The sequence below is a fragment of the Amycolatopsis sp. NPDC104587 genome (assembly GCF_055583645.1).
Genome location: NZ_JBVJNO010000002.1, coordinates 57,301 through 113,701 on the forward strand (window position 1 = coordinate 57,301; position 56,401 = coordinate 113,701).

Annotated in this window: 52 protein-coding genes (2 of these 52 running past the window's edge); 23 read left to right on the top strand and 29 right to left on the bottom strand. The window is 72.4% G+C overall.

From position 1 onward, the window contains the following. The 4 genes from ACZ61C_RS04675 to ACZ61C_RS04690 all read left to right on the top strand — a co-directional run. A protein-coding gene (locus ACZ61C_RS04675; RefSeq protein WP_465302886.1) for a sigma-70 family RNA polymerase sigma factor crosses the window boundary here: on the top strand, positions 1 to 212 show its final stretch. The gene continues 367 nt to the left of window position 1, outside the view; only the last 212 of its 579 coding nucleotides appear in the window; its start codon lies off the left edge, out of view; it ends in the stop codon at positions 210 to 212. Between the two features lie 581 nt (positions 213 to 793). Continuing rightward, positions 794 to 3,583 (top strand): AAA family ATPase, encoded by a 2,790-nt coding sequence (locus tag ACZ61C_RS04680; RefSeq protein WP_465302888.1) that lies wholly within the window; start codon positions 794 to 796, stop codon positions 3,581 to 3,583. A gap of 31 nt (positions 3,584 to 3,614) precedes the next feature. Further along, complete coding sequence (gene sfnG / locus ACZ61C_RS04685; protein WP_465302890.1) at positions 3,615 to 4,727, top strand: dimethylsulfone monooxygenase SfnG; 1,113 nt, start codon at positions 3,615 to 3,617, stop codon at positions 4,725 to 4,727. A gap of 81 nt (positions 4,728 to 4,808) precedes the next feature. Next, positions 4,809 to 6,050 (top strand): SLC13 family permease, encoded by a 1,242-nt coding sequence (locus ACZ61C_RS04690; protein ID WP_465302892.1) that lies wholly within the window; start codon positions 4,809 to 4,811, stop codon positions 6,048 to 6,050. A gap of 107 nt (positions 6,051 to 6,157) precedes the next feature. Here the strand turns inward: ACZ61C_RS04690 and ACZ61C_RS04695 are convergent, their stop codons facing one another. From ACZ61C_RS04695 to ACZ61C_RS04710, 4 genes are all read right to left on the bottom strand, one after another. After that, positions 6,158 to 7,900 (bottom strand): hypothetical protein, encoded by a 1,743-nt coding sequence (locus ACZ61C_RS04695; protein ID WP_465302894.1) that lies wholly within the window; start codon positions 7,898 to 7,900, stop codon positions 6,158 to 6,160. A gap of 183 nt (positions 7,901 to 8,083) precedes the next feature. Continuing rightward, positions 8,084 to 9,211, bottom strand: coding sequence for a bifunctional RNase H/acid phosphatase (locus tag ACZ61C_RS04700; RefSeq protein ID WP_465302896.1), 1,128 nt, complete (start codon positions 9,209 to 9,211; stop codon positions 8,084 to 8,086). After that, complete coding sequence (locus ACZ61C_RS04705; RefSeq protein WP_465302898.1) at positions 9,208 to 9,945, bottom strand: zinc ribbon domain-containing protein; 738 nt, start codon at positions 9,943 to 9,945, stop codon at positions 9,208 to 9,210. Before ACZ61C_RS04705 ends, ACZ61C_RS04700 begins: the two co-directional genes overlap by 4 nt. A gap of 9 nt (positions 9,946 to 9,954) precedes the next feature. After that, positions 9,955 to 10,776: a Nif3-like dinuclear metal center hexameric protein gene (locus ACZ61C_RS04710; protein WP_465302900.1), complete on the bottom strand. Its 822-nt coding sequence runs from the start codon at positions 10,774 to 10,776 to the stop codon at positions 9,955 to 9,957. Positions 10,777 to 11,042: 266 nt separating this feature from the next. Between ACZ61C_RS04710 and ACZ61C_RS04715 the strand changes: the two genes are divergently transcribed. Genes ACZ61C_RS04715 through ACZ61C_RS04725 form a run of 3 tightly spaced genes read left to right on the top strand, consistent with a single transcriptional unit; the run spans position 11,043 to position 13,026 of the window. Further along, on the top strand, positions 11,043 to 11,504 hold the full coding sequence (locus tag ACZ61C_RS04715) for a low molecular weight protein-tyrosine-phosphatase (RefSeq protein WP_465302902.1): 462 nt from the start codon (positions 11,043 to 11,045) through the stop codon (positions 11,502 to 11,504). Positions 11,505 to 11,564: 60 nt separating this feature from the next. Then, positions 11,565 to 12,395 (top strand): SURF1 family cytochrome oxidase biogenesis protein, encoded by an 831-nt coding sequence (locus ACZ61C_RS04720; protein ID WP_465302904.1) that lies wholly within the window; start codon positions 11,565 to 11,567, stop codon positions 12,393 to 12,395. Between the two features lie 10 nt (positions 12,396 to 12,405). Beyond that, a complete protein-coding gene (locus ACZ61C_RS04725; protein WP_465302906.1) occupies positions 12,406 to 13,026 on the top strand; it encodes an FMN-binding negative transcriptional regulator in 621 nt (206 codons plus the stop codon). A 182-nt stretch (positions 13,027 to 13,208) separates the two neighbouring features. Here ACZ61C_RS04725 and ACZ61C_RS04730 read toward each other — a convergent pair whose 3' ends face one another. Together ACZ61C_RS04730 and ACZ61C_RS04735 are read right to left on the bottom strand one after the other, a co-directional pair. Further along, positions 13,209 to 14,111, bottom strand: a complete 903-nt coding sequence (locus ACZ61C_RS04730) for a cobalamin biosynthesis protein CobD/CbiB (protein WP_465302908.1) — start codon at positions 14,109 to 14,111, stop codon at positions 13,209 to 13,211. 40 nt (positions 14,112 to 14,151) lie between these two features. Then, positions 14,152 to 14,835 (bottom strand): FadR/GntR family transcriptional regulator, encoded by a 684-nt coding sequence (locus ACZ61C_RS04735; RefSeq protein WP_465302909.1) that lies wholly within the window; start codon positions 14,833 to 14,835, stop codon positions 14,152 to 14,154. 103 nt (positions 14,836 to 14,938) lie between these two features. Between ACZ61C_RS04735 and ACZ61C_RS04740 the strand changes: the two genes are divergently transcribed. The 4 genes from ACZ61C_RS04740 to ACZ61C_RS04755 all read left to right on the top strand — a co-directional run bounded on the left by ACZ61C_RS04740 (position 14,939) and on the right by ACZ61C_RS04755 (position 17,684). After that, positions 14,939 to 15,433 (top strand): gluconokinase, encoded by a 495-nt coding sequence (locus ACZ61C_RS04740; protein WP_465302910.1) that lies wholly within the window; start codon positions 14,939 to 14,941, stop codon positions 15,431 to 15,433. Beyond that, on the top strand, positions 15,430 to 16,794 hold the full coding sequence (locus ACZ61C_RS04745; protein ID WP_465302911.1) for a GntT/GntP/DsdX family permease: 1,365 nt from the start codon (positions 15,430 to 15,432) through the stop codon (positions 16,792 to 16,794). Before ACZ61C_RS04740 ends, ACZ61C_RS04745 begins: the two co-directional genes overlap by 4 nt. 69 nt (positions 16,795 to 16,863) lie before the next feature. Then, complete coding sequence (locus tag ACZ61C_RS04750; protein WP_465302913.1) at positions 16,864 to 17,184, top strand: ArsR/SmtB family transcription factor; 321 nt, start codon at positions 16,864 to 16,866, stop codon at positions 17,182 to 17,184. After that, positions 17,181 to 17,684 carry an SRPBCC domain-containing protein gene (locus tag ACZ61C_RS04755; protein ID WP_465302915.1) on the top strand — a complete coding sequence of 168 codons (504 nt, stop codon included), beginning with the start codon at positions 17,181 to 17,183 and terminating at the stop codon, positions 17,682 to 17,684. Before ACZ61C_RS04750 ends, ACZ61C_RS04755 begins: the two co-directional genes overlap by 4 nt. Positions 17,685 to 17,735: 51 nt before the next feature. Here ACZ61C_RS04755 and ACZ61C_RS04760 read toward each other — a convergent pair whose 3' ends face one another. From ACZ61C_RS04760 to ACZ61C_RS04785, 6 genes are read right to left on the bottom strand one after another with little or no spacing between them, the layout of a single operon-like run. Further along, positions 17,736 to 18,713, bottom strand: a complete 978-nt coding sequence (locus tag ACZ61C_RS04760) for an N-acetylglucosamine kinase (RefSeq protein WP_465302917.1) — start codon at positions 18,711 to 18,713, stop codon at positions 17,736 to 17,738. Then, the gene (locus ACZ61C_RS04765) at positions 18,710 to 19,975 is read right to left on the bottom strand and encodes a 6-phospho-beta-glucosidase (RefSeq protein ID WP_465302919.1); all 1,266 of its coding nucleotides are present in this window, start codon (positions 19,973 to 19,975) and stop codon (positions 18,710 to 18,712) included. Before ACZ61C_RS04765 ends, ACZ61C_RS04760 begins: the two co-directional genes overlap by 4 nt. Then, positions 19,972 to 20,862: a carbohydrate ABC transporter permease gene (locus ACZ61C_RS04770; RefSeq protein WP_465302921.1), complete on the bottom strand. Its 891-nt coding sequence runs from the start codon at positions 20,860 to 20,862 to the stop codon at positions 19,972 to 19,974. Before ACZ61C_RS04770 ends, ACZ61C_RS04765 begins: the two co-directional genes overlap by 4 nt. Beyond that, positions 20,859 to 21,851, bottom strand: coding sequence for a carbohydrate ABC transporter permease (locus ACZ61C_RS04775; protein WP_465302923.1), 993 nt, complete (start codon positions 21,849 to 21,851; stop codon positions 20,859 to 20,861). The genes ACZ61C_RS04770 and ACZ61C_RS04775 overlap by 4 nt, the downstream gene beginning before the upstream one ends. Next, positions 21,848 to 23,206 carry an extracellular solute-binding protein gene (locus ACZ61C_RS04780; protein WP_465302925.1) on the bottom strand — a complete coding sequence of 453 codons (1,359 nt, stop codon included), beginning with the start codon at positions 23,204 to 23,206 and terminating at the stop codon, positions 21,848 to 21,850. Before ACZ61C_RS04780 ends, ACZ61C_RS04775 begins: the two co-directional genes overlap by 4 nt. Positions 23,207 to 23,229: 23 nt before the next feature. Then, entirely contained in the window at positions 23,230 to 24,438 is a 1,209-nt protein-coding gene (locus tag ACZ61C_RS04785) for an ROK family transcriptional regulator (RefSeq protein ID WP_465304179.1), read from the bottom strand. 227 nt (positions 24,439 to 24,665) lie between these two features. On the opposite strand from ACZ61C_RS04785, the gene ACZ61C_RS04790 reads away from it, so the two are divergent. Next, positions 24,666 to 25,121, top strand: coding sequence for a hypothetical protein (locus tag ACZ61C_RS04790; protein ID WP_465302927.1), 456 nt, complete (start codon positions 24,666 to 24,668; stop codon positions 25,119 to 25,121). A 10-nt stretch (positions 25,122 to 25,131) separates the two neighbouring features. Beyond that, positions 25,132 to 25,362: a DUF7660 family protein gene (locus tag ACZ61C_RS04795; RefSeq protein WP_465302929.1), complete on the top strand. Its 231-nt coding sequence runs from the start codon at positions 25,132 to 25,134 to the stop codon at positions 25,360 to 25,362. A gap of 3 nt (positions 25,363 to 25,365) precedes the next feature. On the opposite strand, the gene nudC is transcribed toward ACZ61C_RS04795, so the two are convergent. From nudC to ACZ61C_RS04820, 5 genes are all read right to left on the bottom strand, one after another. Then, on the bottom strand, positions 25,366 to 26,385 hold the full coding sequence (gene nudC, locus ACZ61C_RS04800) for an NAD(+) diphosphatase (RefSeq protein ID WP_465302931.1): 1,020 nt from the start codon (positions 26,383 to 26,385) through the stop codon (positions 25,366 to 25,368). Continuing rightward, a complete protein-coding gene (locus tag ACZ61C_RS04805; RefSeq protein WP_465302933.1) occupies positions 26,385 to 27,764 on the bottom strand; it encodes a M16 family metallopeptidase in 1,380 nt (459 codons plus the stop codon). The genes nudC and ACZ61C_RS04805 overlap by 1 nt, the downstream gene beginning before the upstream one ends. After that, on the bottom strand, positions 27,761 to 29,053 hold the full coding sequence (locus tag ACZ61C_RS04810) for a M16 family metallopeptidase (protein ID WP_465302935.1): 1,293 nt from the start codon (positions 29,051 to 29,053) through the stop codon (positions 27,761 to 27,763). Before ACZ61C_RS04810 ends, ACZ61C_RS04805 begins: the two co-directional genes overlap by 4 nt. 63 nt (positions 29,054 to 29,116) lie before the next feature. Next, on the bottom strand, positions 29,117 to 30,652 hold the full coding sequence (locus ACZ61C_RS04815; RefSeq protein ID WP_465302937.1) for a DUF2207 domain-containing protein: 1,536 nt from the start codon (positions 30,650 to 30,652) through the stop codon (positions 29,117 to 29,119). A gap of 2 nt (positions 30,653 to 30,654) precedes the next feature. Continuing rightward, positions 30,655 to 32,385, bottom strand: a complete 1,731-nt coding sequence (locus tag ACZ61C_RS04820) for a DUF2207 family protein (protein WP_465302939.1) — start codon at positions 32,383 to 32,385, stop codon at positions 30,655 to 30,657. Between the two features lie 644 nt (positions 32,386 to 33,029). Here ACZ61C_RS04820 and ACZ61C_RS04825 point away from each other — a divergent pair. Then, entirely contained in the window at positions 33,030 to 34,208 is a 1,179-nt protein-coding gene (locus ACZ61C_RS04825) for a neutral zinc metallopeptidase (protein WP_465302941.1), read from the top strand. A 6-nt stretch (positions 34,209 to 34,214) separates the two neighbouring features. Here the strand turns inward: ACZ61C_RS04825 and ACZ61C_RS04830 are convergent, their stop codons facing one another. Beyond that, positions 34,215 to 35,144 (bottom strand): RDD family protein, encoded by a 930-nt coding sequence (locus ACZ61C_RS04830; protein WP_465302942.1) that lies wholly within the window; start codon positions 35,142 to 35,144, stop codon positions 34,215 to 34,217. 33 nt (positions 35,145 to 35,177) lie between these two features. Between ACZ61C_RS04830 and ACZ61C_RS04835 the strand changes: the two genes are divergently transcribed. Beyond that, positions 35,178 to 36,185 carry a stage II sporulation protein M gene (locus ACZ61C_RS04835; RefSeq protein WP_465302944.1) on the top strand — a complete coding sequence of 336 codons (1,008 nt, stop codon included), beginning with the start codon at positions 35,178 to 35,180 and terminating at the stop codon, positions 36,183 to 36,185. Here the strand turns inward: ACZ61C_RS04835 and ACZ61C_RS04840 are convergent. The 6 genes from ACZ61C_RS04840 to ACZ61C_RS04865 form a co-directional block, all read right to left on the bottom strand. Beyond that, positions 36,177 to 36,932 carry an RICIN domain-containing protein gene (locus ACZ61C_RS04840; RefSeq protein WP_465302946.1) on the bottom strand — a complete coding sequence of 252 codons (756 nt, stop codon included), beginning with the start codon at positions 36,930 to 36,932 and terminating at the stop codon, positions 36,177 to 36,179. The genes ACZ61C_RS04835 and ACZ61C_RS04840 overlap by 9 nt on opposite strands. A gap of 48 nt (positions 36,933 to 36,980) precedes the next feature. Next, positions 36,981 to 38,273: a DUF58 domain-containing protein gene (locus ACZ61C_RS04845; protein ID WP_465302948.1), complete on the bottom strand. Its 1,293-nt coding sequence runs from the start codon at positions 38,271 to 38,273 to the stop codon at positions 36,981 to 36,983. 1 nt (position 38,274) lies between these two features. Next, positions 38,275 to 39,240, bottom strand: a complete 966-nt coding sequence (locus ACZ61C_RS04850) for an AAA family ATPase (RefSeq protein ID WP_465302950.1) — start codon at positions 39,238 to 39,240, stop codon at positions 38,275 to 38,277. Further along, positions 39,237 to 40,376: a DUF4350 domain-containing protein gene (locus tag ACZ61C_RS04855; protein ID WP_465302952.1), complete on the bottom strand. Its 1,140-nt coding sequence runs from the start codon at positions 40,374 to 40,376 to the stop codon at positions 39,237 to 39,239. Before ACZ61C_RS04855 ends, ACZ61C_RS04850 begins: the two co-directional genes overlap by 4 nt. After that, positions 40,373 to 41,008: a DUF4129 domain-containing protein gene (locus ACZ61C_RS04860; RefSeq protein ID WP_465304181.1), complete on the bottom strand. Its 636-nt coding sequence runs from the start codon at positions 41,006 to 41,008 to the stop codon at positions 40,373 to 40,375. The genes ACZ61C_RS04855 and ACZ61C_RS04860 overlap by 4 nt, the downstream gene beginning before the upstream one ends. Before the next feature lie 65 nt (positions 41,009 to 41,073). After that, a complete protein-coding gene (locus tag ACZ61C_RS04865) occupies positions 41,074 to 42,246 on the bottom strand; it encodes a proline-rich domain-containing protein (RefSeq protein WP_465302954.1) in 1,173 nt (390 codons plus the stop codon). Positions 42,247 to 42,496: 250 nt separating this feature from the next. On the opposite strand from ACZ61C_RS04865, the gene ACZ61C_RS04870 reads away from it, so the two are divergent. Next, a complete protein-coding gene (locus tag ACZ61C_RS04870; protein WP_465302956.1) occupies positions 42,497 to 43,522 on the top strand; it encodes a neutral zinc metallopeptidase in 1,026 nt (341 codons plus the stop codon). Here ACZ61C_RS04870 and ACZ61C_RS04875 read toward each other — a convergent pair. Then, the gene (locus ACZ61C_RS04875; RefSeq protein ID WP_465304183.1) at positions 43,515 to 43,934 is read right to left on the bottom strand and encodes a hypothetical protein; all 420 of its coding nucleotides are present in this window, start codon (positions 43,932 to 43,934) and stop codon (positions 43,515 to 43,517) included. The two genes, ACZ61C_RS04870 and ACZ61C_RS04875, sit on opposite strands and share 8 nt — an antisense overlap. 104 nt (positions 43,935 to 44,038) lie before the next feature. Then, positions 44,039 to 45,118 carry a potassium channel family protein gene (locus ACZ61C_RS04880; protein ID WP_465302958.1) on the bottom strand — a complete coding sequence of 360 codons (1,080 nt, stop codon included), beginning with the start codon at positions 45,116 to 45,118 and terminating at the stop codon, positions 44,039 to 44,041. 91 nt (positions 45,119 to 45,209) lie between these two features. Between ACZ61C_RS04880 and ACZ61C_RS04885 the strand changes: the two genes are divergently transcribed. Continuing rightward, positions 45,210 to 45,578, top strand: a complete 369-nt coding sequence (locus tag ACZ61C_RS04885) for a DoxX family protein (protein ID WP_465302960.1) — start codon at positions 45,210 to 45,212, stop codon at positions 45,576 to 45,578. Positions 45,579 to 45,662: 84 nt separating this feature from the next. Next, on the top strand, positions 45,663 to 46,178 hold the full coding sequence (locus tag ACZ61C_RS04890; RefSeq protein WP_465302962.1) for a hypothetical protein: 516 nt from the start codon (positions 45,663 to 45,665) through the stop codon (positions 46,176 to 46,178). Between the two features lie 115 nt (positions 46,179 to 46,293). Here ACZ61C_RS04890 and ACZ61C_RS04895 read toward each other — a convergent pair whose 3' ends face one another. Both ACZ61C_RS04895 and ACZ61C_RS04900 read right to left on the bottom strand, forming a co-directional pair. After that, positions 46,294 to 49,539, bottom strand: a complete 3,246-nt coding sequence (locus ACZ61C_RS04895) for an ATP-dependent helicase (protein WP_465302964.1) — start codon at positions 49,537 to 49,539, stop codon at positions 46,294 to 46,296. Positions 49,540 to 49,687: 148 nt separating this feature from the next. Then, a complete protein-coding gene (locus ACZ61C_RS04900; RefSeq protein WP_465302966.1) occupies positions 49,688 to 52,900 on the bottom strand; it encodes an ATP-dependent helicase in 3,213 nt (1,070 codons plus the stop codon). A 133-nt stretch (positions 52,901 to 53,033) separates the two neighbouring features. Between ACZ61C_RS04900 and ACZ61C_RS04905 the strand changes: the two genes are divergently transcribed. Together ACZ61C_RS04905 and ACZ61C_RS04910 are read left to right on the top strand one after the other, a co-directional pair. Continuing rightward, positions 53,034 to 53,345, top strand: a complete 312-nt coding sequence (locus ACZ61C_RS04905; RefSeq protein WP_465302968.1) for an MGMT family protein — start codon at positions 53,034 to 53,036, stop codon at positions 53,343 to 53,345. Positions 53,346 to 53,373: 28 nt separating this feature from the next. Further along, a complete protein-coding gene (locus ACZ61C_RS04910; RefSeq protein WP_465302970.1) occupies positions 53,374 to 54,231 on the top strand; it encodes a siderophore-interacting protein in 858 nt (285 codons plus the stop codon). 86 nt (positions 54,232 to 54,317) lie between these two features. Here ACZ61C_RS04910 and ACZ61C_RS04915 read toward each other — a convergent pair whose 3' ends face one another. After that, positions 54,318 to 54,884, bottom strand: coding sequence for a hypothetical protein (locus tag ACZ61C_RS04915; RefSeq protein WP_465302972.1), 567 nt, complete (start codon positions 54,882 to 54,884; stop codon positions 54,318 to 54,320). 218 nt (positions 54,885 to 55,102) lie between these two features. Between ACZ61C_RS04915 and ACZ61C_RS04920 the strand changes: the two genes are divergently transcribed. The 3 genes from ACZ61C_RS04920 to ACZ61C_RS04930 all read left to right on the top strand — a co-directional run. Beyond that, positions 55,103 to 55,528, top strand: a complete 426-nt coding sequence (locus ACZ61C_RS04920) for an SRPBCC domain-containing protein (protein WP_465302974.1) — start codon at positions 55,103 to 55,105, stop codon at positions 55,526 to 55,528. Further along, the gene (locus tag ACZ61C_RS04925) at positions 55,528 to 55,848 is read left to right on the top strand and encodes an ArsR/SmtB family transcription factor (protein WP_465302976.1); all 321 of its coding nucleotides are present in this window, start codon (positions 55,528 to 55,530) and stop codon (positions 55,846 to 55,848) included. Before ACZ61C_RS04920 ends, ACZ61C_RS04925 begins: the two co-directional genes overlap by 1 nt. Before the next feature lie 71 nt (positions 55,849 to 55,919). Beyond that, positions 55,920 to 56,401: the 5' end (the start) of an MFS transporter gene (locus tag ACZ61C_RS04930; protein WP_465302978.1), read on the top strand. It continues 799 nt past the right edge of the window; 482 of the gene's 1,281 nt are visible here — the first part of the coding sequence; it begins with the start codon at positions 55,920 to 55,922; the stop codon falls past the right edge of the window.

Genomic DNA, 56,401 nt, shown 5'->3' on the forward strand with positions numbered 1-56,401 from the left:
CGGACAGTTCGTTAGCCGCACTAACGATTACCCAGGCATTGGTGGAACTCGACGAGAAATACCAGTCCGTCATCACCGAGACCTACCTCGCCGGAAACACCGTCCGGCAGGCGGCAACAATTCTGGGAATTCCCGAGGGAACCGTGAAGTCGCGGTTGTACACGGCGATGCGGCAATTGCGGAAGGCGCTCGGGGAAGTGGCGGTGCGATGAGGGGGAGGCACGCCGACGCCGCGGCTTACGAGCTCGGTGTCCTCGACGATCCGGCGGAGTTCGAAGAACACCTGCGGGACTGCGTCCGGTGCCGGGAGCTGCGCACCGGGTTCGCGCCGGTGTCGGCGGCGCTGGCGGAGGCGGTCCGGCTCGGCTACCTGCCGCTCGGCGGTGCTCCGCCGGCTCCCGGGCCTTCGGTGGCGACCGGGCCTCCAGTGCCGATCGGACCGCCGGCGGCTCCCGGGTCTCCGACGGCTCCCGGGCCTCCAGTGGCGGCCCGGCACCCGGTGACTCCCCCGGCAGCTACCCGTCGCCGAGCGACGGCGCCGCCCGGCGGCGGAAGCCCTGCGTCTTCGCCGGCCGCCGCGCCTCTACGGCCGGAGTGCTCCTGCTACTGGTCGCGGTGGCCCTGACGGCCCTCTGCGCGGTCCGGCCGGCCGGCGGGAAGATCCGGTTCGCATCGGCTGCGTGCATCGTCTCCCCTGCTCAGGTCGTGGCCGGCACCGGCGTTGACCTGCGGAATCTCCCGCGGTCGGCCGGTTTCCAGTAGTCTGCCCCAACCCAACATGAAAGTCCTTACGGTGGATACCGAAGTAAATTCCGAGCACCCCGTCAGCGGGGCTTCGGTACCGAAGCGTCCCGCTCCGCGGCTCCCCGGCCGCGAGCCCGAGCTCAGCCGCCTGACCAGCCTGTTCCCGGTCGCACTCGGCGGCACGGCCGCCAGCGCCGTGCTGGTCGGCGAGTTCGGCATGGGCAAGAGCGCCACGCTGCACGCCGCCGCGGCACTGGCTGCGGACGCCGGCTTCACCGTCGCGACCGCCACCGGGTCCCGGCTGGAGAGCCACCTGCCCGGCGGGCTCGCCCGTCAGCTGGCCGGCGCGCTGGACGAACCCGGCGCACCCCGCCCGGCCTTCACCGAGCAGTGCGGCCCGGCCGGCGAGAGCGAAGCGCTCGAGCACTTCTTCCGCCTCGTCCGCGACGCGACCGACCGGGGCCCGCTGCTGCTCGGCGTCGACAACGTGCACCTCGCCGACGCCTGGTCCATGCGGTGCCTGGCCTACATCCGCAACCGCGTCCTCGACCTGCCGGTGTTGATCATACTCACGTCCCTGACCGGCCACCCGCCGCACCGGGACGTCGCGCTGCTGGAGATGGCGGGCTGCACGCCGGCCAGCATCACGCTGCACGGCCTCGGCGACGCGGCCGCGGCGGAGATCCTCGGCCTGGCTCCCGGCGAACTCGCCACCGCCTGCCGCGAGTCGACCGGCGGCAACCCGTACCTGCTCAACGCGCTGCGCCCGCGGCTACTGCCCGGCGCGGACCCGCGGGAGCTGGGCTCGTCGCTGATCGGGCAGGTGCTGCACACGCGGATGAAGGAGTTCCCGCACGCGCCGGCCATCCTGCACGCGGCCGCGATCCTCGGCGAGGACGCGGGCTTCGACCTGCTGGCCCAGCTCGCCGGGGTCGACGAGTTCGACGCGGTGCAGGCGATCGACACGATGGTGCGGCTGCACCTGCTGCACAACAGCAGCCGACCGGCGCTGACCCTGCCGTTCGTGCGCAACTCCGTGCTGCGGGACATGCCGAAGACGACACGGGCGGTCAACCACGCGCGGGCGGCGAAGCTGCTCTCGGAGGCGAGCGCGCCGACCGAGCGCGTCGCCGCGCACCTGCTGGAAGCGACGTCGATCCGGATCCCGTGGGGCGTGGACGTGCTGCGGATGAGCGCGCGGATCGCCGTGTTCTCGGGCCGGCCGGAGCTGGCCACGCGGCACCTGCGGCGGGCGCTGGAGGAGCGGCTGACGTCCGGGCGCCGGGTCGCCGTGCTGCTGCAGCTGGCCCACGCCGAGTTCCAGCTCGACCCGCCGGCCGCGGCCAAGCGGGTGCGGGAAGCCGTCGACACGATCGGCAACCGCGACACGGCCGCGTTCATCGCCACCGCGATGCTCCTGTCGCTCTGCGGTGGCCAGGACGCCCGGCTCGCGATCAGCGCGGCCGGCCAGATCGCCGCGCGGCTCGACGCGGGCGGGCCGGACGCCGTCTGGCCGCTGCTGTGCATGACCTACCTCGCCGAGGCCGGCAGCCGGCTCGGCCCGCCGCCGGAGTTCCGCGACTTCGAGGAGCAGTGGACGCCGCTGACCGACGCGGCGGCGCAGCGCAGCCGCTCGGCGTTGCTGGCGCTCGACGCCGTCCGAAGCGGCGAGTCCGCGCAGGACGCCGTCGGGCACTTCGCCGGCGCCCTGAGCGGAGACGACGGGGAGCTCTTCGAACAGCACTACTTCTTCACCCTGGCCACGGCGGTGCTCGCGGACGAGCCGGCGCACGTCGACCGGCTGTGCCGGGTCCTCGACGTCGAGCGCGAGCCGTGGGACGTGCACGTGCCGCACGGCGCGTTGCCCACCCTGGCTCGGGGGATCGCGTTGCAGGCCAGCGGCGACCTGCAGCGCGCGAGCGTCCACTTCGAGTCGCTGCTGCGCCGGTTCGACGAGCGCGGCGGGACGACGACCTGCCCGGTCGGCGTGCTGTGCGCGGCGAAGCTCATCGAGTGCTGGGTCGACCTGGGCCGGTTCGAAGCGGCGACGTCGCTGCTGGACCGGATGGACTTCGTCGCCAGCCAGGGCCTGTTCACCCACACCTACCTGCTGTACGCGCGAGGCCGCCTGCGCGTCGCGACCGGCTACACGCGCTTCGGGTTCGAGGACCTGCTCAGCTGCGGCCGCCGGCTCGCCCACCACGGCATGCGGTTCCCGGGGTTCGTGCCGTGGCGCGCGCACGCCGCCCGCGCGGCGCTGGCGCTCGGCCAGGCCGACGACGCGGCCCGGCTGGCCGAAGAGGACATGAACGCGTCGGCCCGCTGGGGCGCGGCACGCCCGCTGGGCACCGCGCTGACGACGATCGGCCTGGTCCGCGAAGACGACGAAGCCGAGCGGGCGCTGACCAAGGCGATCACGACGCTGCGCTCGTCGCCGGCGCGTCTGCAGCTGGCGACGGCGCTGACCGAGCTGGGCACGCTGCAGTCGCGGCACGGCCAGTCCGAGAAGGCCATCGAGACGCTGCGGCAGGCCGTCGAGCTGAGCGAGCACTGCGGAGCGCGTCCCCTCGCGCGGCGGGCGGCCGAGGAGCTGCGCTCGTCCCGGCGGGCGCTCACCCCGGCGAAGGACAACGAGCACGGCCTGACGCGGCAGGAGAACCGCATCGCCGTGATGGCCGCGCAGGGCCTGACCAACCGCGAGATCGCGACGGCGCTGCACCTCACCCGGCGGACGGTGGAGCTGCACCTGTCCGGCGCGTACCGCAAGCTCGGCATCCCCGGCCGCGCGGAGCTCAGTGGCGCGCTGGCGAAGTCTTCTCAGCGCTTGGACGCGCGTTGACCCCTCCCGGGGTCGTTGCTCTACTCGGGGCATGTCGCTCGAAGAGCCGTTGAAATTCGCCTACTGGGTCCCGAACGTGAGCGGTGGCCTGGTCACGTCCGACATCGAACAGCGGACGGACTGGGGCTACGAGTACAACAGAGACCTCGCGGTGCTCGCCGAGAACAACGGCTTCGAGTACGCGCTCTCGCAGGTGCGCTACACCGCCAGCTACGGCGCCGCCTACCAGCACGAGTCGACCGGGTTCAGCCTCGCGCTGCTGCTCGCGACGCAGCGGTTGAAGGTGATCGCGGCCGTCCATCCTGGACTGTGGCACCCGGGTGTGCTGGCCAAGTTCATCGCCAGCGCCGACGTCATCTCCGGCGGCCGCGCCGCGGTGAACGTGGTGAGCGGCTGGTTCAAGGACGAGTTCACCGGCCTCGGCGAGGCGTGGCTGGAGCACGACGAGCGTTATCGCCGGTCGGAGGAGTTCATCCGGGTGCTGCGGGAGCTCTGGACGAACGACCACGCCGAGTTCCGCGGTGACTTCTACCGGATCCACGACTTCGACATCAAGCCGAAGCCGGTCGCCGCGCCGCACCCGGAGATCTTCCAGGGCGGCAACTCCACGGCCGCGCGCAAGCTCGCCGGCCGCGTCTCGGACTGGTACTTCAGCAACGGCAAGGACTTCGACGGTTTCAGCGAGCAGGTCGCCGAGGTGCGCGGGTACGCGGCGGAGAACGACCACACCGTCCGATTCGGACTGAACGGCTTCCTCATCGCCAGGGAGACCGAGAGTGAAGCCAAGAACGTGCTGCGCGAGATCGTCGAGAAGGCGAACAAGGACGCCGTCGAGGGTTTCCGCAACGCCGTGAAGCAGGCCGGGAAGTCCACTTCGGACACCAAGGGCATGTGGGCCGACTCGGAGTTCGAGGACCTCGTCCAGTACAACGACGGCTTCCGCACGAAGCTGATCGGCACGCCGGAGCAGATCGCCGACCGGGCGATCGAGTACAAGAAGCGCGGCGCTTCGCTGTTGCTGCTCGGGTTCCTGCACTACCTCGAGGACGTCGAGCACTTCGGCAAGCACGTGCTGCCGGTGATCCGCGAGAAGGAGAAGGATCTGGCACGAGGTGCTGCCACGCCGGAGCCGCTGGGCGTCTGAGCCCGGGCTCGCGGGGGCGCCCCCCGTCTTCCACGCTACCCGAGTGCACCGACAGAACCGGGGGCCGATTAGCGTGAGCTGGTGAACTTCTGGGCTGGGGCCGGCAGCCTGGCGCTGCTGGCCGGCGTACTGGTCTTCGCGATCGTGCGGCCGCGGGGCTGGCCCGAGGCCGTGGCCGCGGTGCCGGCCGCGGGGGTCGCGCTGCTGCTGGGCTGGGTCTCGCCCGCCGCGGCCGGGGCGCGGGCCGTCGAGATCCTCCCGACCTTGGGCTTTTTGGCCGCGATCCTGCTGTTGTCCTTTTTGGCCAGTGTCGACGGCGTGTTCACCTGGCTCGGCAACCGCCTGGCGGAGGCGTGCCACGGCAAGCCGCGCCGGCTGCTGGTGCTCACCTTCGCCGCGGCGGCCGGCGTGACGGCGGTCCTCAGCCTGGACGCCACGGTCGTCCTGCTCACCCCGGTCGTCCTGGCGACGGCGACGAGCCTGCGCCTGCCCGCGCGTCCGCACGTCTACGCGTGCGCGCACCTGGCGAACTCGGCGTCGACGCTGCTGCCGGTGTCCAACCTGACGAACCTGCTGGCCTTCGCGGCGTCGGGGCTGACGTTCGCCGGGTTCACGGCGCTGATGGCGCTGCCGTGGCTGGTCACCATCGGCATCGAGCTGCTGGTGTTCCTGCGGTTCTTCTCGCTGGACCTGCGTCCGCGCGAGACGGCGTCCCCTTCGCAGCACCTGGAGACACCGGTGTTCGCGCTGGTCGTCCTCGCGCTGACGCTGGTGGGGTTCGCGCTGGGGCCGCTCGGACACGTCGAGCCGGTGTGGATCGCGACGCTGGCGGCGGTGATCCTCGGCGTCCGGGCGCTGGCCTCGGGCAAGATCAAGCCGTGGCAGCTGGTGACGGAGGCGGCGCCGCAGCTGTGCCTGTTCGTGCTGGGCCTGGCGGTGGTGGTGGAGGCGGTCTCGGAGCACCTGCTCGGCGGCCTGCTGCGGTCCCTGCTGCCGACGTCGACGGGCCTGGCCGAGCTCCTGCTGGCGGCCGCCGTGGCGGCGTTGCTGGCCAACCTGGTCAACAACCTCCCGGCGACGCTGATCCTGCTGTCGGTCCTGGGCCCCCACCCGGCGGCGGGAGTGCTGCTGGCGGTGCTCCTGGGGGTCAACATCGGGCCGAACGCGAGTTACCTGGGTTCGTTGGCGACGCTGTTGTGGCGCCGGACGCTCCCGGCGGCCCCGTCGGCGAAGACGTTCCACGCGCTCGGGTTCATCACGACGCCGCTGTGCCTGGCCGCGGCGACCGTGGCGTTGTGGCTGGGCTTGAGCCTGGTGACGTAACTCGCAACCGACGTGATCGGAGCCGGATCTCGCGTGATTGAAGCCGGAACTGGCGAGATCCGGCTTCAATCACGCGAGTTACGGCTGGAATCACGCGAGTTCCGGACTCAGCCGGGCATCCTGATCGTCTGGCCCGGCTTCATCGTGGCCCCGCAGTCGTCCAGCGGTCCGCCGAAGCGGTCCGCCGCCACCTCCGGGATCGTCTTCGCCGCGTACTCCTGCGCCGCCTTCAGCTTTGCCGGGTCCGTCGCCGCGTCGCGGCGTACCCAGTCGCCGTTGCGCAAGCCCTCGATCGGCGACGAGTAGATCAGCACGTAGTCGCGGTCCAGGCGGGGGTCCAGCGCGATGCCGTTGCCCGCGGCCCACGGGCCCCACGAGTGGATGAACGTCGGCTTCACCGTGTCGAACACGTAGTCGCGCAGGCCCGCCAGGTTGTTGTCGTGGACCAGGTCGGCAATCGGCTTGTTGACCAGCCCCGCCATGTCCACCAGCTCCAGGCGGCTGGTCATCGACGAGCCACCGAGGTCGGGCAGCAGCAGGGACGCCTTCTGGATGCCCAGGATGTCCGCGTAGGTGTTGAAACCGCGGCCGAACCGGTCCGCCACCAGGCACGCCGTGATGTTCGGGTTCTTCGCGAACTTGTCCGCGGCCTGCGCGAACCCGACGGCCGACGGCACGAACGCGCCGACCAGGACCACGACGATCCCGACCCGCAGCAGCGCGCGGCGGTGCTTGAGCAGCTCGCCGGCCGACAGCGTGCCCGCGATGACCGCGAGCGCCCAGATCGGGCTGGCGAACCGGTGCTGGTACATCCAGTCGGCGACCATCACGCCGTACGCCACGACGCCGAGCCCCAGCGGCACCAGCAGCGCGATCAGCGAACGCCGCCACGGGGCCTTGACCAGCGCGAACACCACCACCAGCACCAGCAGGACCACGCCGGCCCAGCCGGCGTACTCGACCAGCTCGAACGGCCGCTTGACCGCGTCGAAGCCGGGCAGGCCCTGCTGCTTCGCCACCGACGGGTTGGCCAGCAGCCGCCCGAACTCGGCGTGCCGCCAGACGACGTACGCGCCGAACGGCACGGCGAACGCCGCCACCGACAGCAGCGCCAGCCGGAAGCTCTTCCAGAACAGGCCGCCGCGCAGCAGGAACAGCGCCGTCAGCGGGTACGCGCCCGCGTAGATCAAGCCTTCCGGGCGGGTCAGCGCGGCGAACGCCACCAGCACCCCGGCCCACAGCGCGACCTTCGGCGTCAGCAGCTTGTCCCGCTTCACCGAGACGAACAGCGTCACGCCCAGCGTCACGACCACAAACGCGAACAGCGAGTTCTCCAGGCCGGACACGACCCAGATGACGAACGACGGGATCGTCGCCAGTGTGAGGCCCGCGACCAGCGTGACCAGCCACGCGAAGCGCGTGAAGACCTGCTTCGCGGCGATGTAGCAGGCCGTCAGGATGCCGCCGGTGAACAGCAGGCCCAGCGCCTTCGGGAACAGCACGTAGTCGGGCAGGCCGAACAGCAGGCCGTGGTCGAAGAGGCCGACGAGCTTGCCGACGCCGAGCAGCACCATCCACGTCGGGTCGGAGAAGCCCTCGACCGGCGGCGCGCCCGGCTGCAGCACCGGGCCGAGGCCGTCGGCGAAGCTGCGCGCGTAGGAGAAGGTGATGGCGGCGTCGTCGACGATCCAGTGGCCGTAGCGGGTGGCGTGGGCGGCGACCGCCGCGACGCCGGCGAGCACGGCCAGCACCGGCGCCAGGCGCGCGCCCCAGCCGCGCGCGGTCGTGGCGGGCGCGGGGTCCTCGGGGACGTCGCTCTGGGAGGTCTCGCTGAGTGCGCTAGCCGTCATTTCCTCGTCACTGTTCCGCCCGCAGGCCTCTGCCGGTGGGATACGCACGAGCTGGCGCCCCATGAAGCGCGCCCGAGGCCGGGCCCGCCACCGCGGCGTCGCGGTCGAGACACTGTAGCCAATACCCCATCGGGGGTCGGCCACGCGTCGGCATTGAGCGTGATCCACCCCACATTTGGGTCGTCAGGCCAGGTGCGAGGTGTCGTTGACCAGCCGGACCGAAGCGTTGCCGTCCGGGTAGAACTCGACGATCGACAGCGACGCCAGATCGAGGTGCAGCCGGAACAGCAGCTGCGGGCCCGCGTCGAGGCCCATCCGGAGCAGCGTCTTGATCGGCGTCACGTGGCTGACCAGCAGCAACGTCTTCCCGCCGTGCTCGGCGATCAGCTCGTCGCGGGCCTTGCGGACGCGCCGGTGGACGACGTCGAAGCTCTCCCCGTTCGGTGGCGGCACCGAGCTGTCGCCCAGCCACGAGCGGTGCAGCTCGGGGTCGCGGTCGGCCGCTTCGGCGAACGTCAGCCCTTCCCAGTCGCCGAAGTCGGTCTCGATGAGGCCGGGGTGGGTCTCGACGCGGCCGCCGAGCGCGTCGGCGACGGCCTGCGCGGTCTGCTTGGTGCGGGTGAGCGGCGAGGCGATGATCGGGACGGCCTCACCGTCGACGACCAGGCCCTCGGTCGCGGCCAGCCGCTTCGCCGCCGCCGCGGCCTGCGCGCGGCCCAGCTCGGTCAGCGGGACGTCGCCGCGGCCGGAGTAGCGGCGCAGCGCCGACATCTCCGTCTGGCCGTGGCGCAGCAGGAGCAGCCGGGTCGGCGTGCCCTTCGCGCCGGTCCAGGCCACGGTCGCGCGGTCCGGTTTGCGGGTCGGCAGCTTCGGCGTCGCGGGCTTCCCGGCGGCGGGCTTGCCGGTCGCCGCGTCCATGGCTTCGTTGGCCAGCCGGTCGGCGTGGGAGTTCTCCGCGCGCGGGATCCACTCGTAGCGGACGCGCGTGAACCCGGCGGCCAGCTCCTTGGCGCGCTCGGCGAGCGGCTGCATGTCCGGGTGCTTGATCTTCCAGCGTCCGGACATCTGCTCCACCACGAGCTTCGAGTCCATCCGGACGTCCACAGTGGACGCTCCGAGCTCGGCCGCGGCGGCCAGCCCGGCGATCAGGCCGTTGTACTCGGCGACGTTGTTGGTGACGACACCGAGGCCTTCCTTGCGCTCGGCGAGCACCTCGCCGGACGCGGGGTCCTTGACCACCGCGCCGTACCCGGCCGGGCCCGGGTTGCCCCGGGAACCGCCGTCGGCTTCGACGACCACGTGCGACGTCACAGACCCGACTCCACGGTCCGGACCAGGATCGCGCCGCAGTTCTCGCACTGGACGACGTCGTCCTCGGGTGCGCCCTTGATCTCGTTGACGGTGTTGCGGTCCAGCTCCAGCTGGCAGGCGCCGCAGCGGCGGGCCCGCAGCAGCGCGGCGCCGATGCCCTTGTGCTCGCGGACGCGCTCGTACAGCTTGAGCAGCGGCTCCGGGAAGCGCGGCAGCAGCTTCGCGCGGTCTTCGTCGCGGCGCGCGCGGGTGGTGTCGAGGTCCTTGAACGCCTCGTCGCGGCGGACGACCGCGGCCGCGACCTCGGCTTCGGCCTTGTCGACCTCGGCGCCGGTGCGCTGCGCGTCCAGGCCCAGCGCCTCGCGCTGCTCCATCAGCTCCAGCAGGTCGTCCTCGAGGGCGCCCTGCCGGCGTTCGAGGCTCTGCAGCTCGTGCTCGATGTCGGCCATCTGCTTGGCGACGACCGTGCCGGACGCCAGGAGCTTGCGGTCGCGGTCTTCGCGGGCCCGCACCGACTCGATCTCCTTCTCCTGGCGGGCGATCTCGCGGTCGAGGTCGGAGGCGGCGGTCTCCACCGAAACGAGCGCGTCGCGGCGCTCGCGCGCCGTCTTCTCCCCGGCGTCGATCTCGGCCAGTTCGGGCAGGGTGCGACGGCGGTGCGCGGTGCGCGAGAGCTCGGCGTCCACCTTGGCGAGCTCGAGCAGCTGACGCTGCACGGCGGGTTCGGCCTTCACGGTGCTCCTCTAAATCGATGTGCGCTCGGCGCGGACGTTCCACGGGTCGGTGCACCGCGTGGAGACGGAGGTGTCGACGTTACCCGCAAACGCCCGCGCCACGACCGCCGAGGCTTGCCCGCACCAGGGCCATTCGGACGCCCAGTGCGTCAGCCCGACCAGCGCGGGCACCGGGCCCCGGGCCGCGATGTGCTCACCGGCGGGGTGATGCCGCAGGTCGGCGGTGACGAAGGCGTCGACACCGGCCGCGGTCGCCTGCTTCAGGTAGGAGTCCCCGGCCCCGCCGGACACGGCGACGGTGCGGATCGGGCGGTCGGCGTCGCCCGCCCCGAGCACGCCGGGCACGGTCGCGGGCAGCGCGTCGGCGACCCGCTGGACGAACATCGCGAACGGCTCGGCCTCGGGCAGCTCACCGAGGCGGCCGATGCCGGTGACGCCGTCTTCGTTCGGCTCGAGCGGGCCGGTCACGCGCAGGCCGATCGCCGCGGCCAGCGCGTCGGAGACGCCGGGGTCGGCGGAGTCGGCGTTGGTGTGCGCGCAGTAGAGGGCGACACCCTCGCGGATCATCCGGTGGACGAGCGCGCCCTTGGCGGTGTCGGCCGGGACGCCGTGCACCCCGCGCAGCAGCAGCGGGTGGTGCGCGACGATCAGCTGCGCGCCGATCTCGAGGGCTTCGTCGACGGTCTCGGTGACGGGGTCGACGCAGAACAGCACGCTGGTGACGGTTTCGGCCGGGTCGCCGCAGACGAGGCCGACGGCGTCCCACGACTCGGCGAGCGCGGGCGGGTACGCCTGCTCCAGCGCGGTGATGATTTCGGAAAGGGCGGGCACCCGGGGATCTTCGCACGGGCGCGGCGCCGGGCTAAGGGCGCTCCGGCGGCGTCGGACCGCCGCCGCCGCGAGCGCCGGGTGGGTTCGTCAGTTGCAGTTGCCGCAGCAGCCGCAGCCCTGACCGGTGCACTTCGAGCAGCATCCGTGCATGATCGCTTTCCTTCCGGTTCGCGTCCTCGCCCGATCGACGCTAAGTGGCGGGGCCGGGCGCCGGGTACCGCCGAGCGAGCGGGTGACCGGGTGAACCCGGTGGTTACGCTGGGGACGTGACTCACCTCGTCTTCGTCTGCTCCGGCAACATCTGCCGCTCCCCGATGGCCGAGCTCGTGTTCCGCGCGCGGCTCGAGGAGGCCGGTCTCGGCGACGCCGTCCGGGTGACCAGCGCCGGCACCGGCCCGTGGCACGCCGGGGAGTCCGCCGACAAGCGCGCCCGGGCGACGCTCAAGGCGCACGGCTACCCGACCTCGCACGTCGCCTCCGAGGTGTCGGACGAGGACCTGGCCGCCGACCTGCTGCTGGCCGCGGACGCCGGGCACGCCGAGTTCCTCCGCGCCCGCGTCGACGACCCGGCGAAGGTGCGGCTGCTGCGCTCGTTCGACCCGTCGGCGCCCGAAGGGGCCGAGGTCCCGGACCCGTACTACGGCGGTGACGACGGCTTCGAAGACGTCCTCGGCATGATCGAACGCTCGGTGCCCGGTTTGCTCGATTGGGTGCGTTCGCGGGGGTAGAAGTCACAGGTCGTGGAGGTCGGCGGGCGGCCCGGACCGGGTACGGCCTACCGTGGTGGGGTGCGGTTGCGGTTCCTGCTCAAGCCCGGGTGGCTGGCGCTGACGGTGGTGGTGTTCACCTTCGCCATCTGCTGCTTCACGCTGCTCTCGCCCTGGCAGTTCAGCCGCAACACCGAGCGCGAGCAGCAGAACTCCGCGCTGGAGGCGTCCTTCACCGCCGCCCCGCTGCCGTTCGCGCAGCTGCTGCCGCCGGGCGCCGTGCCCGGCCCGCACACCGAATGGCACCTCGTCACCATCAGCGGCCAGTACCTGGCGGACAAGGAAGTCGTCGCGCGGCTGCGGACCGTCCAGGGTGAGGGCGCCTTCGAGGTGCTGACGCCGTTGCGGACCACCGACGGCACGGTCGTGCTGGTCGACCGGGGGTACGTCCGGCTCGACAGCAAGTCCGGGGCGCTGCCGTACGCGGCCCCGCCGGCCGGGACCGTCCAGGTCACCGCGCGGGTGCGCGCCGACGAGGTCGACCCGAAGAACCGTGACGCCTTCGCCGACGCCTCCACCGGCGGGCAGCTGCAGAGCTACGTCGTCGACTCGAAGGTCGTCGCGCGGGCGGGCAAGCTCGACATCCGGCCGGGGTACTTCCAGCTCGACACCGGCCAGCCGGGCGTGCTGGGCGCGCTGCCGCTGCCGCAGACCGACTCCGGGCCGTTCTTCTCCTACGCGCTGCAGTGGATCGCGTTCGGCGCGATGGCCCTGCTGGGCTGGCTGTATTTCACCGTCCGCGAGCTGAAGCCGGGCGGCGCGCTGACCGAGCCGGCTTCGACGTCGACGCGTCGCAAGTCCGTCGCGGAGATCCTGGCCGAGGACGAGTACGCGGAAAGTGGTCCTCGGTGACACTCGGGTCATGCTGATCCACCCCTGGGACGCGGCCGAGGACGCCGAGTGGCGGGCGTGGCTGGCCGGGCACGACTTCGGCCAGCTCATCGCGGGCGGCACGGACCGCGACCTGCCGATGGTGACCCCGGCGCACTTCGCGTTCGACGGCGACCGGACGATCGTCACGCACCTGGCCCGCCCGAACCCGATCTGGCCGCTGCTGGAGGAGCACCCGCGAGCGCTGCTGACGGTGGTCGACGACTACACGTACATCCGCGCGGACTGGAACACGGCGGCCGGCGCGGACCCGGCGTTCGGCGTGCCGACGTCGTACTACGCGACGGTCCAGCTGGAGGGCGACGTGCGGCTGGTCGACGATCCGGCCGCGAAGGCGGCGTTGCTGGACAAGCAGTTGCGCCATTTCGAGACGGACGGGGCCCGGGCGCCGGTAAGCGCTTCCGACGCGCCGGACCGGCGGCTGCTGCCGGGGATCCGGGGGATCGAGTTCACGATCACGGGGGTCCGGGCGAAGTTCAAGTTCGGTGGGAACCGGACGGCGGAGGACCGGGAGCGGATCGGCGGGAAGCTGGCCGAGCGGGGTGGACGACTCGACGAAGAAGCCCTGACCCAGCTGAAACGCCGCAGCTGAGCGAGCGCGTCGGGCAGGATGAAGGTCATGACCGACCGCTTCGGAACCCGCCCGGCAGGTGATCCGGTGGTGATCCGCCGTGGTCCTCGGCTCGCTGCGGCGGCACGAGGGCGGCTGGCTCTTCCGGCCGGAGGCGCGCGAGTTCCCGTCCGGGCTGGTCGGGGTGTCGCGCGAGTACGGCCTCAGCTGCTGACGGAACGGCGGCGGAACCCCGTCAGCACCGCCAGCACCACCGCGGTCACCCCGGCCAGCCAGCCGACCACCCGGGACAGCTCCACCGCCCGCGTCACGTGCCCCGCGTCCGGGTTGCGGCCGACGCCCAGCACCGGCAGCTCCGCCACCCCATGCGGATACACCGTGCGCCCGCCGACGCGGACCTCCAGCGCTCCCGCGAAAGCCGCCTCCACGCGGCCCGCGTTGGGGCTCGGGTGGGCGATCGTGTCGCGGCGCCAGGCCCGCCAGGCGCCGCCTGCCGAGCCGCCGACCACCGGGGCCGCCAAGACCGTCAAGGCCGCCGCCACGCGGGTGGGCACCAGGTGGACCAGCTCGTCGAGCCGGTCGATCGCCCAGTGGCCACGACGGCCGTCGCGGGCCCGGCGCAGGAGGCTCACCGCGCGCGCCCCCAGCAGGCCCGGCACGCCCGCCACCGCGCCCCACACCAGGGGCGCCACCACGGCGTCGGAAGTGTTCTCCGCCAACGTTTCCACCGACGCGCGGGACAGCGCGACCGGCCCGAGACCGTCGGCCACCCGGGCGTCCAGTTCGGACAGTGTCGAGCGCGCCGGCTCGAAGCGGCACTCCTCGAGGTCGCGGGCGAGCTCCGTGCCCTGCAGCGCCAGGCCCGCCGCGCCGAGCACCGCCCACGTCGTCACCGCGGTCGCCGACGCCTGCACCAGGGGACGGCCGCGGCCCGCTCGTTCCAGCAGGACGCCGCCCAGGACCGCCGCGCCGGCGACCAGCGCGCCCGGGACCGGGCGGTGCGCGACCCGGCGGAACGCCGTCACCGGTGGCCGCCGCCGGGCGTCGCCCAGGGCGCCGTCGGCCGCCACACCCAACACCAGTCCGATCGCGCGCGCCGCGCTCACCCGTGCCCCCCGGCGGAAGTAAGTCCAGTTCCCGACGAGGCTACTCGACCAGCGCGGCGATCTCCTCACGCGCCTGGACGACGATGTCGCGCATCGCCCGCTCCGCCCGGTCGGCGTCCCCGGCCGCCACCGCGGCCGCCACCTCCAGGTGCAGCGCCACGGCTTCGGGCTGCGGCTCCGGCGGCATCAGGCCGTGCCCGGTCCGCCCGGTGAGCACCTCCGCGACGACCTCCGACAGCTGCGCGAACATCGGGTTGCCGGACGCGCCGAGCAGCAGGTCGTGGAAGGCGATGTCGAACTCGAGGAACGTCGTGAGGTCGCGCGCACGAGCCGTCCGCGCCAGGCGTTCCCCCAGCGCGCCGAGGCGGCCGCGCTCCTCCGGCGTCGCGCGCAGGGCCGCGAACCGCGCCGCGCACGGCTCGACCGCCGAGCGCAGCTCGTTCAGGGTCGCGAGCGCCGCGGGCCGCGACGGCCCGTCGAGCTGCCAGCGGATCAGCCGCGGGTCGTAGTGGTTCCACTCCCCCGGCGCCCGCACGATCACCCCGACCCGGCGTTTGCTGCTGGTCAGCTGCATCGTCTCGAGCACTCGGACGACTTCGCGCGCCACCGTCCGCGAAGCGCCGAAGCGCTCCTGCAGCTCTTCGGAACGAAGGACGGTGCCCGGCGGCAGCGCTCCGGTCGCGATCGCCGCGCCGAGGGCGTCCAATACCTGCTCATGCCTCACCGGACCAAGCTAGCCGTCTGACTCGATTAAGTAGTACTTCATCTTGAATAAGTAGTACTTTTGAGCTTCACTCACCTGAGCACAACGAAGTGGGAGGTGCGGGATGACCGTCATCGTGGTGATGGGGGTGTCGGGCTCCGGGAAGACGACGATCGGCACGGCGCTCGCCGGCGCGCTCGACGTCGAGTACGCCGAAGCGGACACGTTCCACCCGAAGGCCAACATCGCGAAGATGACCGCCGGCCACCCGCTGACGGACGAGGACCGCGCCCCCTGGCTCGAAGCCATCGCCGGCTGGATCCGCGACCACGAGCGCTCCGGCGGTGTCGTGACGTCGTCAGCGCTCAAGCGCCGGTACCGGGACGTGCTGAGAACCGGCGGTGACGTCTGGTTCGCCCACCTGCACGGCGACAGCGCCCTGCTGGCCGAGCGGATGAAGCACCGCTCGGGTCACTTCATGCCGGTGTCGCTGCTGGACTCCCAGCTCGCCGACCTGGAACCCCTCGAGCCGGACGAGCCCGGCGCGATCTTCGACATCGGCGGCACTCCCGAGGAGATCACCGAAGCCGCCCTGACCGCCTTCCGGGAGCGTTCATGACCACCCTCGCCGCCGCCTGGACCGGCCACGACACCCGGCTCATCGCCGCGACGGTCGTCGCGATCGCCGTCATCGTCGTGCTGATCACGAAGGTGAAGCTGCACCCGTTCCTGTCGCTGGTGCTCGGGTCGCTCGTGCTCGGGCTGACCGCCGGGATGCCGGTCGACAAGCTGCTGAAGAGCTTTTCCAGCGGTGTCGGCAGCACGGTCGCGTCCGTCGGCATCCTGATCGCCCTCGGCGCGATGCTCGGCAAGCTGCTGGCCGACTCCGGCGGCGCCGACCAGATCGTCGACACCGTGCTCGGCAAGGCCCGCGGCGCCGCGCTGCCGTGGGCGATGGCGCTGGTCGCGGCGCTGATCGGGCTGCCGATGTTCTTCGAGATCGGGCTCGTCATGCTGATCCCGGTGGTGCTGCTCGCGGTGAAGCGCACCGGGAAGCCGTTGATGCTGCTGGGGATTCCGGCCGTCGCCGGGCTCTCGGTGCTGCACGGCCTGGTCCCGCCGCACCCCGGCCCGCTCGCCGCGGCGGGCGCGCTGAACGCGAACGTCGGCATCACGCTGGCGTTCGGCCTGCTCGTCGGCATCCCCACTCTGGTCATCGCGGGCCCGCTGTTCGGCCGCCTCGCGGCCCGGCTGGTGCCGGACGCCGCGCCGCCGGAGCGGCTGATCCCGGAACGCGCGGACACCGGCAAACCGCGTCCCAGCTTCGCGGCGACGTTGACCACCGTGTTGCTGCCGGTGGTGCTCATGCTGGCGAAAGCGCTCTCGGACATCCTGCTGGCCAAGGAAAGCCAGGCCCGGAAGATCCTGGACTTCGTCGGCGACCCGCTGATCGCGCTGCTCGCGGCGGTGCTGGTCGGCATGGTCCTGCTGGGCCGCCCGGCCGGGCTGGGGCGGGACAAGCTGTCCACTGTGGTCGGTGACTCGCTGGGCCCGATCGCGGGGATCATCCTGATCGTCGGCGCGGGCGGCGGCTTCAAGCAGACCCTGGTCGACGCGGGTGTCGGCGACGTGATCACGGGCCTGGCCAAGGACGCGAACCTCTCGCCGCTGCTGCTCGGCTGGCTGGTGGCGGTGGCGATCCGCCTGGCCACGGGCTCGGCCACGGTCGCGACGGTCTCGGCGGCGGGCATCGTCGCCCCGCTGGCGGCTTCGATGGACCCGTCGCACAGCGCGCTGCTCGTGCTGGCGATCGGCGCCGGGTCGCTGTTCTTCTCGCACGTCAACGACGCCGGGTTCTGGCTGGTCAAGGAGTATTTCGGGCTGTCGGTGGGCCAGACGCTGAAGAGCTGGTCGGTGATGGAGACGCTGATTTCCGTGGTGGCGATCGCGCTGATCCTCCCCCTCTCCCTGGTGGTCTGAACCAGCGGCACTTTCACGTGAAAGTGCGGACCGTTGACAGGTGACCTTTTGGTCACCTATCTTGAGGGTGTGCACGACGACCTGGTGTTCAAGGCGCTGGCGGATCCGACCCGCCGGTTCCTGCTCGACCTGCTCTTCGAGCGTGACGGCCGCACGCTCACCGAGCTCGAGACCCAGGTGGACATGACCCGCTTCGGCGTCATGAAGCACCTGAAGCTCCTCGAAGAGGCCGGGCTCGTCGTCGCGCGCAAGGAAGGCCGGGAGAAGCGGCACTTCCTCAACCCCGTGCCGATCCGGCAGATCCACGACCGGTGGATCGACAAGTACACCGAACGCCACGTCACCGCGCTGCTCGACCTCAAGAACGAACTGGAAGGCGAAGAACCATGACGACCACCGTGCAGGTCCACCGGGTCTACATCAAGGCCACCCCGGAACGCATCTGGGAAGCCATCACCAAGCCCGAGTGGACGCAGAAGTACGGCTACACCGGCCTCGCCGACTTCGACCTCAAGGTCGGCGGCAAGCACCGCACCCGCCCGACGCAGGAGTTCATCGACGCGGGCTTCACCGGAGACCTCGTCGACGGCGAGGTCCTGGAGGTCGATCCGCCGCGGAAGCTCGTCATCACCTGGAAGCTGCTCATGGGCCCGGAACTGGCGGAAGAGCCCTACACGACCCTCACCTACGACATCGAGGAGACCAAGACCGCGGGCACCAGACTCACCATCACCCACGACGTCACCGGCGCGCCGCTCACCGCCGCGATGGTCTCCGGCGCGAACGAAGACGTCAACGCCGGCCCGGGTGAGAACGCCGGTGGCGGCTGGGCCTGGGTCCTCTCGGACCTCAAGTCCTTGCTGGAGACCGGCGAGATCCTCGTTCCGTAAGGGTCTGGCGGGACCGGCCTCGCGCCGCTTCGAGACCGGTCCCGCCAGAGTTCACACGCGCTGGGTCGCCGCCTTCAGCGCCGCCTTCGCGGCCTCTGACGCGCCCAGCGTGTCCAGTCCGAACAGGGCCGCTCCCACCACGGGGTTCACGTCGACGACGCGGACCACCGCGCGCGGCGCGACCTTCAGGCACCGGCGCTCGATCTCCGCGATCACCGGCGCGCCGATCCCGGTCAGCACGCCGCCGCCCAGGACGATCTCCGGCGCTTCCTCGGTCAGGTCCAGGTTCCGGAGGATCACCGCCGCGAAGACGCTGACCTCCTCGACGAACCGCGTGACGATGTCCGCCGCGACCTCGTCGCCGGCCGCCGCGACCTCGAACAGCAGCGGGCAGAGGCCGTGGATCGACGCCGGGTCGATCTCTTCGAAGTGCAGTCCCTGCACGACGTCCAGCAGGGTCGGCTTCTCGAAGTAGGCGGCGACTGCCGGCATCAGCGCGGTCCGCGGGCCGCGGCCGTCCTCGGCGCGCACGGCCCACCAGAGGGCCTCCTCGCCGAGCCGGTACCCGCCGCCCCAGTCGCCGGAGATCTTGCCCAGCGCGGGAAAGCGGTGCACGCGCCCGTCCGGGCCGACGCCGGCGCCGTTGATCCCGGCGCCGCACACCACCGCGACACCCACCCCCGCGCTGCCCGCCCGGAGCAGCGCGAGGGTGTCGTTGCCGACGACGAGCGTGTCGCTCCAGCCGCGGACCGCCAGCGCCGCGTGCAGCGCCTCTTCCTCACGCGGGAAGTCGAGCCCGGCGAGGTAGGCCGACGTGTGCACCGCGAACGGCCGCTCGTCCGGCAGGCTCGCCGCGCCCAGCGCTTCGAGGACCAGGTCCTCCAGCGCCGCGACGCACGCCGCGACGCCGATGTTCTGCGGCGACGCGCCCGGACCGCGCGACTTTCCCAGCACGACGCCCTCGTGCGACACCACGAGGACCTCGGTCTTGCTGTTCCCGCCGTCGATGGCAATGACAGCTGGCCTCATCCGCGCGCCCAGGGCAGGTACTCGCGGTTGATCTGCACGAGCGAGTCCGCCAGCGTGTCGGCCTTCGTGTACTGGCCGACCAGCGGGTGCGCGAGCAGCGCGTCCGCCACGCGGTCGCGGCCGCCCTTGACCGCCGCCTCCAGCGCGAGGAACTCGTACGCCGTTGTCGCCGCGATGAGCCCGGAGAAGTTCGGCTCCACCGGCGGCTGCGGGATCGGCGTCGCACCGTTCGAGTCCACAGTGGACCGAGCCTCGATGACGGCGTCGTCCGGCAGGAACGGGAACGTCCCGTCGTTGCGGACGTTCACCACGTGCTCCTCGGCCGGCCCGCCCGCGGTCAGCGCGTGCACCAGCTGCACCGCGGCTTCGGAGTAGTACGCCCCGCCGCGCTTCTCCAGCGACTCCGGCTTGGTGTTCTGCTCCGGGTCGAGGTAGATCTTCAGCAGCTCTTCCTCGACGTCCGAGACGACGTCCGCGCGCGGCCGCTCGGTGCGCTGCTTGGTGACCTGCTCGTCGTGCGCGTAGAAGTACTTCAGGTAGTACGACGGCACGACGTTCATCCGCCGCAGCCACTTCTCCGGCACACTGACCTCAGTGGACAGGTAGTCCAAGTGCTGGTCCAGCAGCTCCGGCAGCCGGTCGACGCCGTCGACCAGCGCGCCGCGCTCCCAGCTCAGGTGGTTGAGTCCGGTGTGGACGAGCTTGACGTCGTCCGCGCCGACCCCCAGCAGCTTCCCGAACTGCCGCTGCAGGTTGATCGCGACGTTGCACAGCCCGACCGCGCGGTGCCCTTCGTTGAGCAGCGCGCGGGTGACGATGCCGACCGGGTTGGTGAAGTTGACGATCCACGTGTCGTCACCGGCGATCTTGCGGACGCGGTCGGCGATGTCGAGCACCACCGGCACCGTCCGCAACGCCTTCGCCAGGCCGCCGGCGCCGGTCGTCTCCTGCCCGACGCAGCCGCAGGCGTGCGGGAACGTCTCGTCGGAGCGCCGCGCCCGCTGCCCGCCGACGCGCAGCTGGATCAGCACCGCCGACGCACCCTCGACGCCTTCTTCCAGCGACTGCGTGGTCCGCACCTGCGCGGGGTGACCGGCGTGCGAAAGCAGTCTCTGGCTGAACCCGCCGACGGCCTCGACGCGGTAGGCGTCCGGGTCGACCAGCACGACCTCGTCGACGTCCAAAGTGGACCGGCGGCCGGCGATCCCGTCGATCAGCTCCGGCGTGTAGGTGGACCCGCCACCGACGACTGCCAGCTTCATCCCTTGACTCCCGTGAATGTGATGCCCTTGACGAACGACTTCTGCGCGAACACGAACAACACGATCACCGGCGCCATGATCAGCGCGGTGGCGGCCATCGTCATGTTCCACTCGACGTGGTGCATGCCGCGGAAGGACGCGATCGCCAGCGACAGCGGCCAGTGGTCCTGGTTCTCGCCGGTGTAGAGCAGCGGCCCGAAGTAGTCGTTCCAGGTGAACAGGAAGCAGAACATCGCGGTGGCCGCGATCCCCGGCTTGGCCATCGGGATCAGCACCCGGACCATCGCCTGGAACTCGGTGCAGCCGTCGATCTTCGCCGCCTCGATGTAGTCCTTCGGAATGGTGAGGAAGAACTGGCGGAGCAGGAAGATCGAGAACGCGTCGAAGAAGAAGTACGGCACGATCAGCGGGACCAGCGTGCCGGTGAGCCCCATCCGGACCCACAGGTCGTACAGCGGCACGACGGTGACCTGCGGCGGCAGCAGCATCGCGGCCACGGTCAGCATGAAGAACAGGTTCTGCCCGCGCCACCGCAGCTTCGCCAGCCCGTACGCCGCCGGGATCGCCGACAGCAGCGCCCCCGCCGTCGCCAGCGCCGAGTACAGCAGGCTGTTGCCGAAGTACTCCAGCAGCGGCGCCTTCTTGAACACCTCGACGAAGTTCTCGAAGTGCCACTCGGTCGGCCACAGGCTCGCCGTCATGGCCTGGTCGCTCTTCATCACCGCGGTGAGGAACACGAACAGCAGCGGCAGCATGAAGATCACGCCGAGCGCGATGCCGACCGCGTGCGTCGCGATGTAGGACAGCCGCTTGTCCCAGCTGCGCTTGAACCGCACCTTCGGCGGGACGCCCGCCGGTTTCTGCGGCGCTTCGGCCAGTGCGGTCATGCCCCCTCCTCCTGGTGCTGGGACTTCCGGAGCTGCCGCACGAGGATCCACGTGAACGCCGAGGACACGATGAACAGCAGCACGGCCATCGCGGCCGCGTAACCCATGTTGAAGTAGCGGAAACCCTGGACGTACAGCCAGATCGGATACGTCAGCGTCGAGTTCTGCGGCGCCCCGATGAGCTTCGAGTTGCCGGCGACGTCGGCGGTGCCCGCCGAGGCGGACGCGGCGACGATCGCCTGCGTGAAGAACTGCAGCGCGTAGATGATCGAGTTGACGACGCCGAACAGCAGCACCGGCGAGATCGACGGCAGGGTGACGTGCCAGAACCGGCGGACCGCGCCGGCGCCGTCGAGCTCCGCGGCCTCGTACTGTTCGGTGGGGACGTCCAGCAGCGCGGCCAAGATGATGATCATCAGCTCGCCGGAGCCCCACAACGCCAGCAGCGTCAGCGCCGGCTTCGACATCGCCGGGCTGTTGAACCAGAGCCCGCCGTCGATGCCGACCAGCCGCAGGAACCGGTTGACCGGCCCGAACTCCGGGTTGAAGACGAAGACGAAAGCCAGCGTCGCCGCCGCGGGCGGGGCGAGCGTCGGCAGGTAACACAGGGTGCGGACGAGCCCGACGCCGGACTTGAGCCGCGAGATCACCGACGCGATGCCAAGCGAGAACACCACGCGGCAGACGGTCAGCACGACCACCAGCCACAGCGTGTTGTACGCGGCCGTGCCGACCAGCGGCTCGCTGGTGAACATCCGGACGTAGTTGTCGAACCCGATGAACTGCGGCGGGTTGATCAGGTCGTACCGGGTGAAGGAGTAGTAGACCGTGGCGATCAGCGGGTACCCGAAGAAGACCAGGAACCCGACGAACGCCGGGGCCATGAAGAGGAAGACGGTCCGGCGGCGCTTGGCCCGGCGGGCCCCCGTCCGCGCCTTTTCCGGCGCGGACGGGGAACCGTCGGTTTGCGCGGCGAGGGTGGAGGTCATCCGCCCGCGCCCTTCTGCTTCAGTTCGTCGTCGATCTGCGCGTCCACCTTCTTCAGGCCTTCGGTCAGATCGGGGATCGAGCCGGCCTGCCACTTCTCGGCGAAGTCGTTGACCGCCTTGAGGTGCGCGTCACCGATCGGCGTGGTCTGGTTCGACACGAGCTTGCCGCTGTCGTACATGTCGAGGAACGTCTTGAACTGCGGCTGCAGGTCGAGGCGCGGCGACGTCAGCGAAGCCTTCGTGCTGGGCACGTTCTTCAGGCCGTTGGCCATGTCCACCAGGGTGTCGGTGTCCAGGGTGACCTGCTTGATCAGCTCCCACGCGGCGCCGGGGTTCTTGGCGCCCTTGGGGATCGCGATGATCGTGCCGGTGGTGAAGGCACTGCCGTACTTGTCCGCCATGGTGGTGAGCACCGGGGCGGGCGCGGTGGCGTAGTTCAGGGTCGGGGCCTGGTCCTTGATGAACGCGGTGCGGAACTCACCGTCGTAGATCATCGCCAGCTTGCCCTTCTGGAACCCGTTGTCGGCGGAGTACTCGTCACCGAGGCCGGCTTTGAACTGCTCGACCTTGTCGTGGCCGCCGAGGGCGTCGATGAGCTTCTTCTGGAACTCGAACATCGCCTTCCAGCCGGGGTTGGTGGCGAGGTCCGACTTGCCGTCCGGGCCGAGGAACGGCGCGCCGAAGTTCGGCGCCCAGTACTGGGCCTGGTTGGCGTAGAACGGCATCGACGGCAGGAAGCCGGCGACCTTGATCGAGCCGTCCGCGTTGTACTCGGTCAGCTTCTTGGCGTCCTCGAGCAGCTCGTCCGTGGTCTTCGGCGGCGAGGTGACGCCCTTCGCCGCGAGCATGTCCTTGTTGTAGTAGAAGCCGTAGACGTCGGCGAGCATCGGCATCGCGCACCGCTTGCCCTGGTATTCGGTGTAGTTCCGGACCGCTTCGGGGATTTGGTTCAGGTCGACCTTGTCGCGGTCGATGTAGGGCTTGAGGTCCTGGAAGCTGCCGGTGGAGCACCAGGCGCCCAGGTTGTCGGTGTAGAAGGAGATCGCGACGTCGGGTGGGTTGCCGCCGCGGATCGACTGCGTGAGCTTGTCGTCGTCCTGGTTGCCCTCGTGCTTGATCTCGATGTTCGGGAACTTCGCCTTGAGCTTGTTCAGGCCCGCGGTGACCACGCCGTACTCGCGGTCGGTGAACTTGGAGTACACCGTGATGGTGAGCTTGTCGTCCTTGCCGGGCGCGGCCGCGGCGTCACCCCCGCTCGGGGCGGCGGCGCCGGAGCAGGCGCTGGTCAGCAGGACGGACGCCGCGGCGACGGCCGCTAACAGGGCGCCTCGGCGGATCCGGGTGGTAGGGGGCATGGCCCTCCTCCTCATCGGTTGGGCTACTCGGTCGGGGACGGGGCGGGACGGGTTCTTCCGGCCTCGGGCCTGCGCGACCCGAGGAGCGTGGGGGTGACGACGCCGAAGACGTCCTCACGGGTGGTGGCGAGCGCCGACTGCAGCGCGCCGGCGCGGACGGCGTTGCCCTGCACCGACGCGCAGCCGACGGGCGTGCGCGGCAGGACCAGCTCGTGCAGCCGGTCCTGCACCAGCGCGGCGAACGCTTCTCCGCCGGCGCGGCTGGTGTCACCGCAGAGGAGCACGAGCTGCGGGTCGGCGACCGCGACGAGGTTGGCGACGCCGCCGGCCACCCGCCGGGCGAGGTCGTCGAGGAAGGGGTGCCCCGGCTCGGCCTTGGCGACGGCTTCCCAGGCGGTGCTCGCCTCGATGCCGTGCGCGGCGGCGAGCCGGCAGATGGCGGGCGAGTCGACGAGGTTGCCGAACCGGGCGCCGGCCTCGGGCCAGACGTCGCCGGTGTCCACGGTGGCCGCGTCGGGCACGCGCATCCAGTCGATCTCGCCCCCGCCGCCGGTGGCGCCGCGCAGCAGCCGCCGTCCGATGACGACGGCGCCGCCGACCCCTTCGGACAGCCAGACCATGACGAAGTCGTCGACGTCCTGGGCCTGCCCGACGCTCATTTCTTCGACCGCGACGAGGTTGACGTCGTTCTCGATCAGGACGTCGACCCCGAGCTCGTCGGACAGCTTCTGCGGGACGTCGAAGCCGAGCCAGCCGGGGATGTGCGGGGCGGAGGAGAGCAGGCCGGTCCGCGGGTCGAACGCGCCCTGTGCGCCGATCACGACGTGGGCGAGCTCTTCGCGGGTGATCCCGGCCGCCGCGGTGACGTGGTTCAGCGCGTCGCCGAAGGTCCCGACGACGTCGGCGCCTTCGTGGACGGGCAGCGGCACCTGGTACTCGGCGAGCACGATCCCGGCGACGTCGGAGACGACGAAGTCGGCGATGTGCGGGGTGAGGTCGACGGCGGCGACGAAGGCGAGGCCGCCGTTGGCCGCCCAGAGCTGGGCGCGCGGGCCGCGGCCACCGCCCCGGACGCCGGCCTTCACGACGAGGTTGTCCAGCTCGAGCCGGGTGATGAGCTGGGCGGTGGCGGGCTTGGAGAGACCGATGGCGAGCTCGAGCTCGGCGCGGGTCAGCGGGCCCTCCCGGAGGAGGACCTCGATGGCGGCGCGATCGTTGATCTCGCGCAGCATCCGCGGGCTACCGGCTCGCACTCTTCGTCGCTCCCGACTTAATTAGGATACTTTACAGACGGTTTCGCAGGACTGTAGTGAGCCGGGGCACAGTCGTCAACGGGCTCCGGAAACGGCCAGGTAACGCTTGGCGGCGCGTTGGGCTACCTGGACGCAACACCGGTGAACGAGTTCCGCCGGACCCGCGGGCTCGGGTATTCGCTTGCGCGGGCGGGGACGCTGGAGACATGGAGACGACACCGCCCGAGGACGTGCTCGGCTGCCCGGTGCCGATCGCGCGGTTCGTCGCGCGCACGGACCTGGCCGTGGTGGCGCTGCAGCACGTGGTCGCGTACCCGAGCGGCTGCGGTTTTGCCGTGCACCTGTCGGTGCGTCGAGGATCGTTGTCCCAGCAGGTCTGGGACGGCATCGACAGCAGCCACGCGGGCGGGTTCCCGGGCCCGGACGACGCGGGGTTGCAGTTCCGGGTCGACGTGGGCGCACTGACGGAGGTCGGCGGCGGGGCGAGCAGCGGCGACCGGCATTACCGGGGTGACCGGCAGCTGTGGCTGGCGCCGTTGCCGGTGGGGCCGGTCGAGTTCAGCGTGGAGTGGCGGAAGGTCGGTCTCGAGCGGACGGCGACTGTGCTCGACGGCCGGGCGATCGCGGTCGCGGCTGCGCACGCTCAGCCTTACTGGACGTGAGGAGCCGGCAGTGTCCGAAGAGGGCCTCGACCGGGTGGTGTCGACCTTGCACGCCCTGGTGGCGGAATGGGAGGACGGCCCGCCGGACTGGGAGAACGACACCCTGCCGCGGTACCTGGAGGCGTTGGCCGGGTGGCTGCAGGACCACCGCGGCTACTACACGAACCAGGGCCGCCGCCCCCCGGCGGACGGCTGGGAGATCCTCCGGGACGCCTTGAACGCGGCGACGGTGTACGAGTAGCGGCTACTCCTCGGCGTCCGCCCAGGCTTTCAGCATCACGCGGGCGATGGACGAGTTCCCCGGCAGAATGATCTCCGCCGCCCCGTCCGCGATAGGCGTCGGGCGGGCTCCTTCGTTCCTCAGCTGGCTGTTCGCGAACGCCTCACGCACCTCGGCGCGCGACACCCACAGCGCCTCTTCGATCTCGCCGTCCGCCGGCACCAGCGGCGCCGCACGATCCGCCCGGGCCGTGAACCCCAGCATGATCGAACGCGGGAACGGCCACGGCTGGCTGCCCAGGTACCGGACGTCCGACACCAGAGCCCCGACCTCTTCGCGGATCTCGCGCAGGACGCACGCCTCCAGCGACTCCCCCGCCTCCACGAACCCCGCCAGCACCGAATACCGCCCCGCCGGCCAGATCGGCTGGCGGGCCAGCAGGACGTGCGAGCCGTTCGTGCCCTCCAGCGAGTGGACCAGGCAGATCACCGCCGGGTCCGTGCGCGGGTACTCCTCGCGGCCGTCGTTGGTGCACTTGCTCGCCCAGCCGAACTGGATCAGCTCCGTCGGATGCCCGCAGCGCGTGCAGAACTTCGCCTGGCGGCGCCAGTTCCGCAGCGCCTGCGCCGTCGTGAACAGGCCCGCCGACGTGTCGTCCAGCAGGTCGCCGTACCCGCGCAGCTCGACCCAGATCTCGCCGTCCACGCTCGGGACCTCCTCGACGAACCCCCAGCTGCCCGCCATCTTCACCGTGCCGGCGTCGCCCGACGGGCCGCCCGGGAGCGACCAGTAGTCGACGTCCTGCCACTCGCCGAGGAACACCGCGTCCGGCGGCGGGGCCGCGCCGAAGTCGATCGCCTTGCGGAACGCCAGCACCGGCGAGCCCTCGACGACCGGGGTGCGCCCGGTGTCGTCCAGGAGGACGACCCGGGCGTCGGGCCAGCGTGACACCAGCCGTGAAGGGTTGGTGCGCAAGCCTTCCTGCCTGTCCACAGTGGAGCGGGACAGGGTCGGCAGCGCACCGAGGGTGAACGGGACGGACATCAGGCCGGCTCGCCCACGACGACGTCGCCGAGGGACAGCAGCTTGCGCTCCAGCACCGCCGCGTCGCCGACCACCACGCCGGTGAACCGCTTGGGGGCGAAGTACTTCAGCGCCGCTTCCGCCACGTCCGCGGCGGTCACCGCCGCCACCCGCGCCGGGTGCTCGTTCAGCCACTCCAGGCCCAGCCCGGTCGAGGCCAGCGCCAGCACCTGCCCGGCCAGCCCGGACTGCGACGACGTCGAGGTCAGCAGCGAGCCGATCGCGTACTGCCGCACCGACTCCAGCTCGTCGCCGGCCGGCGGGACCTGGCCGAGGCGGCCCAGCTCGTAGCGGGTCTCCAGCAGCGCCGGGGCGGTCGCGTCGGTCGCGGTGTCCGCGTCGACGTTGACCACCGCCGTGCCGTCGGTGAACTCGAAGCCGGAGTGCGCGGAGTAGGTGTACCCCTTGTTCTCGCGGATGTTCTCGACCAGCCGCGACGAGAAGTACCCGCCGTAGGCCAGGTTCGCCAGCTGCAGCGCCGCGTACCCCGGGTCCGTGCGCGGCACGGTCTGCGCCGAAAGCCGGATCTGCGACTGCACGGCCCCGGCGCGCGGCACCAGCAGCACGTCCGGGCCGGTCAGGTCGGGCAACGGCGGGAGCCGGACGGCGGAGCGGTCCGAAGCCCAGCCGCCGAACACCTTCTCCAGCTCGCCGATGACCGCGGCCGGGTCGATGTCGCCGACCAGCACCAGCACCGAACCGCGGGCCTGCACCGACACCCGGTGCAGCTCGCGCACCTGCTCGGGCGTCACGACCGCGACGTCTTCGGCGCGCGGCACCTCGCGCGTCGCCGGGTGGTCGCCGTAGCGGTGCTTCTGCAGGGCCTCGCGCGCGATCGTGCGCGGCTGGGTGCGGGAGACGGCGATCCGCTCGACCAGCCGCTCCTTCTCGCGGGCGATCTCCTCGTCGGCGTAGGTCGCGCCGGTGAGGACGTCACCCAGCACGTCGAGGAACGTCGGCAGCTTCTCGGCCAGCGCGGACCCGGTCAGCACCAGGCGTTCCGGGTCGACGCCGCAGCCGATGTCGCCGCCGATCAGCGCCAGCTCGGCGTCGATCTCGATGCGGTTGCGGCGCGCGGTGCCGGTCAGGATCGTCTCGGCGAGCACCTCGGCGATCGCCGGGTGCAGGGCGTCGTCGCCGGCGAACGGGATCCACAGCCGCGCCTCGACCATGGGCACGGTCGCCTTGCGGACGGCCAGCACCCGCAGGCCGTTCGCGAGCTCGGTGTCCACATGCGACAGATCGCCGGCGGCGCGCTGCTCGCCCAGCGGGGGCAGCGGGCGCGGGCCCCGCGCGGTGCGGCCGATCTCCTCGGCCGTGCGGTGCGTTGCAGAAGTCACTGCTCGTTGTTCCCTTCCGAAGCGGGCTTGACCACCAGCACGGCGCGCGCGTCCGGGCGCAGCGCCTTCGCCGCGGCCGACACGGCTTCCGAGGTGACGGCGGACATCCGGTCCGCGAGCTTGTACACCAGCGACGCGTCGCCGTAGAGCAGTTCGAACGAGCCGAGCGCCAGCGTCCGGGAGACGAGGCGGTCGTGCTCGGAGTGCAGGCTCGCCGTCCAGCGGGCGGTGACCTTGCGCAGCTCCTCCTCGCTCGGCGGGTTCTCGGCGATCTTCTCCAGCTCGTCGTCCAGCGCGGCGAGCACGCGCTCGCGCGGGACCTCGTGCGGGTGGATCAGGGTGACGGTGAAGGTGTCCGGGTCGCGGGCCTCGAACGGGCCGAACAGCCCGGCGCCGGCGCCGATGTCGACGACCAGGGGCTCCTTGTGGACCAGCCGCTGCTGCAGCCGGGAGCCGTCGCCGTCGGTCAGCACCCCGGCGAGCACGAGGTAGGCCAGGTAGCCGTCGACGTCGTTGATCGGGTCCGGCATCCGGTAGCCGATGCCGAGCGCGGGCAGCGGGGCGTGCGGGTCTTCGACCTCGCCGCGCAGCTCGGTGGTCGGCAGCGGCTCGGCGAACGACGGCCGCTGCGGCGCCGGCCGGTGCGGGACGTCGCCGAAGTGCGCCTCGATCAGCTTCTTCGCGTTGTCCACTTCGAAGTCGCCCGCCACGGTCAGCACCGCGTTCGCCGGCGAGTAGTAGGTGTCGAAGAACGCGGCGCAGTCTTCGACCGTGGCGCTCTCGAGGTCTTCGAAGCCGCCGTAGCCGTTGTGCGCGTTGGGGAACGTCGAGTATAGGACCGGCGGCAGGGTGATCCACGGGAACCCGCCGTAGGGCCGGTTCAGCACGTTGAGCCGGATCTCCTCCTTGACGACGTCGATCTGGTTCGCCAGGTTCTCGGCGGTCAGCTTCGGCGCGCGCATCCGGTCGGCCTCGAGGAACAGCGCGCGCTCGAGCGCGGCGCTCGGCAGCACCTCGAAGTAGTCGGTGTAGTCCGGGTGGGTGGACCCGTTGAAGGTGCCGCCGCTGGACTGCACGTGCCGGAAGTGCGCGAGCTTCTCCAGGCTCTCGGAGCCCTGGAACATCAGGTGCTCGAAGAGGTGCGCAAAACCGGTGCGCCCCTCCGGCTCGGAGCGGAAGCCCACGTCGTAGTGCACGCTGACACCGACCACGGGCGCGGTCGCGTCGGGTGCCAGAACCACGCGCAGACCGTTGTCTAGGGTGTATCGGACGAGCTCGGGATCGGCCATGGCCCCACCCTACGACGGCTCGCCACTTCTCGGCTGCCCGCCTCGTGAGTGGCGATTGGGGTTCTAACCCGAATTACCACTCACGAGGCTCCGGAGGCGACCACGGTGGGCCGCCGCGAACACCCCCGCGAGCGCCGTCGCGAAGGATCCGGCCTGGTCAGGCGTGATGTCGCCGGCGTGCCAGTAGACCGGCGGCGGGTGGTCGAGCGCCGCGAAGGCGGCCACCCACGGGCCCAGTTCGCCCAGAGCTGACGCGTACGGCAGGCCACGCGAAAACACCTGCTCCTGCTGCGGCTTGCCGAAGTCCTTCGCCCGCGTCGTGGCGAGCTGCCCGGCGACGCCGCGAAGCCGGCGCGCGACCTCCGCGCCCGCTCGCCGGCGGGCGGGCAGCGCGGCCGAGACGGCGACAGCGGCGGCCCCGGCCAGCGTGAGGATGACGCCGAGCTGGGCGTACCCGACGGTCAGGGCGAGCAGGATCGTCAGGAACACGCCGTAGCAGACGACCCGGGTCCCGGCCCGGCCGAGCCACCCGGTCGCGAGCCAGCCGCGGCCGGCGAGGTCGGCGTGCAGCGCCACCCGTGGGATCTCGACGTGCCGCTGCCGCAGTTCGGCGAGCGTCACCGACTCCCCCGGGAGGACGGCCTCGAAGACGGCACGTTCGAAAGCCGTCAGGTGCTCGTCGATCGGGTTGCGGCGAGCCAGCGTCGGGCCGTCGCTCACCCAGATGTAGTTGCGGACGGCCAGGTCGAGCACGGTCGCGGCCAGGTCGGCGGGCCCGGCGCGGCCGTGCAGGAGCAAGCCGACGTGCCCGGGCAGCACCCCGGCCGGCGACGCGAACTCGCCCGTCGCTTTCACGTAAAAGCTCCCACCTGGGGCCGTAGCTTTCACGTGAAAGCTACGGCGGCGGGCGAACGCGACGAAGGTCGCGGCGGCGAGCAGTAGCGCGGCGAAGCCCGTCCAGGCCCAGCCGACCGGCGCGGTGACGACGAACGCGCCCGCGAGCGTCTTGGCCGGCACCAACCGCGCGTTCGCCGGGACGGTACCCGCCGGCAGCTCGACGGTGGTGGTCATCCGGTCGCCCGCCGCGAGGTTCTGCTGGCTGAACCGCGTCAGCCCGGCGTGGTCGATCTGCGCGGCGGCGCACGGGAAGCCGCCGATCGCGCAGTCGACCGCGACCGGGATCTTCGGCGTCGCCAAGGAGGCGCGGAGGAACTTCAGCTCGGCGCTCCAGCCGCCGGCCGGCTCCCAGGTGACCCGGTCGCCGTCGACCGCACCGTCCACTGTGTACCGGAAGATCGAGGTGCCCGCGGTCAGGTGGACGGAGAAGACGTCCTTGTCGACCGACGCCGTCCCGCTGCCTTCGAGGACGACGTCACGGACGCCGTAGACGCGGTCGCGGTGGTGCGGCGCCGCGACGCGCAGCGGGACCCGGCGGTCCATCGTCATGCCGTTCGGCACCGAGACCGCCTCGGCGACCGAGAGCGAGCCGTCGCGCTCCAGCTTGAGCTGGATCTCGGCGCTCTGCGGCAGCGCGGGCAGCGGCGGCTGGTCGACCGGCGCCGCGGCGAGGAAGAGCGCCAGTGCCGCCGCCGCGAGCACGGTCAGCGGGACGCGGCGGCGCGGCCGGCCTCGGTGAGCAGCCCGTCGAGCGCGGTCAGGAAGGACGGGAAGCGCGCTCCGAAGCGGCGCAGGTCGCTGTCGGCTTCCATGCCGCCGTACCAGTACAGGCCGGCCGAGCCGTCGGACGCCGGGTTGAGCGCGGCGAAGGCGCCCAGCCAGCGTTCGGTGTCGCCCAGCACGACCGCGTACGGCAGCGACCGGGAGAACACCAGCTCGCGGTCGGCGGGCGGGATGTCCTCGGCCTTGGCGGTGTGCAGGTAGTCGAGCAGGCCGCGGACCTGCCCGGCCAGCACCCGGCCGCGCGCGGTGCGCGACGGCAGCAGCGCGGCGGCCGCGGCCACGGCGAGCCCGGCCAGGGCGACCGCGACGCCGAGCAGCGCGTCGCCGACCGTGAAGGTGAGCACCGCGGTGGTGACCAGGCCGAGCGCGAAGATCCCGGCGCCGAGCCAGGTCAGGCGGCCGCGAGCGGTGTCCGGGCGGCGGGAGAACCAGCGCTTCGTGACGACGTCGGTGTACATCGCGTCGCTGATCCGGCGCAGGTCGAGGCCGCCGCGGGCGCGCAGCTGCGACACCAGGACCGTCTCGGTGCCCGGCGGCAGCAGGGTTTCGTAGACGGCGCGTTCGAAGTCGTGGAGGTGCTCGTCCGGCGGGTTGCGGCGGGCGAGCTGCCAGTCTTGGCCCGGCAGCTCGGCGAGCCAGAGGTAGTTGCGGACGGCGAGGTCGACGACGGTGGCGCTGATGTCGACGACGTCGACGGTCTCGTCGACGACCGTGCCGACCTGGCCGGGCAGCACCCCGTCGGGACTGGCGAAGAAGACGCGGTCGCCGTCGCGCAGCAGCACCTCGACCGGGCCGGTGGTGGTGTGCAGCGCGCCCGCGTCCTGCTTGCGGCGGCGCCACACGAAGAGCCCGCCGGCGACGAGGAACAGGAGCAGCACGGCGAAGCCGGCGCCGGTCAGCGGGGTCAGCGCGAAGGCGTTGGCCAGCAGGCCGATGTCGGCGAACACGGCGTTGGCGGGCGTGGTGCCCGCGGGCAGGCCGACGAGCAGGTCGACCCGTTCGCCGGGCTGGACGTCGTTCTGCTCCAGGCGCACGACACCGGTGTGGTCGAGCTCGGCGAGGGTGCAGCGCCGGCTCGAGCCGGTCGGGCCGGCGAAACAGTCCACAGGGGACAGTTCCGGCGACGGCGCGAGGAAGGAGGCGGTGAGCTTGACCAGCGGGGCGTCGAAGCCGCTCGCGACCTGCCAGCGCGCCTGCTGGCGGCCGCTCAGGTCGGCGACGGCGCCGTCGACGAGGTAGGTGACGGTCGAGGAGCCGCCGGTGAAGGTGAGGACGAGCTGGTCACCGGTGAGCCGGCTGGTGGCGGCGCCTTCGGTCTTGACGTCGCGGACGGTGAAGACGCGGTCCTGCTCGTCCCCGGCGGCGACCCGCAGCGGCACGCGCGAAGTGAGCTGCTGCCCGCCGGGCACGGTGACCTTCTCGGTGACGGACAGGGAGCCGTCACGGAGGACTTTGAGGGCGACGTCGGCGCTGGTGCCGTCGGGAGCCGGCGGCTGGACCTGGTTGCCGTCGAGCAGCTGCGGCTTCTTGACCAGGTCGCTCGGCGGGTTGGGCAGGGTGGGACCGGCGGACGGCCCGGTCTGCGCGGCGGCGGTCCCCCCGATGGCCAGCAGCCCGGCCACCGCGGCGGCCGTCCCCCATTTCCTCAACACAGCACCACACACTAGAGCACCCGATCTATGCTGACGCCCGGAACGGCGAGATCACCGCAGGTACGCCGCTTTCGACGCGGAGAACGCACGGGGGGTTCCACTCGATGACGCAAGGCCCGCAGGGCCCGGGTCCACACGGCCCGGGTCCCCACGACCCGCGCCGCCCGCTGCCACCGGGGCGAGCGCCGCTGCCGCCGCCGGGGGTGCGGCCGCTGCCGCCGGGCCGGCCGGGGCAGGGCGGGCAGCCGGGGCAGCAAGGCGGGCAGGCGGGGCCAAGTGGGCAACCGCCGCGCGGACCTGGGCAGGGCGGGCAACCGGGGCCGGGGGGCCAGCTGCCGCACGGACCTGGGCAGGGCGGGCAGCCCGGGCAGGCACCGAGTGGTGCGCCGGGCCAGGGACCCCAAGGCCCCGGCGCGCCGGGGCAAGGGCCGCAAGGCCCCGGCAGCACTCCGGGCCAGCCGCCGCAGCGGCCGGGCGGTGCTCCGGGCCAAGACGGGCAACCGAACCAGGCGCCGAGTGGTGCACCGGGCCAGTCACCGCACGGTCCCGGCGGCGCTCCAGGTCAGCCGTCGCAGTGGCCGGGCGGGCAACCGACCCAAGGCCGACCGCCCCAGGCACCGGGCGGATGGCCGCCTCCGCAGGGCATGCCCCCGCAAACCGCGCCCTACAGCCACACCGGCCCGCCGACCGGCCCCTTCATGCCGCCGCCCGGCACTCCCCTTCCGCCGCCGGCTGCCGCCGCGCCGCCCGTCTTCACCCCCGGTTATGCCGGGCCGCCGCCCGGGGCTCCCTTCGGGCCGCGGTTCGCTCCCGGGTACCGGCCCTACGTCGCCAAGAAGTCCAACACCGGCGTCATCGTGGCCGTCGCGATCATCGGGATCGTCGCCGTCGTCGGGGGGCTGATCGCGGCCATCGCGCTCACCGGGGGCACCAAACGGCACGTCGCCGACGCCGGGTACTCCAGCACCTACCCGACCGAAACCACCGAAACGTCCGAACGCACCACCGAAACCACCCCCACCACGGAACGCACCACCTCCCGCACCTCCGAGGGCGAAACCCCGACGACGTCCCAGACGCCGTCCGGCCCGCGCTCGGTCGCGCGCACCAAGGACAACCCGCTCTTCGAGGACGCGAACTACGGCCTCCAGAACGTCCCCTGCTCGCTGAGCCGCTGGGCGACCGACCAGAACAGCGTCCAGCGGTTCTTCCAGTTCGGCATCACCTGCCTCGACGCGATGTGGTCACGCGTCCTCGGCGCGGCCGGGCTGCCGTTCGAGTCGCCGAAGCTGTCGGTGCCGGGGTCGATCTCCGAATCGTCGACGCCCTGCGGCGGCGGGGGCACCACCACCGGCGTCACGCCGTTCTACTGCCCGAACAACACCACCATCTACATGCCGATGGACCGCATCGAGCTGGACGTCTGGGGCAACCACCCCGGCCCGTACCTGTCGATCCTGGCCCACGAGTACGGCCACCACGTGCAGAACATGGCCGGTATCAGCGAGGCGTACGGCAACCAGCGTTACGACGCGGGCGCCGACTCGGCCGTCGGGCTGGAGCTGTCCCGGCGGATGGAGCTGGAAGCGCAGTGCTTCTCGGGGATGTTCCTCGGCTCGGCGTCGGTCTCCGGCGGCTCGGTCGACAAGAACATCTACAACGAAGCCTGGAACGCCCAGGACCGCGGCGACGACTACGCCCGCAACGGCAAGCACGACCACGGCAGCGCCCGCCACAACATCTCCTGGTGGCAGCACGGCGCGACGACCAACCGCAACCAGCAGTGCAACACGTGGCTCTCGGCGTCCGGGGACGTGTCCTAGCGACTGTCAGCTCGGCGGGGTGAACGGGTTTTCGACGGCAGGAGCGCCGGACGGCGGAGTCGGCGGGTCCGGCTGCGGAGCGGGGGCGAAGTGGCTCGGCGGCGCGAACGCCTGTCCCCGCGGGGCTTCGGTCTGCCCCGCCGCCGCGAAACCCGCCTGCCGAGCCGCATACGCCTGGAAGGCCCGAGCCTGGTCCCGCCGGCGCCGTTCCGCGAGCACGGCCGCCAGGAACGCCCACGGCGGCACCCCGGGCGGCATCGGCGTCCCCAAAGCGTTCCCCACCTGCTGCGCCAACCCCCAGCCGAGCGCCTCCGCGGCTTCCGGGCGCAGCTGGCCGAAGCGCGCCAAGAACTGCCGGCTCGCCAACGCGAGGTCGTCCGGTAGACGCGTCAGGTCGAGCTGCGCCGCCCAGCCCTCCAGCCCCGGCGGCATGCCGATCGCCGGGTAACCCGCGCTTTCCGGCACCCGCTCACGGACCACCAGTGTCCCGGCGAGGAAGTCGCCGACGCGGCGGCCGTCGGAGGAGCACAGCGACACGATCACCGCGACCGCGCCGAACAGCCCGAGCATCCAGAAGTCCACGATGAACCCGGCGAGCCCGCGCACCAGCGCGTGCCGGAACCGGATCGGGCCGCCGTCGACGCGCACCACGCGCAGGCCCACGGCCAGCTTGCCCAGCGAGCGGCCGCGCGAGAGCGTCTCGAACAGCACCGGATACCCGACCATGATCAGCACCAGGAACACCAGGATCAGGGTCAGCGCGAGCGCTTCGTCCGCGTCCGGCACCACGACCGTCAGCAGCAGGATCGCGCCCAGCAGCAGCACGAACTGCACGAGGACGTCCAGCGCCATCGCCAGGGCGCGGCTGGCGAGCTTGGCCACCCGCAGGTCCAGGACGACGGCTTCGCCGGTGACCAGCTCGGATTCCTCGTGCACGGGGCCCAGCGTAACGACGGATAGGGTGGTCGGGTGGATGTGGACGTGTTCGTCGCGGCGCACACGGCGGAGTGGAACCGGCTCGGTGAGCTGACCCGCCGGGGCGGAAAGCTGTCCGGGCCCGAGGCCGACGAGCTGGTGACGCTCTACCAGCGGACCGCGACGCACCTGTCGATCGTCCGGTCGGTCGCGCCCGACCCGGCGCTGGTCGGCCGGCTGTCCGGGCTGGTCGCGCGCGGCCGGAGCGCGATCTCGGGGTCGCACAACCCCGCGTGGCGCGAGGTCGCCCTGTTCTTCACGCGCCGGTTCCCGGCGGCGGTGTACCTGTCGCGACGCTGGTGGATCCCGGCCGCGCTGGTGTCGATCGCGGTGATGGCGGTGATCGCGGTCTGGGTCGCGCACGACCCGAACGTCCGGGCGGCGATCGACTCCCCGGACGGGTTGAACGAGCTGACCAGGCCCGGCGGCGAGGCCGAGAGCTACTACTCGACGGGGCCGGCGGGCTCGTTCGCGGCGCGGGTGTGGACGAACAACGCCTGGGTGGCGGCGACGTCGCTGTTCCTCGGCGTCGCGCTCGGCCTGCCGGTGATCGGCGGGCTCTGGCTGAACGCGCTCAACGCCGGCGTGATCATCGGCGCGATGAGCGCGGCGGGCCGCCTCGACGTGATGATCGGCCTGCTGCTCCCCCACGGCCTCCTGGAGCTGACGGCGGTGTTCGTCGCGGCGGGCACCGGCCTGAAGCTCGGCTGGACGGTGATCGACCCGGGCCGCCGTTCGCGGTCGCAGGCGCTGGCCGAGCAGGGCCGTTCGGTGGTGGTGATGGCGCTCGGGCTGGCGTGCGTGCTGTTCGTGACGGGGATCATCGAGGCGTTCGTGACACCGTCGGGCTGGCCGACGTGGGTCCGCGTGGGCATCGGCGTGCTGGTCGAGGTGGCGTTCCTGGTCTACGTCTTCACGCTCGGAAGGCGGGCGGCGAAGGAAGGCGAAGTCGGCGATCTCGAAGCCCGGGACATCGGCGACGCCCTGCCCGAGTCAGCATAGGCAAGACCCTTCGAAGGCGATCGACGATCCGTCCTCCAGCCCCGCCGTCCCCACGAACCGGGCCTCGAACTCCCCCACCTCCGTCAGCACCAGCTTCGGGCTCGACGCCGAACCGTCCGCACCCGTCTTCACCGTCACCGTCTCACTGCCACCCTCGAAAACCAAAGTGTTCTTCGGACGTGCGGCGCGGACGAAGAACGTCACCGGGACGTCGGCCGCCGGCTGGCCGTTTTCGCCGATCACGCGGACCACGAACGGGACTCCCGGGTCCTTCGTCGCCAGGCGCTGGCCGTTGCCGGACAGGATCGCCAGTGTCCGGCCGCCCGCCGCCCACGTGTTCGCGATGCCCGTCAGGGAACAGACTTCCTGGTACAGGCGGGCGCCCGTGACCGCGCCTTCCGCCGTCAGGCAGCGCGCGGTCGCGACGTTCGCGATCTCCACCAGACCCGGCAGGCCCGCCACGCGCCGCCACGCCTGGTGCTTGTCCTTGTCGTCGCAGGCCGCCAGCTTCACCGCGACGCCGTCGACCGGGCTCGCCGCGGTCAGGCACTGTCCGCTCTGGACGTTCGTGAAGTGCTGCCCGGCGTAGGTCCACTTGGCGCCCGGGTCGGCCGCGTCGGCCAGGACCGGCTGCCCGGACACCACCGCGAGCGACAGCTTGCCGCCGCCGTCGGCCAGGTAGACGGGAGCGCCGTCAGCCGCGGGCGCCGAAGAGATCGCCAGGGCCACCGCCATGAGCTTCCACATGCTTCGGGCTTAACAGTCCGGCCGGACGCCCACCACCGGAGTCACCCGTCAGAGCCGCCCGGCCGCCTTCAACGCCAGGTACCGGTCCGCCAACGCCGGCGGCAGCTCCTCCGGCACCGCGTCCACCACACTCACGCCGTGCCGCGCCAGCCGTTCGGTGACGCGCTGCCGTTCGGCCACCACCCGCGACGCCGCCGCCGCGTCGTACACGGCTTCCGCGTCACCGCGGCCGGTCAGCATCTCCGCCACCCTCGGGTCCGCCACCGACGCGACCACCAGCTCGTGCCGCGTGGTCAGCGAGCCCAGCACCGGGAACAACCCCTCCTCCAGCGGCGCCGCGTCCAAGCCGGTCAACAGCACCACCAGCGACCGCCGACGGGTGCGCTGCAGCACCTCGGCGATCATCCCGCGCGCGTCCGTCTCCACCAAGGACGGTTCCAGCGGAGCCATCGCGTTCACCAGCGACGTCAGCAGCGCCGCCCCGGACGACCCCTGCACCGCGGCGCGCAGCCGGCGGTCGTAGGCCAGCAGGTCGACGCGGTCACCCGCCCGGGAAGCCAGTGCTGCCAGCAACAACGCCGCGTCCATCGCCGCGTCGAGGCGCGGGGCGTCGCCCACCCGGCCGGCCGAGACGCGGCCCGTGTCGAGCACCAGCACCACGTGCCGGTCGCGTTCCGGGCGCCAGGTCCGGACCATCACGTCGGCCGCTCGCGCCGTCGCCCGCCAGTCGATCGAACGGACGTCGTCGCCGATCACGTACTCGCGCAGGGAGTCGAACTCCGTGCCCTGGCCGCGGATCAGCACCGCGTTGCGGCCGTCGAGCTGCTGCAGCCGCGCCAGCCGCGAAGGCAGGTGCTTGCGGCTGTGGAACGGCGGCAGCACGCGGACCGTCCACGGCACCTCGTGCGAACCCTGCCGAGCCGCCAAACCCAACGGCCCCACCGACCGGACCGTCACCCGCGCCGCCGTCCGGTCACCGCGCCGCGACGGCTTCAAGGACGTCACCACCGTCCGCCGCTCCCCCGGCGGCACGCGCACCGGATGCCGGTCCGACGCACCGGCCGACGGCGGCCACGCGTCACGCAGCAGCCCCCGCACGGTTCGTCCGCCGGGGTTCGCGACGACCAGCGTCACCTCGCACGGCTCGCCGAGCCGCACCGACGTGTCGCCGGACCGCCGGAAGGTCAACGGCCGCACGCTCCCGGCCAGCACGAGGTCGACGACCACGAGCAGCAGGAGCACCCCGCCGACCGCCAGGATCCCGGTGTCCGACGGCGCGAGCAGCCCGACCACCAGCGCGCCGAACAGCGCCAGCAGCCCGAGCCTTCCGGTGACGGCCATGTCAGCGCGGCACGGGCACGGACGCGAGGACGCGGTCGAGCACCCCGTCCGCGGTGACGCCTTCGAGCTCCGCCTCCGGCCGCACGTCCAGGCGGTGCCGCAACGCGGGCCGCGCCAGCGCCTTGACGTCGTCGGGCGTCGCGTAGTCGCGTCCGGCGAGCCACGCCCACGCGCGCGTCACCGCGAGCAAAGCCGTGGCGCCACGCGGGGAAACGCCGATCCGCACCGACGGCAGGGACCGCGTCGCGCGGCACAGGTCGACGACGTACCCGATCACCTCGGGCCCGATCGTCACGCGTGCGACGGCTTCGCGTGCGGCCGCGAGTTCCGCGGCCCCCGCGACGGACTTGAGGCCCGCGGCGGCGAGGTTGCGCGGGTCGAAGCCCTGCGCGTGCCGCCAGAGGATGCCGATCTCGTCCTCGCGCGACGGCGTCGGCATGGTCAGCTTCAGCAGGAACCGGTCCAGCTGCGCCTCCGGCAGCGGGTAGGTGCCCTCGTACTCCACCGGGTTCTGGGTGGCGATCACGATGAACGGGTCGGGCAGCGGCCGCGACTTGCCGTCGAGCGAGACCTGCCGCTCCTCCATCGCCTCCAGCAGCGACGACTGCGTCTTCGGCGGGGTCCGGTTGATCTCGTCGGCGAGCAGCAGGTTCGTGAACACCGGCCCCTCGCGGAAGGAGAACTCGCCGCTGTGCGCGTCGTAGACGATCGAGCCGGTGACGTCGCCGGGCATCAGGTCCGGCGTGAACTGCACCCGCGTCGTCTCCAGGTCCAGCGCCGCCGCGAGCGCGCGCACCAGCAGCGTCTTCGCCACCCCCGGGACGCCTTCGAGCAGCACGTGCCCCCGGCAGAGCAGGGCCAGGATCAGCCCGGTGACGGCGGCGTCGTTGCCGACGACGGCCTTGCCGACCTCGGCGCGCAGCGCGATCAGCGCGTCCCGGGCCCCGGTCGGATTCTCGCTGGTCAAGTTCGCCCTGCCTCTCGTTCCACCCTGTCCAGTTCGCCGGCCAGCCGGACCAGCGCGGGGTCGTCCGGCACCGGCGGGCCGTAGAGGACCGCGCCGACGTCGGCGGCCTGCCGTCCGGTCCGTTCGCTCACCGAGCTCACCAGCGCCGCCGCGTCGGCGTCGCGGGGCAGCCCCAGCGCGGTCCGCAGCCGGGCCCGCGCCGCTTCCCGCAGTGTCTCGCCCGCGTGGCCCGCGGCTTTCGCCCGCCGGTACAGCCGGGCGCGTCCCTCGGCGGTTTCGGCCGCGCGCACGACGATCGGCAGCGGCTCGGTGACGACCGGGCCGAGCCGGCGGGCGCGCCACAAGGCCAGCAGCGCCACGGCGATGAACGCCTGCGCGGCGCCGAAGTACCAGCCGTCCGGGATCAGCTCGAAGATCGACTTCCGGCTGGCGTCCAGCGCCGGATCGGTCACCGACGGCAGGTACCAGACGAGCGTCGGGTGCGCCCCGAGCAGGTGCAGCGACAGCGCCGCGTTGCCCTGGTCGCCGAGCTTCGCGTTGGTCAGCGGCGCCGACGAGCCGAGCAGCGTCGTCGTGCCGCCGTTGTCGGCGAACTGCAGCAGCGTGCCGCCGCCGTCCTCGGCGGGGTAACACGAGCGCGCGCCGGGTGCGGCGTACCCGACCCCGCCGAGCGTGACGTCGCCGGCCGCGACAGCTGCGGCCACCGTGCACTGCGGGCTCAGGGTTTCCTGGCCGCTCTGGCCGACCGGCCGCACCAGCGGCAGCGAATCGCGCAGCGTCGGCGCGCCCGGTGTCACCAGGACGACGTCGGCGGCGCGCTCGCGCAGCGCGTCGAGCCGCTTCGCGGGGACCAGGTCCGGCTGGGTGACCAGCAGTGTCGCGTTTTCGCCGAGCTCGCTGTCGGCTTCCCCGATGGTGTGCGCGGTGCGGACGTCCACACCCTGGTCGCGCAGCAGCTGCGCCAGCGCGTGCGCGCCGCCGGGTTCGTAGGAGCCGGGTTCGAGCATGCCGTGCGTCTGCTCTCCGCGGCCGAGCAGGAGCAACGCGCCGGCGGCGAAGATCAGCGCGACGAGGGCGAGGGGGATCCGCACGCCGCGCCAGATCCGGCGCAGGTCCGGGGAAACCGACGTGGTCACGGGCCCGCCAAGGCGACCGGGCGTTCACGGCGGCAGCGCTCGTCCAGCTCGGTCAGCGTCCGGTACGCCGTTTCGGTGCCTTCGCGGCCGCCGTAGTGGACGTCGTCGAAGAGCCTCGCGCCCTGCCGCAGCGCTTCCGCGACGTTCGGCAGCAGCACCCCGGCCTCGACGGCGGCCTCGTCGGCCGTCCGGCCGGAGCGGGCGTCCAGCAGCGCGCGTTCCTCCAGCGCCCGCACGACGGCGCGGAAGCGGTCGCGCACGGCGTCGTCGAACCGGCCGGCGGCCGCGGCTTCGGCCGCCGAGCGGCGGTAGTCGGCGGCGCTCTGGCGCGCCCCGCCGAAGACGGCGCGCTCGGCGCGGGCCGTGCGGGCGATCTTGCCGGTGCGCAACCGGACGACCACCACGAGCACGATCAGCAGCACGAGGACCAGCACCAGCCCGAAGATCCCGCCCGGGACCACCGACGACAGCCCGTCCAGCAGTTTCTGCAGCTGCTCGCCGAGCCACTGCCCGACCTGCTGCAGGATGTTCGGCTTCGCGTCGCGGTACTTCGGGTCCGACAGCTCTTCGGCGGCCGCGCGCCGCGCAGTGTCCCGGTCGATGTCGACCGGGACGTCGGTCACCCAGCGCAGTTGGGGGGTCCAGGGGGGCTTGCCCCCCGGCTGGGGCCCGGGGCTCGGCCCCGGAAACAACAGCGTCACCATGCCTGCGGCGGCTGCTGCACTCCGGCCGCGCGGGCCAGCTCGATGTCCATGCCCTCGTGGCGCATCCGCTGGTCGAGGTAGACGATCACGGTGACCAGCGTGACGAACGGGATCGCGATGGTGCCGGAGACGATCTGCCCGGCCGCCTGCAGCAGCAGGTCGCCGGTGCCGGGCACGACGACCTTGCCCGGGTTCAGGATGCCGGAGAACACGCCGGACCCGAGGCTGAACGGCACCTGGATGATGTTCTCGAAGAACGACTCGATGATGCGCGCCAGGACGAGGATGCCGAGCACCCGCCAGAAGGCGGCCTTGACAAGCGTGACCGACCGCGAGAACGCCTGCCGGAAGCTGCCGCGCTCGAGGACCAGCGCCGGGGCGGCCAGCGCCCAGAACACCCAGGCCACCACGCCCGGGATGATGCAGAGCATCAGGCCGATGGTCGAGACCAGCGAGTAGACGAACGCGACGCCGAGCAGCGGCAGCAGCCGCGGCTGTACCTCGGCCCAGGCGACGCCGAAGGTGACCTCGCGGCCGAGCGCGGCCCGGCCCATCACCGCGGCCATCAGGCCGGTGGTGACGGTCATCAGCAACGTCGAGATCAGCGCGGCCGGGATGGCGACCAGGAAGAGGTCGCCGAACGTGCCGAAGAGCGCGTCACGCAGCTCCGCCTCGGTCGCGCCCGGCCCGAGCTGCGCGGTGTTCGCGAGGCTCTCGAGGTCGGTGAGCACGAACTTCTGCACGACGAACGTGACGGCCGCGGCGATCACCGCCACCACCGCGCCGATGCCCAGGGTCAGCAGCGGGAGCCGGCGGATCGTGGTGATCGCGCCGTCGAGGACGTCGCCGATGTTGAGCGGCCGCAGCGCGATCACGCCGGGCTTGCCGAGGCCGTGCGGGTTCCACCGCGGCGGCCGGCCCGGGTACTGCGGCATGCCGTAGGACGCGGTCGGCGGGGCCGGCGGGCCGGGGGCCTGCCAACCGGGTGGCGGGGTGGGCTGCGAATCCGGCGCCTGCCACCCGCGCGGCGGCGTCGCCGGTGACGCCGAGTGACCTTCCGGCGGCTTCGGTTCACCCGATCCAGGGGCGGGAGCCTGGGGGATCCCCTGGCTCGGTGTCGGCGTGTCGGCGCCCTCTCCGCCGGGCGCGCCACCGGTGTCTGTCATCGAAGCCCCTCGCCTGCAGTACGTGCTTGACGCCACTCTTTCAGAGCCGGTCACACCCGGCCAGACCTGGGGTGACGTCGGTGCGTCGTGACCGCTCGCGCACAGACGGGTGCGAGAGGGCCCGTTCCCCCGATATGCTGAACGGCGGGATCGGGTACCCCCGGTCCGTACCGAGACCCTTCGGGACTGCCTAGTGACGCAACCGCCCCACGGCCAGGTACCGCCTCGCGGAACCGTCCAGCCGCCGCCGGTGCCGGATGCGCAACCGGCTCCCCCGTGGCTGGGTCACCCGCACACCGTCTCCGCCCCGAAGCGCCGCTCACCGGCCGCGATCATCGGGGTGTGCCTCGGCGCGGTGGCCGTGCTGGTGCTCGGGCTGGTCGCGATCGTGGCCCTCAACCGCGGCGACCAGGCCCCGCTGGCGAACGCGAACTACCGCGACACGCCGACGTCACAGGACGCCCCCTCGCAGCTGCCGCCCGGCGGCGCGGGCGCCCCGGCCTCGGCGTCCCCCGGGCCGTCGACCGACGTGCAGACCCCCAGCGCGACCGGCCCGCAGAAGATCCTCAAGCTGGCCGACCACCCGATCCTGCAGGACCCGAACGCGGGCCTGCAGAACCGCGTCTGCACGCTGCCGGCCTGGCAGAGCACCCAGGCGGGCGCGGAAGCGTTCTTCACGGCCGCCAGCAAGTGCCTCGACGCGGCGTGGGGCCCGTTCCTCGAGGCCTACCACCTGCCGTTCACCTCGCCGGCCCTGCACTTCCCGACCGGCGCGAGCTTCGAGACCGAGTGCGGCACCATCCAGGTCGGCATCGCGACCGCCGCGTACTACTGCGAGAACAACCTGTACGTCCCGTTCCGCGGGCTGCAGACCGACCAGTACGGCAACAACCCCGGTGTCTACCTGGCCCTGTTCGCCCACGAGTACGGCCACCACGTCCAGGAGGTCGCCGGGCTGATGGACGCGGCCTGGCAGAAGATCTACGAAGCCGGCCAGAACAGCCCGGCCGGGCTCGAGATGTCCCGGCGCAAGGAGCTGCAGGCCCAGTGCTTCTCGGGCATGTTCCTCGGCGCGCACGTCGACCAGGGCGGCACGATCGGCCGCGACATGTACAACAAGGCCTGGAACGACCAGGAGACCCGCGGCGACAACACCTCCCGCAGCCACGACCACGGGACGAACGCGCACTACGCGTCCTGGTGGCGGGCGGGCGCGACGAGCAACCGGATCGCCGACTGCAACACCTTCGCGGCGCCGTCGTCCGAGGTCAGCTAGCGGTTTTGGGGCGCAGCGGGATGCTCAGCCACAGGTAGACGAACATCCCGCCGGAGAAGCACGCGAACACCAGCAGGAACAGGCCGACCGGGCGGCGCGCGTCCGAGGCGCCGGCCGAGGTGTCCGCGGCGCGGACGGTGACCGTGCCCTGGTCCGGCAGGACCTCCGGGACGCCGACGTCGATGCGCTCGCCCTGGCCGTGGCCGCAGCCGTTCAGCGTGCCCTCGTGCGTCTTGCCCGCGACGGTGAACTTCACGGTCTCGACCGCGTCCGCCCCGTCGCACGGCGCCGGCTTCGTGACCTCGGCTTGCACGGGTGCGCCCACGTCGTCGTTGGTGATGCCCAGCAGGCCCGGCCCGGCGAGCCAGGCCAGCAGCACGACGAGCAGGCCCGCCGCGGCGGGGATCGCCACCGTGGGCCACTTCAGGGCGAGAGGTCGCGGGGGCACCAAGCCATGGTTCCAGATCCGGCGGGCAAAACCCAGGCGGCCCGGTCCCGCTCAGTGCCGAAGCGGACCTATCGCTCGATCTTCTCCGCCTGCGTGACCTTCTTGACGTAGAGCAGCTTGTCGCCGGGTTCGAGGGCGTCGGCCTGCGGGGCGTCGACGCGGTAGAGGACGCCGTCGCGGACCACGCCGAGCACGAGGTCGGGCAGGTGCCGCGGCGACCCGCCCTCCTCGGACGGCTCGACCGGCCGCTCGGCGATCGCCAAGCCGGACTCCGGGGTGAGCAGGTCCTCCATGATGTCGACGACCAGCGGAGTCGACGTCGCCATGCCGAGCAGCCGCCCGGCCGTCTCGCTGGAGACGACGACCTGGTCGGCGCCGGACTGCTTCAGCAGGTGGACGTTCTCCGCCTCCCGCACCGACGCGACGATGTGCGCCTTGGGCGCCAGCTCGCGGGCGGTGAGCGTGACGAGCACCGCCGTGTCGTCGCGGTTCGGGGCGACGACCACCGCGCGGGCGTGCTGCACCGCGGCGACGCGCAGGACGTCCGAGCGGGTGGCCGAGCCGTGCACGGCGACGAGGCCGAGCGCGCTGGCCGCGTCGAGGGCCTGCTGGTCGGTGTCGACGACGACGATCTGCCCCGGGGCGATGTTCTCGTCACCGAGCAGCGCGTTGACGGCGGACCGGCCCTTGGTGCCGAACCCGACGACGACCGTGTGGTCGCGCACCTTCGTCCTCCACTTCTGGATCTTGAACGCCTGCCGGGAGCGCTCGGTGAGCACTTCCAGGGTCGTGCCGACCAGGACGATGAGGAAGAGCACCCGCAGCGGGGTGATCACCAGCACGTTCACCAGCCGGGCGGACGACGTCGCGGGCGCGATGTCGCCGTAGCCGGTGGTCGAGAGCGAGACGGTGGCGTAGTACAGGCTGTCCAGCAGGGACAGGCCGTCGCCGTTCGCGTCGCGGTAGCCGTCGCGGTCGACGTAGACGATGACCACGGTCAGCAGCAGGGCGAGGGTCGCGCCGATGACCCGCTTGAGGATGGAACGCAGGGGGCTGACCGTCAGCTCGGGCATCCGCAGGACGCCGACGAGCTCGTGGTCCGGGCGATCGGTGAGGCTGCCGAGCGGCAGCCGCCTCAGCGCCTTCATGCACCCGCTCCGGGCGGCCGGTGTCGAGCGTCACTCACGCCCGGAGGATAGCCGAACCGCGGGAACCGCCGCCGCGTGGAACGATCGGCCGATGGCTACCTCGCAACGGCCCGCGCACGTCCTGGCGGGGGCGCTGGGCTTCATGGGCGTCCTGCACTTCGCCGTCCCGAAGCCGTTCGACGGCCTGATCCCGCGGTCCCTCCCGGGTTCCCGGCGCGTGTGGACGTACGGCTCGGGTGCCGCGGAGCTGGCGGTGGCGGCGGCCGTGGCCGCTCCGCGGACCCGCCGGCTGGGTGGGCTGGCGGCGGCGCTGCTGTTCGTCGGCGTCTTCCCGGGCAACGTCAAGATGGCGGTGGACGCGCGCCGCGCGCCGTTGCCGCAGCGTGCGATCGCTTTCGGCCGGCTGCCGCTGCAGTGGCCGCTGGTGGCGTGGGCGCTGAAGGTCCGCGACGCCGCCTGATCGTCGGCCCCTTAGGCCGGGGCTTCCCGCGGTTGTCCTCCTTAGTGTCGGGCCGACAAGTCCGGCACTTTCAGGGGAGGGCCCATGTCCGTTCGCCGAGTCGCGCTGTGGAGCGCCGCCGTGGTCACCGCCTGCGCGGCGGCCGCGGGAGTCGTCAGCTCGTTGCCCGCTTCCGCCGCGGGCACCACTCAGGACGTCTTCGCCCGGTCTCGTTCGACGACGGAGCTTTCGGCGTCCGCGGGGATCTACGTCGGGGTGAGCACCGCGAGCGTCACCGGCGGCACCGGGAACTGGGTGGTCCAGGCCACGGCGACGGTGGTCAACTGGGGCCTGAGCGACTACTACCGCTGCCGGCTCTCCGACGCCGACGGCGTTGTCCTCAACACCTCGACCGCGCTGGTCGGCACGAGCGCCGCGCCGGGCAGCGCGGGCGACGGCGCCATCGTCGCCACGATCACGGTGGCGGGCGTGGTGAACAGCACCGCCAACGGCAACTGGGTGGCACTCCTCTGCGGCCACGACGCCGGCAACCGCCCCAGCCGCGTCGACCCGGGCGCGACCGTCTGGGCCCACCGCAGCTCCGAGCTGCAAGTCCAGTAGCGAACGCGTAACTCGCGTGATCAGAGCCGTATCTCGCGTGATCGAAGCCGGATCTCGCGAGTTACGGCCTCAATCACGCGAGATACGGGCCTGATCACGCCGGTTACGGGTCTGGTCACGCCTCCGGGATGTCGCGGAGCAGGCGGCGCAGGGCTTCCGGGTCCAGGAGGTCCGCCGGGCGGATCGTGCGGTTCGCGCGGACGTAGTGGAACGCCGCGCGGACCTCCTCCACCGGGACGTCCTTCAGCGCCGCCCACGCCATCCGGTACGCCGCGAGCTGGACCGACAGCACCGGGAGCCGGGACTCCGGGGGCACCGAGCCGGTCTTCCAGTCCACCACTTCCCAGTACCCGTCCGGGTGGCGGAACACGGCGTCCATGCGGCCACGCAGGGTGATGCCCTCGACGTCGGCCGAGAACGTCACCTCGACCGCGTGCGGCACCCGCGACGCCCATTCGCTCTGCTCGAACGCCGTCCGGAGGTCTTCGAAGTCCGCGTCGGGGACCTCGCCGAAGTCGGCCGCGCCGGGGAGGTCGTCGATCTCGATGAGCTGGTCACCGGCGAAGCGGCGCTCCAGCCATCCGTGGAACTCCGTGCCGCGGCGGGCGAAGCTGTTGGGCTCCACCGGGAGCGGCCGGCCGAGGTCGGTCGCGAGACGGTCGGCGTCGTCGGCGAGCGCGACCAGCTGGCTCACCGAAAGCTTCGACGGCAGCGGGACCCGCCGGACCCGGTCGTCCTTGCGCGCCCACTCCTCCAGCAGGACGTCGGTGTCGGTCGTCCAGCCGTCCGGGTCGTCCTCTTCGGACTCTTCGGACTCTTCGTCGTCCGAAGTGGACAGTGCTTCGAACACGAGGTCCACGCCGGTCTGCACACCGGTGCGGCGGTCGGCCAGGGGGTCGAGCGGCCAGCGGGCCGTCCGGGAGTCCGACACCAGCGGGTTCTCGTCCTCGGCGGCCGGCTCCGGCGCCCACTCGGCGAGCTGCCCGACGCCGGTCTCGCGCACCACGCCGGCGATCTCCGTCAGGAACTCCGACGGCCCCTTCGACCGGCTGCTGCTTTCGTTCCACCAGTGCCCGGACACGATCAGCGCGTGCTCGGAGCGGGTCAGCGCGACGTAACAAAGCCGCCGCTCCTCAGACTGCTCCCGCTCGACGAACCCGGCTTCGTGCAGCTCCAGTCCTTCTTGGACTTCCTTGCGGTCGTACCCCTCGGCGATCCGCAGCTCCGGCAGGTCCTCGGCGTCGCCGCGCAGCACCGCGGGCAGCGACGTCGCGGTCCGCAGCCACGACGACGACCGCCGCCGGCCGGGGAAGACGTCCTGCACCAGGTGCGGGACGGCGACGACCTCCCACTCGAGGCCCTTCGCCGAGTGCACGGTGAGCACCTGCACGCGGTCCGGCACCACCTCGACCTCGCCGGGAGTGAGCCCGTCTTCGGCGTGCGCGGCCGTGTTCAGGTAGTCCACAAAGGACAGCAGGGTCGCCGTCGGCGCCGTCTCGGCGTAGTCGGTGACGACCTCGGCGAACGCGTCCAGGTGCGCGCGCCCGGCGGATCCCGGCCGGGCCAGCGACTCCACGTCCAGGAGCATCGTGCGCTCGACGTCGGCGACCAGCTCCGGCAGCGACTGGTCGAGCCGCCGCCGCAACGCCGAAAGCTCACGGCTGACCCGCTTCACGCGCTGGTAGCCCTCCGGCGAGTACCGCTCCGGCGCACCCGGCTCGTCGACGGCGTCGATCAGCCCGGCCTGCTCGACGCGGTCGACGACCAGCTCCGGGCCCTCGGCCTTTTCGGGGCTCGACAGCTCCCCCGCGCGCCGCCACAGCGCGGCGACGTCGGCGGCCGCGAGCCGCCAGCGGGCGCCGGTCAGCAACCGCGCCGCGGCGCTGCCCGACAGCGGGTCCGCGAGCACCTTCAGCGTCGAAACGAGGTCGGCGACCTCGGGCTCGTCCAGCAGCCCGCCGAGCCCGACGACTTCGACCGGCAGCCCGCGCGCCCGCAGCTCGGCGGCGATCGGGGCCATGTCGGCGCGGCGCCGCACCAGCACCGCGGCGCTCGGCGGCTTGCCGGTCTCCTCGCGCACGGTGTGCCAGCGCCGGGCCAGCGCGTCGGCGACCCACTCGCGTTCGGCGCGGATGTCCGGCAGCAGCGCGCACGCGATGTCCCCGGATCCGGCGCCTTCGCGCGCCCGCAGCCGTTCGACACCGAGGCCGCGCGCCCGCAGCGGTTCGGCGATCGCGTTGGCGAGGTCGAGGATCTCCGGCGGGTTGCGGAAGCTCGTCAGCAGCCCGAAGTCGTGGGCGGGCACGAGCCGTTCGCCGTCGAAGCGGGGGAAGTCGGTGGTGAACCGCGGGAGGTTGGCCGCGCTGGCGCCGCGCCAGCCGTAGATCGCCTGGGCGGGGTCGCCGACCGCGGTGACCGGCATCGGCGGGTTCTCGACGCCGCCGAACAGCGCCCGCAGGAGCACGCGCTGGGCGTGTCCGGTGTCCTGGTACTCGTCGAGCAGCACGGCGCCGAACCGCTCCCGTTCCCCGCGGACGACGGACGGGTACCCGCTCGCCAGCTGGGCGGCCAGCGACATCTGGTCGGCGAAGTCGAGCGCGCCTTCGTTGCGCTTGCGGCGGTGGTACTCCTCGACCAGCGGCAGCAGCGCGAGCCGGAAGTGCTGCGCGGCCATGATTTCGGTGAGCTTCTGCGGCAGCGCGGCACGCTGGCCCTTGGCACGCGGCGCGTTCTCGATGACGCGGCACATCCAGGTGGTGTACTTGGCGAGCTGGTCGGTCGAGATGAGGTGCTCGCCGAGTTCGCCGGCAAGCTGCAGCACGTCCGCGGTGACGGTCGGCGGCACGCGGTCGGTGTCCAGCTCGTTGTCCCAAGTGGACACAACCCGGTGCGCGATCTGCCACGACGAGGTTTCGGACAGCAGCCGCACGCCGGGCTGCACGGGCAGGCGCAGGCCGTGTTCGGAGAGCAGGCGCCCGGCGTAGGCGTGGTAGGTGAGGACGGTCGGCTCGCCGGCGACCACAGTGGACCGCAGCCCGCCGGTAGGGTCGAGCCGGTCGAGCAGCCCGGACCCGGCGAGCCGCCGCAGCCGAGCGCGGACGCGTTCCCCGAGCTGGCGTGCGGCCTTGCGGGTGAAGGTGAGGCCGAGGACGCGATCCGGGCTGACGATCCCGTTGGCCACCAGCCAGACGACCCGCGCGGCCATGGTTTCGGTCTTCCCGGCCCCGGCCCCGGCAACGACGAGCGAGGGTTCGACGGGCGCGGCGATGACGGTGGCCTGCTCGGGCGTCGGCCGGTGCAGGCCGAGCGCGTCGGCGAGTTCGGCGGGCTCGACGGGGTTGGCGATGACAAGGGGACTCATGCGCGCCCTCCCGCGCCGAGCAGGACGGAGCTTTCACGTGAAAGCTCCGCTTTGCGCGGCAGAGTGGAGCTTTCACGTGAAAGCTCCACGGCATCCGAGGTGGCACCCAACCCCGCGCCGCGGCGAGGCCCGGCCTCACTCAGCTCTCTCACGGGCCCGGCACCTGCCTGCCCTCCGGGCGCAGCGGGCAGCAGCCCCGCGCCGGGCAGCGGTCGCAGTCCGGGTTCTCCTGGGCCTGGTAGTCCGGGCCCGCCGCCGAGGCCGCCGCCGTCTGGACCAGCTCCAGCCACTGCTTGCCGCCCACCTCGTCCAGCGGCGGCTGGGACCGCTCCGTCGCGCCCGTCTTGTTGTTCGCCTTCGCCACGTACACCAGCCGCGCGCCGCCGGGCTCGTTGCTGCCCTTGATCGCTCCCAGCAGCACCGCCAGCTGGTACGCCGCCAGCTGCGGGTGCGCCTCGGCCTCCGCGCCCGACACCGGGACCTTGCCCGTCTTGATGTCGACGATCACCGGGCGGCCCTCGGCGTCCAGCTCGACCCGGTCGACGCGCCCGCGCAGCAGCACCCGCGGCTCGTCCGAACCGCCCGCCGGCAGCTCGACCTCGATGTCCTGCTCGACGCCCGCTTCCTTGAGCTCGGCCCGGCTGCGCTCCAGCCACGTGACGAAGTTCTGCAGCATCCCTTCGACCCGCCGCCGCTCGCGCCGGGAGAACCACGGCGCGCCCGCGTCGACGCGCACCCACGCGTCGTCCAGCGCGGCCTGCAGCTCCGCGTCGGTGCTGCCGGACGCCACCGCCTGCGCGAGCCCGTGCACCAGCGTCCCGGTGACGGCGGCCAGCTGCGCCGGGTCGCTGCCGCCGTGGCGCTCGATCATCCAGCGCAACGGGCACTTCGTCAGGATTTCCACTGTGGACGGTGAGATCCGGATCAGGTCGCCGGCCGCGTGCACCGGCGCGTCGGTCGACGCCGGGAGCAGGCCGTACCACGTCGACGGGTGCGCGCCGGGCACCTTCGCCTCGGCCAGGCGCGCGAGCTGCTTCGCCGCGCGACGCCGGCGTGCCGGGTCGGCCTTGTCGTCGCAGACGACCTCGCGCAGCTCCCCCACCAGCTCGGCGAGCACCAGCGACCGGCCGGGCGGCTTCATCCGCGAATCCAGGCCGCCGTCGTCGGCGCCGTTCTCCTCGAGGTCGTCGAGGAACCGCGACGGCTGCTCGTCCTCACCCGAAACCGCCGTGACCAGCAGCGTCTGCTTCGCGCGGCTCATCGCGAGGTAGAACAGGCGCCGCTCCTCGGCGAGGATCGGCGCGGTCTGCGAGACGGCGTCGTCGTCGACCCCGGCCATCAGGTCCTTGAGCCGTTCCACCCCGAGCACGGACCCGCGCAGCCGCAGGTCCGGCCACGCGCCTTCCTGGACCCCGGCGACGGCGACGACCGTCCACTCGCGACCGGCGGCGGCGTGCGCGGTGAGCAGCGAGACACCGTCGGACGGGACCGCGGCCGGAGCGAGCGTGTCGCCCGCGATCCGTTGCGCGCCCAGGTAATCCGCGAAGGACGACACGCTCGAGCGCGGCAGCCGGTCGACATACCGGCCCGCGGCATCGAACAGCGCGACCACGGCGTCGAGGTCACGGTCGGCCTGCGCGCCCAGCGAGCCGCCGCGCTCGACCTGCTTCAGCAGCTTGTCCTGGAAGCCGCTTTCGGTCCACAGCTGCCACAGCACCTGCTCGACGCCGTCCCCGCGCAGGACGGCCTGGTGCGTGAGCCGCAGCAGACCGCCGACGCGCCGCACGGGCTCGGCTTCGGCGTCGGCCAGCCCGACGAGGATGTCCCCGCCGCGCAACGCTTCCACGAGCAGCTCGTCACTCGACCGCTGCCCGCCACCGGCCAGTTCGAGCCGCCGCAGACCGCGCCGCAGCCGGCGCAACGCCAGCGGGTCCGCGCCGCCGAGCGCCGACGACAGCAGCATTTCGGCGAGGTCGACGTCGAGCAGCTCCGGTGACGGCGCGAGCTTCAGCACCGCCAGCAGGGGCCGCACCGCGGGCTGTTTCGCCAGCGGCAGCTCTTCGGTCGCCGACCCGATCGGGACGCCGGCCGCGCGCAAAGCGCGTTGCAGCACCAGGAAAGTCCGTGCCGGTGACCGGACGAGCACCGCGATCTCCGACCACGGCACGCCGTCGACGAGGTGCGCGCGGCGGAGCTGGTCGGCGATCCAGCTCGCCTCGGCGGCCGGGGTCGGCATCACGCGGACCCGGACGTTTCCGCCCACCGCCCCCTCCGGGGGGACGATCTTGCGGTGCGCCGACGCGCCGGGCAGCGTCCGGCCGATCTTCGCGACCGCCACGCGCACCGCCGGGGCGAGCCGGTGCGCCGTCGTGAGCGTGACCGTCCGGCTGCCGTCCGGGTCGGCGTCGGCGAACAGGTGCGCGTCCGCGCCGCGGAAAGAGAACACGTTCTGGTCGGGGTCACCGGCCACCACGAACTCGGCGGCGGTGTGCCCGATCATCCGGACCAGGCTGGTCTGCAGCGGGTCGAGGTGGTGCGCGTCGTCGACGAACAGGTGCCGCACGCGGGTGCGCTCGCGTTCGCGCAGCTCGTCGTCGTCCTCCAGGGCGAGCAGCGCGGAGGTGACGAGCTCGGCGGCGTCCAGCGCGGGCGCGCTCGCGACCCCCAGCGCGTTGCCGCCCGCGCCCTGCAGCTGCGTGACTTCTTCGTACTGCGCCCAGAACTGCCCCGCGGCGACCCACTCTTCACGGCCGCGGCGGCGGCCCAGCTCGGCGAGGTCTTCCGGGCCGAGTCCGCGTTCGGCCGCGCGCATCAGCAGGTCGCGCAGCTCCTCGGCGAACCCCGGGACCATCAGGGCCGGCCGCAGCTGCTCCGGCCAGTACTCGGCCTCTTCGTCGAGGTCACCGGCCAGCAGCTCACGGACGACGACGTCCTGCTCGGCGCCGGCGAGGAGCCGGGGCGGCGGGAGCTCTTCGGCGTTCGCCTCCAGCCGCAGCAGCGAGTAGGCGTAGGAGTGGACGGTCCGGACGAGCGGCTCGCGGACGGTCCGCGGCAGCGGCCGCGCCTGGTCGGGATCGGCGGTGAGCCGCCGGGTGATGTCGGCGCGCAGCGCGTCGGCGGCTTTGCGGGACGTGGTGAGCACCAGCACGCTCTCCGGGTCGGCGCCCTCGGCGATGCGGCGGGTGGCGGCCGAGGCCAGCAGCGACGTCTTGCCGGTGCCCGGGCCGCCGAGCACGCGGCGGAACCCCTCGGGTGCGGAGAGCAGGCGCCGGGCCGCGGGGTCCCAGGTGAACGTGGGTGCGTCGGCGATCGGCGGGCGGACCAGCCGCGCGTCCGCCTGCGCCGTTCGCCTCGCGTTCACCCAGCGATGGAACCACGACCGGAGTAACCGGCGTGGCACCGGCACGCCTTAACGGCGGCGCGTTCGGTGAAGGTGCCGGAGCGTGCGACGGGCGGCGCCTCAAAGTGTCGTACCCGTGCGGCAGAGTGGGGGTATGGACGACGTTCTGCACGAGCGCGTGCGGGAGATCATCGAGTCGGTGCCGGCCGGCACGGTGGCGACGTACGGCGACATCGCGGCGCTCGCGGGCGCCCCCTCACCGCGGATGGTCGGCGCGATCCTCGCCGAGGACGGGCACGACCTGCCGTGGCACCGGATCCTGCGCGCGAACGGCACCCCGGCGCCGCACCTGGTCCACGACCAGCTGGAGCGGCTGCGCGCGGAGGGCGTGCTGGCCGACGGCCAGCGCGTCAACCTGCGCAAATACCGCTGGCAGCCGGACGAGGAAGAGGAGGGCCTGTTCTGAGCCCTGGTTTTTAGGTTAGCCTCCCCTAATGACGACGCAGGTGGAGCGCCCGGCCCTGACCTACCACCGCGCGCGGGTGACCGTGGTCCGGCCGGTCACGCCGCACACGATGCGCGTGACGTTCGAGGCGGCGAGCTTCCGCGAGGTGCCGCCCGGGGCGCCCGACCAGTACGTCAAGGTCTTCTTCCCGCTGCCGGGCCAGGAGGCGCCGGTGCTGCCGGAGACCGGCTCCGACGTCCTGTCGTGGTACCGCACGTACCTCGCGATGCCCGACGGTGCCCGGCCGCCGATGCGGACCTACACCGTGCGCGCGCACCGGCCGGCGGCGGCGGAGATCGACGTCGACTTCGTGCTGCACGGGGACGACGGCCCGGCTTCGGTGTGGGCGTCGCGGGTCACGCCGGGCGACCGTGTGGCGTTCCTGGGCCCGCACGGCCTCTACGACGTCCCGGCCGGCACGGACTGGCAGCTCCTGGTCGGCGACGAGACGGCGCTGCCCGCGATCGGCGCGATCATCGAGCGGCTCCCGGCCGGTACGCGCGCTTCGGTCTACGTCGAGGTCTCGGAGCGCGAAGAGCGTCAGACGTTCGAGACGCGCGGAGCGGTCGAAGTCCACTGGATCGTCCGCGGCTCGCGACCGCTGGGCGAGCCGTTGCTGGACGCGGTGCGCGGAGCGACCTTCCCGGGCGGGGCACCGTACGCGTGGGTGTCCGGCGAAGCGGGCGTCGTGAAGTTGGTGCGGCGACACCTCGTGCGGGAGCGAGAAGTCGACAAGCGGCGGATCTGCTTCACCGGGTACTGGCGGCGCGGGCTCAGCGAAGAAGCCGCCAGCCGCGAAGCCGTCCGCGCGGCCGAAGCGGGCGAAGTCCCGGCTGACGAGGACTAACTGCGCCGCGCAGCCACACACGCCGAACACGAACACGGCGCCGCCGAGGTAACCGGGACCCGGTCATGCCTTCACCTCGGGCCCACTCAGTGGGATCGGTGCGCGATGACGCGCCGGGAGATCTCGGCCGGGTCGAACAGGGTGCGGAACGGGATTCCGCGGCAGTCGCGGCACAACGTCGCGCAGGCCACCCGCACGCCCGCCGGAGGGCCATCGACCGCGCTGTCCTCGATGACGGCGAACAGCCGTTCGGTGCGCGAAGCGCAGTTTTCGCACCGATCGGCGCCCAGGCAGGGGTTCACGATCGGCTCTATCCCGACCCCCGTGGGGGCAGGGTAGAGCTCGAGCTGAAGCTGCGCGCGGCGCTCCAGGTCGGCTATGTGGCGCGACATCGTCTCGCGGCGTTCCAGCTCCCGCTTCAGCGCGGTCAGCGCCGGATCCAGCGCTCGCAGGTACCTGGCCCGCGGCGCCTGGAAGATCCGGCGCCACCACGGCGCGAGCAGCCCGAGCGCCACCCGGCGGCCTTCCAGGAAGGCTTTCGCCAGCCGGGGATCGTGCCTGGTCTTCAGCAGGTCCACCGCGCGGACGAGCTCGAGGCAGAGCTCCTCCAGGGCCAGGGCGTCACGGGCCCGCGCGGGAGCGGGCCGGGCCACCACCGGCTCCGGCGCCGGACGCTCCTCGGCAGGGGCGACTCGCTCCGGCCTTTTCGGCTGGACGCGGTGCCGTGGCTTCCTGGGCTTCCGGCGCTTGGACCGCGGCATACCCGGTTTGTAGTGCACGGACCCGGGGACCGGTCCCCGAAGTGCAACCCGAGGGTTGCGCCACCATCCATCATGTGCAACTCTGGTGTTGCACATGAGAGGAGTCCGACATGATCATCGAACGCGAGACCCTGATCGCCGCGGCGCCGGAGAAGGTCTGGGCCCTGGTGGCCGAGCCCGGTTTCTGGGCGACCGACGACGAGACCGTCCGGGGCACGCTGGCCGAAGAAGGCCAGACCCTGGTCGTCACGCACTCGGAGCACGGCGAGTTCCCGATGCGCGTCGAGAAGGTCGATCCGCCGAACTACCTGGCCTACCGCTGGGTGAGCGCGTTCCCCGGCGAGGAGCTGCGCGAAGACAACTCGACGCTCGTCGAGTTCACCCTGACCCCCGAAGGCGGCGGCACCCGGCTGCGCGTCGTCGAGAGCGGGTTCACCGAGCTGCCGACGTCCGACGAGAACCGCCGCAACGTCGTGAAGGACCACACCGCGGGCTGGGAGCAGTGCTTCGCCGCACTCACCGCTCGCGCCGCGTGATGTCCTCCGACCTCGTCGACGGTGTCCTGGCCGCGTTGGCCGACCCGACCCGCCGGCAAGTGCTCGACCTGCTCGCCGCCCACGGCCAGGCCACCGCGACCACCCTCGCCGGCGGCCTCCCCGTCTCGCGGCAGGCGATCGTCAAACACCTCACCGTCCTGGAAACGGCCCAGCTGGTCGACAGCGTGAAGGTCGGCCGCGAGGTCCGGTACGCGGTGCGGTCCGAAGCCCTGGACGCGACAGCCCGCTGGATGTCCGGGCTCGCGGCCGACTGGGACCGCCGCCTGGCCAAGATCAAGCGCCTCGCCGAGCAGGACTGACTCCCCGGTTGGAGAAACCCGTGTCCCTTGTCGCGCTACCCCCTGCCCGTTTCACGCCGAGACAGCGCACGGTGCTGGCCGTGCTGCTCGGCGCCGGTTTCCTGCTGTCGATCGACTTCTCGATCCTGAACGTCGCGTTGCCGCAGGTCGGCGCGGGTGTCGGGCTCGACCTGACGGCGTTGCCGTGGGTCAGCACGGCGTTCGTGCTGCCCGCGGCCGGCTTCACCCTGGTGTGCGGGCGCCTCGCGGACCTCGTCGGGCGCCGCCGGATGTTCCGGTCCGGGATGGCCCTGCTGGCCGCCGCGTCGCTGCTGGGTGGGGTCGCCACGAACCCCGAACTGCTGCTGACGGCCCGCGCGTTGCAGGGCTTCGCCACCGCGATGACGCTGCCCGCGGCGCTCTCGCTGCTGACCACGACGTTCGCCGAAGGCCGGGCGCGCGACCGCGTCCTCGGCCTCAACGGCGCCCTGCTCTCCGGCGGCTTCACCGTCGGCGCCCTGGTCGGCGGCGCGCTGGTCGGCCTGCTGAGCTGGCGCGCGGCGTTCTTCGTCAA

Bases quoted from the DNA above. Each gene is read 5' to 3' on its own strand.
- ACZ61C_RS04760 (WP_465302917.1), bottom strand. From the start codon at position 18,713: ATGAGGCCAGCTGTCATTGCCATCGACGGCGGGAACAGCAAGACCGAG.
- ACZ61C_RS04770 (WP_465302921.1), bottom strand. From the start codon at position 20,862: ATGACCGCACTGGCCGAAGCGCCGCAGAAACCGGCGGGCGTCCCGCCG.
- ACZ61C_RS04765 (WP_465302919.1), bottom strand. From the start codon at position 19,975: ATGAAGCTGGCAGTCGTCGGTGGCGGGTCCACCTACACGCCGGAGCTG.
- ACZ61C_RS04745 (WP_465302911.1), top strand. From the start codon at position 15,430: ATGACCACCCTCGCCGCCGCCTGGACCGGCCACGACACCCGGCTCATC.
- ACZ61C_RS04775 (WP_465302923.1), bottom strand. From the start codon at position 21,851: ATGACCTCCACCCTCGCCGCGCAAACCGACGGTTCCCCGTCCGCGCCG.
- ACZ61C_RS04890 (WP_465302962.1), top strand. From the start codon at position 45,663: ATGTCCGTTCGCCGAGTCGCGCTGTGGAGCGCCGCCGTGGTCACCGCC.
- ACZ61C_RS04725 (WP_465302906.1), top strand. From the start codon at position 12,406: ATGCTGATCCACCCCTGGGACGCGGCCGAGGACGCCGAGTGGCGGGCG.
- ACZ61C_RS04910 (WP_465302970.1), top strand. From the start codon at position 53,374: ATGACGACGCAGGTGGAGCGCCCGGCCCTGACCTACCACCGCGCGCGG.
- ACZ61C_RS04840 (WP_465302946.1), bottom strand. From the start codon at position 36,932: ATGTGGAAGCTCATGGCGGTGGCCCTGGCGATCTCTTCGGCGCCCGCG.
- ACZ61C_RS04780 (WP_465302925.1), bottom strand. From the start codon at position 23,206: ATGCCCCCTACCACCCGGATCCGCCGAGGCGCCCTGTTAGCGGCCGTC.
- ACZ61C_RS04925 (WP_465302976.1), top strand. From the start codon at position 55,528: ATGTCCTCCGACCTCGTCGACGGTGTCCTGGCCGCGTTGGCCGACCCG.
- ACZ61C_RS04790 (WP_465302927.1), top strand. From the start codon at position 24,666: ATGGAGACGACACCGCCCGAGGACGTGCTCGGCTGCCCGGTGCCGATC.
- ACZ61C_RS04810 (WP_465302935.1), bottom strand. From the start codon at position 29,053: ATGGCCGATCCCGAGCTCGTCCGATACACCCTAGACAACGGTCTGCGC.
- ACZ61C_RS04845 (WP_465302948.1), bottom strand. From the start codon at position 38,273: ATGGCCGTCACCGGAAGGCTCGGGCTGCTGGCGCTGTTCGGCGCGCTG.
- ACZ61C_RS04755 (WP_465302915.1), top strand. From the start codon at position 17,181: ATGACGACCACCGTGCAGGTCCACCGGGTCTACATCAAGGCCACCCCG.
- ACZ61C_RS04785 (WP_465304179.1), bottom strand. From the start codon at position 24,438: ATGCTGCGCGAGATCAACGATCGCGCCGCCATCGAGGTCCTCCTCCGG.
- ACZ61C_RS04880 (WP_465302958.1), bottom strand. From the start codon at position 45,118: ATGAAGGCGCTGAGGCGGCTGCCGCTCGGCAGCCTCACCGATCGCCCG.
- nudC (WP_465302931.1), bottom strand. From the start codon at position 26,385: ATGTCCGTCCCGTTCACCCTCGGTGCGCTGCCGACCCTGTCCCGCTCC.
- sfnG (WP_465302890.1), top strand. From the start codon at position 3,615: ATGTCGCTCGAAGAGCCGTTGAAATTCGCCTACTGGGTCCCGAACGTG.
- ACZ61C_RS04740 (WP_465302910.1), top strand. From the start codon at position 14,939: ATGACCGTCATCGTGGTGATGGGGGTGTCGGGCTCCGGGAAGACGACG.
- ACZ61C_RS04895 (WP_465302964.1), bottom strand. From the start codon at position 49,539: ATGAGTCCCCTTGTCATCGCCAACCCCGTCGAGCCCGCCGAACTCGCC.
- ACZ61C_RS04885 (WP_465302960.1), top strand. From the start codon at position 45,210: ATGGCTACCTCGCAACGGCCCGCGCACGTCCTGGCGGGGGCGCTGGGC.
- ACZ61C_RS04695 (WP_465302894.1), bottom strand. From the start codon at position 7,900: ATGACGGCTAGCGCACTCAGCGAGACCTCCCAGAGCGACGTCCCCGAG.
- ACZ61C_RS04825 (WP_465302941.1), top strand. From the start codon at position 33,030: ATGCCCCCGCAAACCGCGCCCTACAGCCACACCGGCCCGCCGACCGGC.
- ACZ61C_RS04920 (WP_465302974.1), top strand. From the start codon at position 55,103: ATGATCATCGAACGCGAGACCCTGATCGCCGCGGCGCCGGAGAAGGTC.
- ACZ61C_RS04865 (WP_465302954.1), bottom strand. From the start codon at position 42,246: ATGACAGACACCGGTGGCGCGCCCGGCGGAGAGGGCGCCGACACGCCG.
- ACZ61C_RS04905 (WP_465302968.1), top strand. From the start codon at position 53,034: ATGGACGACGTTCTGCACGAGCGCGTGCGGGAGATCATCGAGTCGGTG.